This is a genomic window from Streptomyces tyrfis, assembly GCF_037034285.1.
Taxonomy (GTDB): domain Bacteria; phylum Actinomycetota; class Actinomycetes; order Streptomycetales; family Streptomycetaceae; genus Streptomyces.
The window spans coordinates 1-57,671 of record NZ_JBAGJZ010000028.1 but is presented as its reverse complement, the minus strand read 5'-3'; the positions used below and the strand labels follow the sequence as shown (position 1 = coordinate 57,671).

Here is a 57,671-nt window from a genome sequence, read left to right as displayed (position 1 = left end):
GGTGGTCGCGGTGGCGGGCGCCGTGTGGGCGGTGCTGATGCTGGCGCTGGACGTGCCGGCCGGCCACGCGGCGAGCGTGGTGGCGGTGGTCGCGGTGGTGTTCGGCGGTCTGGTGCCGGGGCTCGCGTTCCGTCTGTCGGGGCTGCGGCTGCCCGCGCTGCCCACCAACGCCGAGCAGTTGCAGGAGGGCATCGAGCCGCACCCGCACCAGCGGGTGGTGAGCCGCACCGGCCTGGCCGAGGAGTGGATGACCGCGCTGTACGCGGCGGTCGGCGTGGTGTGCGCGGGTGTGCTGACCGCGCTGGTCCTGGACGCCCCGGGCGCTCCGTCGCTGGTGACGGCCGCGGTGCTGTGCCTGCTCCTGCTGCTGCACGCGCGCGGCGTCGGCCAGGTCTGGCAGCGGCCCGCGGTGCTGCTGCCCGGGCTGTACGGGCTGGTGCTGATGGCGGTCCGGGCGGCCGGGGAGCTGCCTGCCGGGCAGCGGCCCGCGCTGCTCGCCGGTCTGCTGGCGGCGGCCGCGGTCGCGGCGATCGCGTCCTGGACGGTGCCGGGGCGGCGGCTGCTGCCGTACTGGGGCCGGGCCGCGGACATCCTGCACACGCTGGCGGCCGTGGCGTTGATCCCGTTGTCGTTGTGGGTGCTCGGTGTGTACGGCGCCCTGCGCGGCGTGACCGGCTGAGGGGAGGGCGGGACACATGCAGTCCAGGAAGGACCAGGTCCAGGCCCACATGTTCGTCATGGGGCGGCTCACCAGCGGGATGCTGCGGGGGGATCCGGACGCGCCGGAGAGCCCGGTGGGGCGCACCAACCGAGGCATGGCGTGGGGCGTCGGCCTCGGGGTCGTGATGGCGGTGGGGTCCGTGCTGTTCGGGCTCATCGCGCCGTCGGGCTCCACGTCGTGGCGCCAGGCGGACGCGTTGATCGTGCAGAAGGACACCGGCACCCGGTACCTCTACCTGGACGGGCGGCTGCGTCCGGTGCTGAACTACGCCTCCGCGCGGCTGATCGCCGCGGACCGGCTGAAGGCCGTCCAGGTGTCGGCGGCCTCGCTGCGCGGCGAGGCGCACGGCACGCCGGTGGGCATTCCCGGCGCGCCGGACGCGCTGCCCGCGCTCGACGACCTGGAGCAGGGCGCCTGGCAGGTCTGCGCGGACGAGCCGGAGCGGACCGGGCCGGACGGCACGGGCCGGCGTCCGGTCACCACGCTGCGGCTGGGCTTCCCCGCCGGCGGCACGTTCCCGGGGACGCGGCGGGCGGTGCTGGTGGCGGGCCCCGACGGCGCCCGGTACGTGCTGTGGGGCGACCACCGGCTGCGGCTCGGCGGGCACGGCGCGGCCCAGGCGCTGGGCTATTCCGGGACCGCCGCGGTGCCGGTGTCGGCCGCGTTCCTGGACAGCGTGCCGGCCGGAACCGACCTGGCTCCGCCCGAGGTCGACGGGCGGGGCTCCGCGGGCCCGGCCATCGGCGGCGGCCCCAGCCGGGTCGGTCAGGTCTTCGAGCTGGCCTCGCCGGGCGCGGCGGCGCAGTACTTCCTGCTGGAGAAGGCCGGTCTGCGCCCGCTCGGCGCGCCCGCGGCCGCTCTCGTGCTGGGCGACGACCGCACCGCGAAGCAGGCGTACCGGGGCGCCGCTCCGGCGGCGATCCGCCTGACCGCCGACCAGTTGACGCAGCATCAGGCACCGGCGGGCAAGGCGGGCGCGGACCCGGCCGACTGGCCGGCGCGGACCCCCGCCGCGCAGTCGCCCGGACCCGGCACGGCCGTCTGCGCCCAGGTGCAGCCGGACGGGGCCGCGCCCCGGGTGCGCCTGGCCCTGGTGTCCGGTGCGGGGCCCCTCTCCGCGCCCGCCTCCGGGGCGGAGATCTCCGGGGCCTGCCTGCCGGTGGACGGCGTGGCGGTGCTCCCCGGGGGCGGCGCGCTCGTCCAGGCGCTGGGCGCCGGCGGCGGGGTGATCGGCACGACGACGTACCTGGTCACCGATGTCGGGGTGAAGTACCGCCTGCCGGACGCCGACTCGGTGGAGCGGCTGGGGCTGAAGGGCGGTCACGCCCAGGCCGTGCCGTCCCGGCTGCTGGACATGCTGCCGACGGGACCGGTGCTCGACGCGGCGGTGGCGACCGGCGACCGGCAGCCGGCGTCGCGGCAGCCGGACGCCGGGAAGGCGTCGGCCGCCGCGAGCACCTCGGGCGCGGCGAAGGCGTCGGGCGCGGCGAGGACATCGGGGGCGGCGAGCCCGTACTGCGGATGAACCTTGGGTGTCCGTCCGGCATCTCCCTCTTCACACCTCGCGCCGATGTGCGCGTCGGCCGCGCCCGAAGATCAGGAAAAGCTCAGATTTCACCTCAGCCGATTGCACGTGTCGCCTGAATCTCCCTAGCATCACAGCCAATTGGACAGGTGTTCCCCCCTCTCCAGGCGCCCCGGTCCCGTACCGGTTCCGATCAGACAAGGAATCCCCCATGCCGACTCCCCCGCCCGGCAACATCCAGACTTCGTCGCAGTCCGCCAACCAGCTCGGCTACAACGCCCTGGGCCAGGCGCAGGACGGTGTCAAGCGCTCGCAGGACGACGTGAAGACCACCATGAGCGGGCTGGTCACGACGTACGGCGGCGAGGACGGCGGCGCCTACCAGCGGCTGCTGGCGGAATGGAGCGAGCAGGTCGACGTGATCACCAAGAACCTCGGCGACATGATGCGGATGCTGGAGCAGACCGGGCTCGCGCAGCGCCGGACCCAGAGCAACACCACCAACCTGATCGCGTCCACGAAGTCGTCGAACGACGTGTTCTCCACACTGACCCCGTAACGGTCCCGGCCGCGCCTTCCCCCCTCGCTCTCCGTCCTTCCCTCCGCCCGACCGCCCGAGGAGCCCGCCATGCCCGACTACTCCAACAAGACCGACGGCATCATCCACGTCGAGTACCACCACGTCGACCAGGCCGCCGAGGACATGCGCATGCAGACCCAGGCGATCCAGAACACCATCATCGCGCTCAACGAGGAGCTGGCGGGTCTGCGGGGCGCCTGGCAGGGCCAGGACTCGGTGACGTACCAGCAGAAGCAGGACGCGTGGAACGAGGCGTCCCGCCGGCTCAGCGCGGTCCTCCGGCGCCACAGCGGCACGTTGGACGACATCTCGGACCTCTACCGCAGGCACGAGCTGAACACCGCCAACGACTGGCAGGGCGTGCAGATCGGCCGCTGAGCCGCCCTCCCCCCTCCCCGGCCGTCCCGACCGATTGCGAGACCGACCGTGCCCAGTACCGTCGACCTGTCCCACCTCGACCCGGACAGTCTCCAGAAGTTCATCGACGACAAGACCGACGGCGTCGCGGCCTTCGTCACCGCTCTCGCGGATCTCAAGACCGACACGCATCCGACGGACGGGACGGTCGCGTTGGTGTCGATGACCACACTCGTCTCGGCCCTGGCCAATCCCGCCCAGCTCTTCATGAAGGGCGGGCCGCAGCTGGGCAACCTGGCGCTCTCCGACGGGAAGGCCGACGGCCCGATCACCGCGACGGGCCTGCTCGCCTACATGCAGACGTCCGCCGACTCGTTCAAGACCGTGGTGAACGACCAGGCGAAGCTCTTCGACGACATCAGGCTCAACCTGGGCACCACCATCGACTCGATGAAGACGGCCCAGCAGGAGAGCCTGGACCAGGTGGAGGGCCAGCGGTTCCTCAACGACCTCCACAACGTGGAGGCCGACCTGGCGCCGAAGACCACCAAGACCGCCTGACCCGGCGCCCGCCCCGCCCCGCCGCTCACACCTCCCGAGGAAACAAGGTCCGCCCATGCCTCTGCAGTCGACCACGTGGGAAGCCGTCGTCAAGCAGCTCACCGGCTTCGACGGCGGGACGCGCGAGGACGTCGGAAGGGTGGGCGGCGCCGACGAGAACGCCGTCGGGGGCAGCGAGTGGATGCGGATCTCCATCAACAGGGGAAGCCGCTACAACCAGACGGTGAACGAGCAGTCCACCGGCACCGGCAGCCCTGAGCGGGTCATCAAGTTCTACAACCCCGACAGCGGCAGCGTGAACAACAGCTACTACGAGGTTCACCTCAGTGTGCCGTGGTCGGGGGCGAACGGGTCGCACTTCCACAACGACGGGATCGCGAGCGCGTACGACTGGGCGTACGGGCTGGCCCTGGAGACGCTGGTCACCAACTTCACCACCACCGGGTTCTCCTTCTCCGACCGTCCCGCCGTGGACGCCGAGCACAGCCTGAGCCTGAAGTCCCTCGTCACCACGGCGCGCGCCTTCGACCGGGTCCCCGAGTTCTTCGCCGCGCACTCCCCGAAGCTGGAGGAGTGGCACAAGAGCCTCGGTGACGAGAACGCGGTCTGGAAGGGTTCCGGGGCGGACGTGTTCCGGAGCCTGATCGACGGACTGGGCACCGGTTACAAGGACTTCGTCCATCTGCTCGCCCCGAAGACCAGTCCCTCGGCGAAGTCCGACTCGGGCTACTCCCCCAAGTCCATCGTCGGCGAGCAGCTGGTCCTCGCGGAGAACGCCCTGTTCTCCGCGGCCGACGAGCTGCACAAGGCGTGGCAGACGTGGACCTCGGCGCCCGGCTGGCTGCCCACCACCCAACTGGACCTGCTGGTCGACAAGGTCGCGATCTGGCTCAACGCGAACAACATCGCCAAGATGACCAGCTCCGGCAATCGCTGGTCCATGGCCGCGGGCTTCTCCGCCACCATGCCCGAATACGGCGACCTCCGGGAGGTCGAGTCCTGGAAGAACGTCTCCCGTGCCGCGTACCGGCAGTGGGTCGCGAACCTGGCGGGCCTGGACACCGCAGCGGAGACGCAGGCCATGACGCTCAACGCCGCCCTGGCGAAGGTCGACGCGTCGGCCGGCTCGTACGTCTTCACCGCGGGCGTCACCAGCCTGGAGACCGAATACGCCAAGAACGAGACGAAGAAGCAGCAGGAGGACCTCAAGAAGGAACAGGAGGACCTCAAGAAGCAGCAGGAAGAGGCCAACAAGGAGCTGCAGAAGACGCTCGACGGCGGCGGGGACGGGAAGGGCCTCGGGGGCACCGGAACGGACGGCCTCGGCGGCGACACGGGCACGGACGGCGCCGGCAAGGACACGGGCGCGGACAAGCCGCCGCTCGGGTTCAACGACGTGAGCGACGGCGGCGGTTCCGGCGGCCTCTCGGACGGCCGGACGGGCTTCGGCACCGGGGACCTCACGTCGGGCGGCGACACGGGCAAGATCCCGCCGCTGGACTTCAACCAGACCGGCACGGGCGCCGACGGGGTGACGCACAACCCGGACGGCTCCACCACCGTGCTCAACGGCGACGGTTCCCGCACCACCACCTTCCCCGACGGCCGCACGGAGACCACCCCGCCCGGAGTGATCCCTCCGCTGCTCCCCAACGGCGGCGGCACGCTGGGACCGCAGGGGCCAGGTGCGGGCGGCGCCCCGCTCAAGACCGTCAAGGGCCCCGACTCCAGCACGACGTCGTTCAACGCGGACGGTTCGCGCACCACCACGCACAAGGACGGCACGACCACCACGGTCGACAAGGACGGCACGACCACCACGATCAACCCGGACGGCACCAAGACCGTCCTGAACAAGGACGGCAGCGAGACCGTCACGTACCAGGACGGCACCAGGACCACCATCAGGCCGGACGGTTCCACGACCACCCAGTACCCGGACGGCTCCTCCACGACGCTGGCCCCCAACGGCACGCTGACCAGCACCGACGCCCAGGGCCACAGCACCGTCACCCATCCGGAGCCCGGCCGGACGATCAAGCACCCGGACGGCTCCACGACCACGTTCGGCAAGGACGGGGCGACGACGACCCAGTACCCGGACGGCACGAAGACCACCGTGGCCGCCAACGGCACCGTCACCACCGTCGACCCGGACGGCACCAGGACCGTCTCGCACCTGGGCAAGGGCACCTCGACCATCGAGTACGCCGACGGCTCGATCGCGAAGGTGGGCGCGGACGGCACGGTCACCACGACGTACAAGGACGGCAGCACCACCAAGCTGGGCCCCGACGGCACCTACACCACCACCGACGCCCAGGGGCACAAGACCACCGAGCACCTCAACACCCTGGGCGGCGGCACGGGCGCCGAGACCACGCACCACACGGACGGCTCGTCGACCACGCGCTACCCGGACGGCACGGTCGACCAGCGGTTCAAGGACGGCGGTCACAAGATCACCTACCCGGACGGCCGCTCGGTCACGACCGACGCGTACGGTCGCACCCTCTCGTCCTCGGGCGGCTCCGGGCTGGGCGCCAACAAGACCTCCGGCGGCGGCTGGAGCGGTTACGACTACTACGACTACCCCGACTCCACGAAGCGGACGTACACCTCGCCGCTCAGCGGCGGCCACGGCGGTGGCACCGGCTCGGACCAGGACGGCGTCAACCCGCCGCTGACCGCGAACCCGCTCGGCGGGACGAGCTTCAGCCCGCTCGGCGGCTCCGGGGCCGCCGGGGCGGCGGGGCCGGGCATGGAGCGGACCAGGAGCGTCGCCGCCGCGGAGTCCAACGCGGTCCGCGCCCGGAACGCCCAGCTGGCCGCCGAGGAGGCCGCGATGATGCGGCGGCCGGCCACCAGCAGCTCGTCGAGCGGGACGCCGATGATGCCGCCGATGGGCGGCGGCGCGGGCGCCATGGCCGGCAACACCCAGAGCGACGAGCGCGAGCGGCACACCTGGGTGAGCGAGGACGAGGAAGTGTGGGGCACCGACGAGGGCGGCGTGGCCGGGGTGATCGGACGATGACCGGGCCGGAACGCGCGGCGGACCCCACCGTACGGACGAAGGCGGCACGGAATTCATGAGCAACAACCCCATGGAAGAGCGGCTGGCGGCGGCGCTCGCCGAGTTCGAGGAGACCCGCGCGAAGCTCGGTGAGGCCGCCGCGGCGGCCGCCCGCGTCTCGGCCACCGTCATGGCCAAGGACCGCTCGGTCGAGGCCACCGTCGGCGCGCACGGCGAGCTGACGAACCTGCGCTTCCCGACCTCCCGCTACCGGACCATGGCCCCGGCGGAGCTGGCGAACGCGTTGATGTCCACGATCGGGGCCGCCCGCGCCGATGTGGCGTCGCAACTCACCGAGCTCTACAAGCCGTTCGGGCCGATTCCCGGCATGAACCCGGACGCGGCGGGCGGCTTCGCGGAGCTCGACTGGGACGACCTGTTCGCGCCGTTGCGCGAGGAGGGCATGCCGGTGCCTCCGGTGCAGCCGCCGACGCGTTCCTCGGGCGCGCTGCTCGACGAACTGGTGGACGACGAGGAAGAGAACCAGGCGGCGGGCGGTCGCGGCGCCGGCCCGGCCGGGGAGGCACGGCGATGAGCGGACTGAACGTCGACACCAACGGGCTCGGCCGGAGCGCGGACAACCTGAAGGGCGTGAGCGAGCAGATCGAGGTCGTCCGCGACGAGTACCTGGACAAGATCTCCTCGTACCACGGCTGCTGGGGGGACGGAGAGTTCGGCGAGACCTTCGCGAGCAAGTACCTGGCGGGCGTGGACTACGCGAAGACCGGGATCAAGGAGCTCAGTTCGGCGCTGTCCGGAAGCGCCACGAGCCTGCTCGACGCGTCCAGCACGTTCGCGAAGGTGCAGAACGGCGTGGTCAGCTCGATCCAGCAGCACGGGAAGCGCTGATCCGTGTCCCTGCAGTTTCCGCCGCAGGCCGCCTGGCTGTTCGCCGCGCTCACGGGTGAGGTTCCGCCCAACGGCGACGAGGACAAGATGTTCGCGCTCGCCGAGGCGCACCACGACCTGCACGGGAAACTGACCGGGGACATCCAGCAGCAGGTGGCGGAGGCCATGGGCCTCACCGCGAAGAACTTCGGCGGCGACGCGTCCGTCGCGTACCAGGAGGCCATGAAGGGGTTCCTGGGCGGCCAGAAGGGGCTCGACTACTTCAACGCGGTGAGCGACCAGGCACAGTTGCTGGGCGACTTCACGCGGGAGAGCGCCACCCAGCTCCAGTACACCAAGTACATGATCATCGCCCAGCTGGTGGAGCTGCTGGTCGAGGCGGCCGTCGCGGCGGCGATGGCGTTCTTCTTCGGCGTCTCGATCCAGGCGTACCTGGCCCGGCAGGCGATCGCGCGGCTGCTCATCCGCAACTGGCTGACGCGGTTGCTCAGCACGCTGCTGATGCACGAGATCATCAACATCGGCCTGGGCGTGGCCATGGACGTCCTGGTGCAGTGGACTCAGATGAACCAGGGCACCCGGGACACCTTCGACACCGACCTCACGAAGGGCGCGGCGCTGTCCGGGGCGGTGCAGGGCGCGCTGGCCGGACCGTTCCACGCGCTGGGCAACAAGTTCGGCAAGGGCCTGGCCAAGCTGTTCGGCATGGACGGCGGCAAGAATCTGGGCAAGAAGCTCGACGAGGTCTTCCCGCTGCCCAAGGGCGCGGGAACGAAGGGCCCGGGCCCGAAGGTCGTCGGCCCCAATCCGCCCAAGTCGTTCGGCGACGACATGGCGAACGTGTTCAAGGACCACCTGCCGAAGACGGCGGGCCCGGGCGCCAAGCAGGCCGCCGCCGACTTCGTGCACGCCGTCGGGGACACCTTCCAGAAGCACCTGGGCGGGAAGGAGGCCAAGGAGGTCGGCCAGAACTGGGCCAAGACCCTTCTGGAGAAGACCGGGCAGAAGGACCTGCCCGACGCCCTGGCTCAGAGCCTGAAGCCGCTCGGCAAGCAGCTGGACAAGCCGCTCGCGGACGTCCTGAGCCAGGGAACCGCGGACGTGCTGGGGAAGAACATCCTCAAGTCGATGCTCCACGGCGCCAACGAGGGTGTGTTCGAGGGCGTGCACGCCGCGGTGTCGGAGGGCGCGTACAACCTGGCCTTCAGCGAGGAGCACCAGTTCAAGACCTCCGGGCTGACCTTCGGTTCGGGCATGGTCGAGGGGCGTGTCGGCCACTTCCTGGAGTCGGGCGGCGACAAGCTCGGGGCGGCGCTCGCCGACAAGGTGAACCAGCTGAGGTCGTCGCCGTTCGGTGAGCCGGAGTTCCTGGCAGTCGACAAGGGCACGGAGCAGGTCGACGTCAAGGAGAAGAGCGACGTCAAGGAGCACGTCGACGTCAAGGAGCAGCCCGCCTTCACCACGACGTCGGCGAACCCGCCGGCGGTCTCGGACACGAACGCGCCGGACGTCGCCGTGTCGACCGACCTCACCGGCGGACCGGCGGGCGACGGGAACTCGTCGTACAGCGAGAACACCGGGAACACCGGAAACCCGGGGAACACCGGGAACACGGGGAACAACGGGGCCATCGACGCGTCCGGCATCACCGGGCGGCAGAAGCCCCCCGGCAACCAGCCGGTCGCCGAGGAGATGCCGCCCGCAGCCAACGTGGTGCAGCCGTCGGCGAATCAGGTCACACCACCGCCGAGCACGGTCACCTCCCCGAACCAGAACGCGAATCAGTCCGGCCAGAACCCCTCGTCGAACGCACGCTCCGGAAACACCTCGCCGAACGCCGGCACGAGCACAAACCCGAGCACGAAGCCCGACACACCGCCCGGCACGCCGCCCAGCACGCCGCCGGTCCAGAACATCGCCACCGAGACCAGTGCTTCGCTGGAACCGGAAGCGAACGATCAGCAGCGGGAACAGTCGCAGCAGAAGAACGACTCCGGGGACGAGTCGCGGGTCCGCACCGAGAGCAAGGACACGACGCATCTCCACCAGAAGGAACAGAACCAGCAGCGGAACGAGGACCTGAAGGCGAACCAGGGCCTGAAGGCAAGCCAGGGCCACGTTCCTCCGGGTCAGTTGTCGTCGACCACAGGGGCGGGGGACGCCACTCCTACGGTGGTGTACGAGGCGCAGGCGACCAACCCGAAGGACCGTCTCAGCCCGCACGACAACTCGGCCGGGGACCTCCTCGTCACCAGTCAGGCCCCGTCTCCCACCACCAGCACCACCACCAACAGCAACAGCAACATTCCCGAGTCCGGCGAGCCGACCACTCCGCCGGTCACGCCGCCGCAGGACAACAACACCTCACCGGTCGTCACACCGTCCGAGCCCTACGTGACTCCCCCGCCGCCTCCGCCGCCGCCCGGGAACACCCCGCCGCCGAACACGATCACTCCCTCGAACCAGGGCTCCTCGTCGAACGCGCCCTCCATGAACACGCCGCTGAACGCCAACACGGCCACGAAGTCCGACACGAAGGCGAACAGTCAGCAGCAGAACCAGCCGCAGACGCAGACACAGACACAGCAGAAGAACGATTCGCAGAGCAAGTCGCAGGTCCCCACCGAGAGCAAGGAGACGACGCACCTCCGCACGGACGAAGAGAAACAGCAGCAGAACCAGGCCCCGGAGGGAAGCCAGGAGAAGGCCCTTCGGAGCCCGTTGTCGTCGGCCGTCGGATCCACGCTCACCAAACCCGTGAAGACGTCCGGGACGCAGCCCGGAACGAATGACGCCACTCCGACGGCGGTGCACGAGGCACAGTCGATCAACCCGACCGAGGACCCCCTCACCGCCGGCCAGGCCCCGTCCCCCACCACCAGTACGAACACCAACACCAACAGCGTTCCCGGGCCCGGCGAGCAGACCACTCCGCCGCCCGTCCAGCCGAAGAACGACAACACCCCGCTCACCCAGCCGGCGAACCGGAACATCCAGCTCTCACCCGAGATGAAGAAGTTCGGCACCAACAAATCCGAGGGCATCGGCGGTGTCCAGCTGGCCCCGATCCACAAGGACGTGGCGGCCGGCCTCCAGCAACAGGCACTGGACGAACTCGCCGTTCCTTCCAAGCATCAGGACGACGTGCGCGCGCAGCTCGAAATGCTGCTCTCCCCGCAGGCGCTGCACGACAACCGGCTGATGTTGATGAGCCGGGACGGCTACCGCGTCGCCGTGACGGTCAACGGCAGACTCAGCCACCTCGACGTACAGCTGGACCTGTCCTCCCCGAAGCCGACCGCGGTGTTCGGGGCGAAGAACCGCAGGCCGCCGCACAACAACGAGCAGCGGCAGACGGCGGCGTTCGACACCAGCTCACAGGCCGGAACCACAGCGACGCGGAAGGTGCCCCTCCCCGGGTACCTCAACACGTTCGCCACGTACGTGGGCAAGCTCATCGGCGTGTCGCTGTCCGTGAAGCCCAATGTCACGCTTCAGCAGCGCAGCCTGAAGACGAACGTCCTTCAAACAGTCAACTCGACCAGTCTGATGCGCAGTTCGGAAGAGGCGACTGCCATCGACTATCAGGCGACATGGAAGGTGCGGAAGGCGCCCTCCGCCGACGCCCTCGCCAGTCGGCCGTGGTCGGCCCCGCAGCAGCGGGGAACGGTGACGGCCTGGTTCCCGGAGCATCTGGCCCGGCCCGAACCGAACGACGACGGCCCGGCCCATGTCATCAGCCGCGACAAGAGCGAGTTCAACGCGCACCTGGACGCGTTGCCCTTGTGGGCGATGGACTCGATGTCCGACCCGGGAGGCCTGCTGCGGCAGGCCCGCGAGAAGTACCGGACCGAACTCCAGGACCTGGGCCCCGGGTCCCTCGCCACCGCGGAGAAGTTCTTCGGCGGCGAGCACCTGCTGGGGGCGCTGCCCCTGCAACGCAGGAAGAACGAGCAGGAGCAGGACACCCACGCCCCGGGAACGATCTCACCGGTCCTGTTCGACAAGAACGGCAAGGCGTACGGGATGTTCCGCGTCGTCGCGGACGTCGAGCCGCGCGGGGGAAACGGCCTGCGGGACATCAAGGTCGGGGAGAAGTACAACTTCGAGAGCTACCGCGACCGGCAGTACAAGGTCGACTCGATGTACAAGGTGTCCAATTCGGGCGGCTTGGACGTTTCGATCGGTGCGGCCCTGAACAGCAAACCGGACCCGGAGGACGAGTCGTTCCGCAGCTTCAACCTGGGCGGCTCGGTCGGCCCGACCGGTGGCTTCAACAAGCAGCTGGACAAGGGGTTCGGCGCCGGGGCGACGCACAACGTGGTGCACAACCTCCGTTCCAACGCCGGTCATCTGCTGACCCCGGCGACGGTGACGTACCACGTCGAGTTCATTCCGGCGGACGGCACCCGGTCCACGCCGTGGACCGCGGACCCCACCGATGTGCGGATACGAACCCTCGCACCGGACACGGTGAAGGGCAAAACCCCCGCGGAAGAGGCCCAGCTCCCGCCCGAACTGGAGCAGTTGGAGAGCGTCGGCGTCACCGCCACACCGCTGAATCTCCAGGGGGACGGCGTCACCCAGGTCCTCGACGAGGCGAAGAAGTGGCTTCAGGACAAGGGCTTCCTGCCCGTACCAGGGTCGGTCTCCTCGACGTCCGACGAGAGTCTGGTCAAGGCCCGGCTGGAGAACCTGCGCAAGTTCACCCTGCTCAGCTCCCAGAACGGACTGCTGAGCTCGGTGGACGAACTCGTCGACGGCGGGCTCCGGATCCACTTCAACCAGCCGCAGACAGGCGGAGGCGTCCGTCGCGTCCAGTTCCAGCTCGGCCTCGACCGCGTCACCGGCCAGGCGGTTCTGCACCCCACCTCGCTCACGGGCGTCTACATGCCCAGCTCCACCGCCGTGTCGATACCGGGGGCCGGCGAGCAGGAAGACACCACCTCCGTGTCATACGGCCTGAAGGGGGAAGTCGCCGGCCGGCTCGGGCAGCTCCGCGGCGGCCTCGGGGGCGAGTACAAGGGGACGACGCAGTGGACCGAGACCTCGGGCGTCGCCTCCTCGCTGTCGCACACCCAGTTCATCCTGACGAGCAATCAGACCACCGAGGTCTACAAGATTCCCGCCGTGTTCACGCTGAACGTGTTCGAGGGCACCGCCCAGGAACCCGTGTTCTCCCGGAACTCCACCACGTTCACACCGGCAGCCGGCGCCTCCGAGCCGGTCCATCTCGAAGTGGCCGTCCCGAAGAGCCGGACCCTGCCCGTGACCGACGGGACCGCCGAGCCCTCCAACGGATACGGCCCCGCAACGCTCGATCCGCCCGGCGCCAACACCCTGGAGGAGCAGCAGAACACCTTCATACTGCCGGACAGTTCGCTGGTCGACGTCATGCGCGGCAGCGGCAAGCTGTACGAGGCGGTCGACGCGATGCTGCGCGATCTCTCGGAAGAGACGCAGCAGCAAGAGCAACCGAACACACCGGAACCGGTCTCGACAGCGAATGGCTCGAATTCGCGCGATTCCATGCCCGGCGCGTACCCGGAGAACAACGACGGCGGCGACGGCTCGAACAACGCGAACGACGTCCTGCCGGTAAGCAACCCGAGCCCCGTCCGGACCGCCTCCTCCGACGCCGCCTCGTCGACCTGGTGGACCGCGGCCGCGAACGCGGGGAAGGCGGTCACGAACGCGGCGCAGTCGGTCGCCTCGTACGCGCTGGACGCCCTGTCGGTCGTGCAGCACACGTTCACCGGGACCGACCGCGCCGATCACGGGCTGCTGCTCAGTGAGGCGGTACACGCGCAGCTGTCGCCGGCCGCGGTGCTGTCGCGGGCACATCAGATGGTCAAGGGCCGGTATGTCATCGACGATCTGTTCGTACCGGGGGCGGTGGCGGGTTCGGATCTGGTGGTCGAGGTCCGGGCGGTCCTCTCGAACCCCAAGAGCCTGGGCGCGGTCAAGCAGTACGGGGAGACCAACATCGGCATCACCGACGCCGCGTCCCACCAGGTCTCCAAGGGAAGCTCGCACGAGGGCGGTGCCGACGGCTCGCTGAAGTTCGGGCCGAGCAGGGACATGGTGGAGGCCGCCCGGAACGCGCCTGCGGATGCCGAGGGCGCAGCGCCGGTCACGGGCGGTCCGGGACTCAACGCGGGGGCGGGCACGGGCAGCAGTCGCGCCACGAAGAGCTCCGCCTCGACGACCATGACGCGGGTCCCGACGGAGAGCGGAAACCAGCACCGGATCTCCGCCGACATCACCTACGAGGTGACGATCCACCGGGGCATCCGCGGCGTCAAGCCGCTGAACTTCTCGGCCGACGCCGTGAAGCGCACGGTCACGGTGCCCGGCGGAATCCAGTTCCTGGCGACCCCGGACCAGCTGCGGCGCAGCGGCGACACGGACCTCATGAACCTCTCGGGACCGATCGACGCGTCACGCCCGCAGGACGCGCTCCTGCCGTACCGGTTCCGCAAGTACGGCCTGCTCGGGCTCGCCGCGGTCCTCAGCGTCACCCCGCTCAAGGGGCCGATGCGACCGCCCACGACGCCCGTGACGCCCGTGACGCCCGTGATCAACGACGGACAGCGGGCGGCCGGCGACACCCCGTCCACTCCCCCGGTGGACACAGGCGCCGAACACGCGCAGGGCTCCGAGAATCCGGTGACCCCGCCGCAGGGGAACCAGTCCTCGGACGACAACGACGGCGAGTCCCGGAACGCGCAGAGGCAGGAGCCGGACGCCGACCACGACCTGTTGCGCGACCGGCTGACCGCCCTGGTCGAGAAGCACGCCCCGGGGAGTGTCACCCCCGGCAGCTCCGGCTACGTCCCCGGGCTGCGTCAGCGCATCGCGGACTACACCTCGCCCGCCGCTCTGAACGCCCTCCCCGGGCGTGGCAGTGGAAAGCCGCTGGTCTTCGCCTTCCCGTACCCGGGCGGGCTGACCACCCAGGAGGTGACGATCCGGATCGGCGCGGAACTCGCCTGGGACGGACAGCAGTTGGAGGATGTGCGGGGGAGGAAGTCGGACGCGGGTGCGGCCCTGGAGAACTACACCCAGCACGCGCCGAACAACATCACCAACACTTCCGGCGCGACCAGGCCGATGAAAGCCGGCGTGTCCGGCAGCGTCACCTACCCGACTTCCGGCGGCCGGAAGGCGACGTTCGGCCCCGGCATCACACACGCGACGAATCGGTCCGATTCCGCGAGCAACACCTCCACGGCCGAGGACCGGGTGTGGCAGCGCACCGAGGGTGGCAACGAGTTCGACCTCGCGTACCGTTTCTCGGCGGATCTCACCCTCGGCGGCGAGACCCACCGGATCTCCGAGCCGGTCGACGCCCGGGTCACCGTCCGGTTCAGCGGGGACCGCACGCAGAAGGACCCGTCGGTCGAGCCGCTGGAAGACGCCGTGCACACCACCGATCCGGTCCTGGTCCAGGAACGGCTGTCGCAGGCGACGCCGCTCAAGCCGACCGGGAACGAGGTCGTCTACGGCCTGACCAACGAGAAGGAACTGCTGAAGGCCGTACAGGAGGTCGCCCCCGGCCTCGACGGCGACGGCCTCACCACGGGCTTCACGGACGAGGGTGCCGCCATCCGGTTCACCGAGCTCCTGCACGGCGAGGTGATCACCATCGACCCGGTGCGCGCGGCGGCCGGCTTCGGTGGCAAAGTGGCCGGCACCGGCGAGCACCCGCAGGTCACTCTGGCCACGAAGGTGTACAACCCGCGGATCGTCGACGGCACCGCGGGCGTGACGGTCGACCGGGTGCGGGTCGCCGGTTTCAGCTCCTCGGCAGGCTCGTCGACCTCCCGCTCCACCGGCTTCACCTTCGCGCCGTCCGGCACCATGGCGTCCGACGGCTCCCACAGCCTCGGGACGTCCATTCCGCTCATCCTGTACCAGTCGGTGCCCCGGGGCCAGGGCGGCGGCATCTCCGCCGCCGGCCGCCGCTGGGAGAAGATGGGCTCGGCCGGCCTGCCCGACGCGGAGAACGGGCTGCGGACGCACGAGGTCGAGGTCGACACCGTCACCACGGTCACCGGCCCGGACGGCGCCGTGCGCCATGTCACCGGCACCGCGCTCATGCGGGTGTCCGAACGGGACCTGCTCGGGCTCGGGGTCCTCCCCACCCCGGACCGCGGCAACGGCGTCTGGGATCTCTCCGCCGCCCGCGACCTCTCGGCCGAAACCCTTGCCGCGGACATCAAGGCGGCGGAAGCGCTGTCCGAGGGCTCCGGGAAGCCGGAGGGCGACATGCCGCAGCTCTGGCTCGACCTCGGCACGGACCCCGGCCCCGAGGCCCGCATGGACGCACTGCGCAAGGCGTCCGACATCGCCCGGCACAGCGGACTCACCGTGGAACTGGCCCTGCGCGACGGCGACGGGGTCCGCTTCTGGACCTTCGGCCCCGACGGACGGCAGATCTCGCCGGACGGCGAATACCTCTCCGACACCAACCCGTTCGTCGATGAGAACGTCCGGATCGACGACATCGCGGAGAAGTTGGCCGCGGCGCATCAGCCGAACGTGCACACCGGACCGCCACCGGACCCGATCGGCGGCTTCCAGGTGCCTCCGGTGTCCGATCCGCTGGCGCAGTCGCTGGCCTCCCAGCCCATCGCCTGGCCGACGTCGAAGGCGCCGGAGCCCGGCTCGGACCCTGTCGTCACGTCGTCGCAGGAGACCCAGAAAACGCAGGAGACCCAGAAGACACAGGAGACGCAGGAGCAGACCGGGACCCGGAAGGAGCCCCCGCCACGTCCGGCCGGGGAGCGGGTGGCGAACCCCGTGCGACTGCACGAGCTGAACCAGTTCGCGGGCGCCGCCACCAAGGCCGTGAACACCGAGCGCTTCGACCCCCAGGTTCACCAGACCGGAAAGACGCCGGGGCGGCTGACCGGTTCCACGACCCTGATCCGCTACCACGTCCGCCGGGAAAAGCTGCCCGACGGACGCGTCGTGCGGCACTACATCGTCGCCCTGCCGGTCTCTCTCAAGGATGGTCTGAGCCCGCAGGACCTCGCCGATCTGCAGACCCGCGTCCAGTCCTCTCTCGACGCCTATGTCAACTCCGGCTACAAGCTGCCCAAATCCGCTGATCAGCTGCGTGTCTCGGTGGAGTTCGTGAACGATCCCGGCCACAGCGAGGCCGTGACGCTCTCCGACGCCTCCGTCCCGGAACGCGCCGACCAGCTCCACTGGGACGTCAAGCACAGCGACGCCGTGCTGACCCATGAGGTGCTGCACTATCTCGGGCTCGCCGACGAGTACTCCGACGCGGGGTCCGCCAACCCGCATCTGTTCCGGCGCAAGGCGAACGCGTCCGGGGTGCGGACCGACGGCGTGATGACGCATGCCGACGAGAACTCGCTGCTCACCATGCCCGCGGAGTATCTGAGCACGATCGAGCGGGTCAGCATGTATGTCGAGATCCCGCTGCACTCGACGGACACCGCGCCTCCGTTCACCGCCCCGAAGGCCGCAGAGATGCTGGCGCCCTCGGACGACGGCGGCCAGAGCCCCGCCCCGCAGACGAGCAAGGCGCCGGTGAGCTGGAACGAACCGCTGTCCGAGTACGTCAGGTCCTACGGCGGGCAGGGCTTCGACGGTGTCGGCATGGAGGAGTTCGATCCGCTGTCGACGGCGCAGCTCAATTCCCTGGCCGACCAGGTCGCCACCGCGCTCGCCGGCCCGGACAAGCCCCTCTCCGAGGACGATCTGGCGGCGGCGCGGGCTGCCGTGCATGCCCGGTTCGGCCCGGCCGTGCTGAACTCGCGGATGCCGTATGTGCTCAGTGAGCACGGTGACAGGCTGACCGTCGAGCTGGCCGACGGCCTGCACACCGTGGACGTGCGGCTGGCCCTGTCCGACCCGGCCACGTCCACCAAGTTCGGCGGGCACACCGTGGAGGACCCGGAGCGACGCATCGAGAAGCGGGCGACGAGCGCGCTGGAGAGCAGTTCCGCCTCCAGCTCGGTCAACAACCGCACGCTGCCGATCTCGCTCACCGGCAACGTGACGGCCGGGGCGAACAGCGTGTACAAGAACACGCTGTTCAGCCCGACGCTGAACATCACCCACAATCAGCGCACGTTCAACGCCACGGTCGCCGACACCGTGTCGCAGACGCAGGTCATGCGGAACAACACCCCTTCGCACCCGGTCGACTTCACGACACACTGGCAGGTGCGCGTCCACGACCGGACCGAGAACGACACCACCGGCTCCATGCCGGGGGCGTTCCCGCGGGACCTGGAGCAGAACCCCGGAATTCCGCTCCAGGAGGGGTGGGGGTCGAAGGAGACCCACGGGAAGCTCACCGTGCAGTTCCCCGACCGGGTGGCCACCGTGCCCGAGACCAGCACCCAGTCGAACCCCACGGAGACCAACACAGCGAACAACCCGGGAAACACACCGGCCGGCGGCCTGGACGACACCACGGAGAACAACACAGAGCGCACCACGGAAAACAACTCGGAGAGCAGCCCAGCGAGCAACACGGAAAGCAACACGGAAGACGACACCGGCCCCACGACGCTCCCCCTGGACGAGACGCTGGACACCCTTCCGCTGATGGGAGTGGACTCCGTCAAGGACCCCGGGGGCCCGCTGCGCGCGGCGCTGGCCGATCCGGAGTTCCGCGCGCTGTTCGACTCGCTCTCGGAGCAGTCCCGCAACCAGGTCCGGACTCTGCTGGGCGAGACCAACCTGCGCGGCGGGCTGCACCTGCAACGGGTCAGACCGAACGGCAGGGGCGGCCAGTACACCCCGCTGCTCCACACCTCGGGCGGCAAGGTCGTGGGCATGCTGCGGCTGGACACGCTGCTCGCGCCCGTCCACAACGCGACCGTCTCCGAGATCCCGGGCGACTTCTACCTGGAGAGCCACCTCACCCTCACGAAGAAGTTCGACGCCGCCGTGAAGATCACCTCCGGGCTCGGCATCGACTTGGCGGTGAACGCGTCCTTCGACGTGGCCGCCGCCCTCTTCAAGAAGGTGCTCCCCGAGAAGGCGGCCAACTGGGTCATCAGCCTCGGCGGCGGGCTCAAGGGCGGCTTGAAGAAGACCTGGACCGAGGGTCACAACTCCGGTGGAACCGCCACCATGAACCACACCCTGCGCACGACCCGTGAACACCGCCTCGCGCCGTTCACCGCCCAGCACAGCCTCCAGCTGATCGGTCGCGACGGAACCGGCCCGAAGATCGACCTCGGATCGACCGACCTCAAGCTGCGGATACCGTCCATCCCGGCAAAGGCCGCGGAGACCGCCGGAACGCTTCAGCCGTCCCCGGAACTGGCCAACCTCAAGGCGATCGGAGTGTCGGCGACCCCGCTGCGCATCGAAGGAACCGAGCAGATCTTCGATGCCGCCGAGACCTGGCTGCGCAAGGAGGGCTTCCTGCCGCCGGCGCCGACGCGGGCCACGGGGCTCGCCGGGGCGCTCGAACAGGCCAGGGCTCTGATGCGGGACCAGCTCGACGAAACGACGATCACGGCGCGCCTCGACAACCTCCGGCTCTTCGAACAGATGCGTTCCCAACTCGGGCTGCTCGGCGCGGTGGACGACATCGTGGGCGGAGACCACCGCGTCTGGCTCACCCTCCCGGGCAATCTGACCAGGCCGGAACGGCGAATCGAGCTCTCGCTCGCGGCGATCCGCAGGGAGGGCGGCATCACGCACGAGAACTCGCTCACCGACATCGAGACCCCCAACATGGTGGGGCTGTCCATGCCGGGTACCGAGCAGAAGGCGGTGGCCTCGACCTCGACCGGGGGCGGCGGCGCCTCGCTCTCGGGCCCCTCCGGCTCGTACCCGTTCAGCGCCTCGGGCGGATACACCTACACCAACAGCTCCCAGTCGGGCGCCACCTCGACCGACGGCAACGGGCTCAGCCACGACCAGGTGGTGCAGACGAAGAACAATCCCACCGAAGTGTTCACCGTCCCGGCCGACTTCACCCTGACCATCACCGAGAGCTCCGGGAAACAGCCCGTCCCACCGTTCACCACCGTCACCCCGCCCCACTCGACCGCCATCCAGGTCGACCCGGAGACCCCACCGGCGCCGCCCCGGATCGTGCTGGCGGTCCCCCATGACCGGACCGTGCCCACCGGACCCACCCCCACGCCGGAGGCGGCCGTGATCCGCGAGGTCACCACGACAGGGCCGAACAACGACACCGCGCCGCTGGCCTTCCGGCTCACCCACACCGACGGCACGTCCACCCAGGTCCTGCGCCTCCCCGACGACGCGTTCACCGACGTGGTCCAGGGCGCGGCCCTCATCCGCAAGGGCCTCATCGACGGCTTCCAGCAGATCCTGGACGTCGCCACGGACACCGCCCGGAACGCCAACCAGAACACCAGCCAGGACACCGCCCGGAACACCACCGGCACCACGCCGAACACGCACACCGGTGACGCCGACCGGAGCCGTCTGGTCCAGGCCCTCATCGGCGCCAAGCCGAACAACCACACCACCCCCCTGGCGGAGCAGCTGCACAGCGCGATCAACGCCGGCCGGCTCGCCGCACACGCCCACCAGATCTTCAAGAGCGGCTACGTCATCGAGGGCCTGACACTGCCCGGCATGGCCATGGACACCGAGTTCTCCGTCGAAATTCAGGCGTACGCGACCAAGCCCGAGCTGATCACCCCCGTGGACGGGAACGCTCAGTACATCGAGACGAGCACGAGCGGATCCGCCTCCCACGCCCTCCAGCAGACGACCGGAACCACGGCGGACCACGCATTCGTTCTCACCCCCAAGCCGCTCTCCTGGCTCCAGCCGCCCCTCGCCTACACCTACAGCCCGCGCACGGATCACAACGAGAGCAGCACCTCCTCCAGTTCCATCACCCGCACCCCCACCGAGTCGATGAAACTGCTGCGCGTGCGCGCCGACACGACGTTCGTGGTCACGATCCGGCGCGGTCACCGCAACCTGTTCCTCAACGCGGCCCCGCAGAAGCTCCAGACGGCGATGAACCTGGGGCCGTCGGTGTTCACGTTCGCGGTGGACGTGCCCGGTGGGCTCCAATTCCTCACGACCTCCGGCCAGTTGCGGCGCAACCAGCAGTTCTTCGCCTCCGTGGACGACCTGACCCCGCCCCCGACGCCTCCGCTGACCATCGAGTTCCCGCCCACGCTCCGGGACGGGCAGTCGTTCGGCGTCGGGGCCGTCCTCAACGCACTGCCCCTCGACCCGTCGGCGAACGTGTCGGCCCCGTCGGAGAACGTGCCCGTTCCCCCGGAGAACGTTTCCACCCCCTCGGAGAACGTTTCCACTCCCTCGGAGAACGTGCCCGACACCGTGCGCAACCGGTTCCGGGACACCATCACCACGCTCGTGGAGAAGGTCGCGCCCGGCCTGCTGACGCCCGGCGACTCCTTCAGCCCCGGCGCACTGGCACGCATCAGCGACCTGACGTCCACGGCCGGCATGCGCGTGCTCCCCGCCCGCGGCCCCGGCCACCCGACGAGCGTCCACTTCGTGCACGTGCGCAATGGAATCGCGAGGCTCGTCGAGGTCACCGTCCACGCGACCCCGACCGGCGACCTCGCCGGCGTCAAGGGGTTCGTCGCCGACGACGGCTCCGGGCAGGAGAACATGTTCACCCAGGTGCCCAGGAACACCCAGGTCTCGGACGTGATCACGAAGAAGCACGCCATCACTGTCTCCTCCGGCACCCGCTACCCGCGCCCACCCGTCGGACAGCACGCCGACACCCTCGCCGGGCAACTGGCCCACAACAGCAGCCGGGCGGTCACCAACACCTCCAGCACCTCCTCGGACCAGCGGTTCTGGCTGCGGACCGACGACGCGGCGGAATTCCGGATCGTGTACGAGTACCACGTCGAAGCGCGCACCAAGATGCTGCCGCTGACACCGGTCCAGCTGGCACAGGACCTGCTGCACAGTTCCTGGTTCGCCGACAAGGGATGGGCACAGTCGCTGGACGGCTGGCTGGGCGGGTTCTCCGAGTACGGTCCCACGCACGTCCCCGAAGGTCCTCCGGTCCTGGTCCAGGTCGACCTGCGGCTCACCGGAGCGGATGTGCACGCGGCATCGGAGCCCGCCCCCGGCACCGGATCGGGAGGGAGTCTCCCGCGCAACGGACGTACGGTGGTGCACCGGTTCACCGGGACCGAGGAGCTGCGCAACGCCGTGAACGAGGTCGCGCCCTCGCTGGGCATCGGCACGACGACGCTGTCCACGAACACGGACCCGGCATCGGAGGCCGGCGACCTGGCCGCCGTCCAGTTCACCGAACTGGTGCAGCACGACACGGTGGAGTTCGACGCGCTCCAGCTCGCGGACCTGCTCGGTGTCATCCCACCGCGGAACTCGGGCGACCGGGTCACGTTCACGGTGGAGTTGCGGCGGCCGGCGCTGCTCTCCCAGACCGGGGCCATGGCCATGGACCGGGTGTACATCCAGGCGGCCTCCGCGGGCTCCTCGGCGGCCCAGACGGACAACACCGCGCTCAACCTCCAGCTCAAGTACGACCTGAACGAGGCGCAGACCGCGACCCTGGGGACCACACTGCCGCTGGTCCAGGGCCAGCAGCAGCACCCGGCGGCCGGCGGATCGCACACCGTCACCGACCGCAGCCGGCAGCGCCAGGGCGCCACCTCGGAACCGAAGGACGAGCGCCACTGGCAGACGCACCTGGTCACCGTCGAGACGGTGACCACCGTCCAGGGCCCGGAGGGAACCCGCACCGTCACCGGCAGGGCCGTGGTACGACTCCCCGAACGCGACCTGCTCGGACTGGGCGTGCTCCCCGGCCGCGTGACGGAACACGTCTTCGACGCCGACTCCCTCCTCAGGAAGAACGGCCACACGGGCCGCTGGACCGAAGGCGACCAGCAGGCCGTGGCGGACCGGCTCGCCCGAGCCATCGAAGAGGCCGAACCGAACGGGCCGGGCGCGGAACTATGGCTCGACATCCGCCCGGAGACGTCCGGCGAATCGTCCCCGAACGCCACCGAGCAGCAACGAGCGCAACGCGCCCGCGACATCGCCGCTCTGGTCGCCCAGGCCCTCGGCCGACCTGTCCAGTTGGGCATGATGACCGGATCCGGCGCCGTCCTGGAGGACTTCGTACACACCGACAACCAGGCGTCCGCCAATTCCTCGCTCTCCGATTTCGCCCTCTCCGTCCTCACCGGCGGCGACGAGAACCCTGAAGGCTCCCCGTGAGCGGGCAACGGCTATGGTCAACGCCTCATCCTCGTTTGATCATTGATGGAGGCTCAGTGCAAGGCAGCGGTTTCGGCCATCGGGGGGAGACCCGGTGAGCGGGTTCTCCTCGCGTCTCACCCGATGGCTCGGGCGCCGGGGCGAGGCCCCCGGTATGAGCGACGGCGCCCCGTCGCCCGCCGCTGAGGGAACGCCCCGGCCCGCGCCGCATACGGTGCTGGAGGAGTTCGGCGAGAGGTTCCTGCTCCGGTCCTCCGCCGACCGCCGCACCTGGGTGCCGGAGCTGGCCCGGAGCCTTCCCGCCGATCCGGAGCGTCCGGTCGTGGTGGTCGACGTCGCCCCGGAGGCGGCCGGGAACCTGGGCGAGGAACTGGGCGGCCTGCTGGCCAGGCTCCGCGACGAACGACGGTCGGCGGCCCGGCTGGTGATGTCGGGCGCGGCGGCTCCGGCGGGCGGCCGCGCGCCACTGGCGCAGCGACTGGCGGACGCCTGGGAACTGGAGCTGGAGGCCCCCGACGCCCCCGCCGTGCTCGTTCCCGGCGGCGGCCTGTACGTGGCCGAGCCGGCCACTCCGGCGGGCGGCTGGTGGCGGTTCGGGCCGGGCGCGGAGCCCGAGGCGCTGGGCACGCGCATCCCCGCCCCCCGATGGCAGCGGGCGCTGACCCGGGTGCCGCTGGGCGAGCTGGGCGGGTGCACGGTCCAGCAGATTCCCGCCGGGCTGCTGGTACGCACCACGGGGTCGGCCCCGCCGAGCCCCGGCGACCCGGCGTTCGCGGCGGTCGTCCATCCGGACCGGCTGACCGTGCTGGTGGGCGCGGCCCGCGCCGGGCGGGTGCCGGCCGACGACCTGGCCACGCTGCTGGCCGGGCTGCCCGCGGAGCTGCGCAGGTCGGTCCGGCTCGCCCCCGGCGACGGACGGGACCTGTTGCCGCTCGCGGAGTCGGCAGCCGATCTGCTGGGCATGGACGTCGAGGTCTGCACGGGGCTGCCGCTCGCCGGGACGGGCGGCGGCTCCTCCCGGTACTCGGAGTCGGTGCTGCTGACGACGGCCGAGGGCGACTCCACCTGGCCCGCGCTGCTCGCTTCGGTGATCTGCTCACCCGCCGAACCGGACGGCCGGCGCCCCTCCCCCCGTCCCGCGCACTGGCTGCTGCCGGAAACCGCCGGGACGGCCGTTCCGGAGCCCGCCGCGCTGCGCCTGCCGGACGGCAGCCACGCCGTGGCGGTGCGGGCGGGGCTGTGGATCGGTGAAACCCCCTCCCCGCCCGCCGGGTTCCGGGGCCGCGCCGCCGATGCCCGGGCCGCCCGCGTCGAGGTGGACCCGTCCCTGACCGCCGACGCCGCGAGCCGGGCCCGTCTGCTGGAGAACCTGTCGGAGCTGCTGACCGGACTGGACGACGGGGTACGGGAGTACGCGGAGCTCCGCGCCCCGGCGGGGGCGGACCCGGAGACCGTGGCGGAGCTGCGCCGTTTCGCGGTACGTAGCGGCCTCACCTTCGCCTCGGCGTCCTCCGGCGTCGAGGCCGGTGTCGCGACCGGTGTCGAGAGCAGCGCCAGGGCGGGCGCCGAGGCCGGAACCGGAGCAGCCCCCGGGCCCGCCCGCCCAGCCGGGGAGCCGGCCTCCACGCCCTCGGCAGGCGCGACCGCCCCGGCGGAACGGGCCGCCGCACCGGCTGTCACCGAGTCCGGCACGCCCGTACCCGCCGCCACCGCGACGCGGTCCACGCCCGACGGCCGGGCCGCCACGCCCGCCATCGCCTCCACGAGCGGCGCCGCCGTCGGGGAAGCGGCCGTCACCGGCCCCCGGGCCGCCACGAATCCGGCGAACGCGACCGCCACTGCCACGGCGGCTGCCGCCACCACGACTGCCACTGCCACTGCCACTGCCACTGCCACTGCCACCAGCGTCGGTGCCGGCAAGGGCAACAAAGGCGAGGGCGAGGGCACAAGCGGCCGCACGGCCGCCGCCGAGCCGGACTCCGCCGCACCCGCGCCACCCGCCGCGCGGCCGGTCGCCACCTCGGCCGCCGCGCCCGGCACGGGGCGCCCCGGCACCCCCGCATCGGCCCCCGCCGCACCGGCCGCCCGGCCCACGCCCGCGCCCGCGCCCGACGAGGGAAATGCCGCCGCCTGGCCCCAGGGCCGTACCGCCGCGCGGACCCCGGTGCCCCCGGTGCCCCGGGTGGCCGCCCGTCCGGCCCGCCCCCGCACCGCCGTTCCCGCTCCGGGCGCGGTGAGCGACGAGACGGACCGGGCCGCGTTCCGGGAACTGGCCTCCGCCGTCTGGGAGGAGCACTCCGGTCCGGTGAACCAGGCGCTCATCCGGCTGCCCGGCCTGCGCGGCCCGGCCGAGGACGCCGCGCGCGCCGACCTGATCGCCGTGCACCTCTATCTCACCTCGCCGCCCGACGGCCCGTTCGGCGCGCTCGCGCTGGCCGCCGAAGCGGGCGAACTGCGCCCGTACGCCGTCTGCCTGGCCTCCGGGCTGGGCCGTCTGCCGGCGCTGCGCGGAACCCTGGTGCGCGCGGTGCCGGGTCCGGACGTCCCGGACGACGCCGTTCCCGGGGCGGTCCTGTACGCGGACGCGCCGCTCGACGTCGTCCATCTGGAAGCGAGGAACGCCCCGGTGCCGCCGCCCGGGCACGTCCGCTTCGCCGTCCGCCCGCTCACCGCCCGCCGCACCTCGGTGCTGACGCGCGACGGGAACGGGACGACGGCGCTGTTCGCCCCGGGCACCGGATTCGCCGTGCTGGCCAGGCACGAGGCGGACGGCGACCTGCCGGCCCGGGTCCTGCTGGCCGAAGTGCCGTCGGGGGCGGCCCCGTTCCGGCCGCCCTCCGACGAGGCGGTCGCCCGGCTGGACACCGCCGCCCGCCGCACCCCCCTGGCGACGGACCCGCCGTGGCCCGCGCGCTGCACCGGCCCGCTCCACTCCGTGCCGGACGGCCGCTGAGCGGCCCGCCCGGCTTCGTTCCCCCTCCGAGTCCCCAGAGAGGCACGACATGGCAACCAGCGAGTCCGCCCCGCAAGGCGAGAACACCGGCGCCTCCGGCCCACCGGTCCGACGCGCGGCAGCGCTTGCGGTGCTGACCGAGGAACCGGCCCAGGGCCTGTTCCCGGCGTCGGCGCCCGCCGCGAAGGCGGCGTCATCGGCGGCGGTCACCGCGACCGCCGCCGCGACCGCCACCGCCACCGCGTCCTCCCCGGGCACCGCCGCCGAACCCGCCGCCGCGGAGGACCCGGCGGAGCGGGAACGGGAGTCCGCCGAAACCGCGAAGAACGCCGGGAGCGCGGACCCGGTCTCCGGTACGACCACGGCCGCGGCGGGCGCGCGGGCCGGCGGCGCGCCGGAGGGCGCCCCGGAGGTCCGGGCCGAGAAGGGGACGGACGGCGAGGCCGGGAGCGCGGCGCGGGGCGAGGCCGGGCCGGGGACGGCGAAGAGCGCGTCGGGCAGGGCGGACGCCGAGGCGGAGCTCGCGGCGTCCGCACGGCCCGCCACCGCCTCCCGCCGCACCGCCGGCCTGCCGCTCGGGCGGCCCGGCAAGCCCATGATCGCTGCGGCCGTGGTCGGCGGGCTCGTCCTGATCGGGGTGCCGTTCCTGATATCGGGACCCGACGAGAAGCCCGGCCCGGTCGCCGCCGACGTCCCCGCCGGAAGCCCGATGGGCCCGGGCGGCTCCGGCCCCGGCATCGTGCCGGGCGAGCAGCGCGCCCCCGACTCCGGCTCGCTCGAGAAGAGCGGCAAGCACGGCGGATCCGGTCTGACGGGCCCCGCGGGCAAGGGGGCCGTCGACGCCCCCGGCGGCATCCACGAGGGCGGCGGGGTGGAGGCGAAGGGCGGGTCCGGCAGTGCCGCGCCCGGCTCCGAGGACGCGGCCCGCACCGCGAAGGACGGCTCCACCGCCACCGGCACGAAGAGCAAGACCGGCACCGGGACCGGGACCGGGACCGGCAAGACCGTCGCGGACAAGGCCGCCTCCGGCACCACCGCGTCCGGCTCGGGTTCCGGCTCGGGGTCCGGCACCACCCAGAAGACCGTCGCGCAGTCGACCGTGGTGTACACGGGCGTCACCGGCCGGGGCTGCGCCACCCCCTCCGGCGGCGGCTACCAGCGGGACAACTTCTTCACCGACGGCAGCGACGGCTGGTACGCCCGCTCCTCCGGGGGCTGGACCGGCGACGGCTGCAACGGCAGCTACGACTCCGTCCCGATGTCCGGCGACGTCAACACCGACATGCAGAGCCGCGTCAAGTGGTGGTGGAGCCCCGGCAGCAAGGCCCGCACCTGCCAGATCTCCGTGTACATCCCGAACAGCACCAGCACGCTGTACGTGGGCGGGCACCCCACCACATATCACGTGCTCGTGAACGCCAACGACCGCACGACCAAGTACGACAGCTTCACCATCAACCAGGTCGGCCACCGCGGGCAGTGGGTCAACGCGGGCACCTTCGCCATGAAGGGCACGACGATCGGCGTCAAGCTCCTCGACCGGGGCGACGACTGGTCCAAGGGCTGGGAGAAGGCCCACCACGCCGCCGCCCAGATGCGGGCCACCTGCCGTTCCTGACCTCCGCCGCCCGACGGCCCGGCTCCCGGCCGGCCGTCGGACGGGAGCCCCGGGGCGCGACATCCGACGCCGCCCCGGGACCCCGCCGGCTCAGCGGACCCCGACGGCCGCCAGGGCGCGCCGCTGGGCGGGGGTCGGGTGGGCCGGGAAGTAGAGGTAGCAGACCCCGCCGGTGCCGGAGACCACCTTGCCGCTCGCGTTGTAGCGCTTGGTGCGCAGCCGGGCGGCCGGTACGGGCTGGGTCAGGCGGCGCCGGGCTCCTCCAGCGCCACCACGACCATCACCGGAAGATCGGCGTCCTGCTGGACCACACCGGCGGTCAGGATCCGGCCGCCGAGGGTCCACTTCTTCACCGCGATGAATTCGTCCTTGTCCGCCGCGGTCTGTTCGGCCTCGACGAGGTGGCGGGCGAGAGAGGATTCCTCGATCTCGGGGAGGAAGGCGGCCAATGCCTGCTCTCCCTGCTCGTAGACGGCTTCCAGGTCGTCGAAGTAGCCCGACTCGTCGACGTCGCGGATCCAGACGGCGAACGAGACGCTGACCGCCCCACTGGTGAACGTCTGGATCCAGCCTCCGACGCCTTCCTTGTCCCACGACGTCTCCACGCCGTCGCGGGCCTTGCCTCCGGGCGTCCACTCCTGGGCCGTGAACCGCGCCGCCGCACCTTCGGCGGTCAGCGGGGCGATGTCCCTGAGCTCTTCCAGCATTGCGATCACTGCAGCCATGAACTCATTCCACTCATGCCGTTGCCGGGCACGTGATACGCCCTCAGCTGCCCGCTGGCATACGCCTCGGGGAAGGCCTTGGACAGCACTTCGTTCACATGCGCGGCACCCCATTCATTGGACACCATATAGCGGACCCCCTTGCCTCCGAGATCCTCGTTGAGGGCGAGCAGCTTGTCGGTCTGTGTGGTGAGCCGGCTCTCGTCGTAATACTTGAAATCGGGGTTGTACGGGGATTTCTCCCATTCACCCAGGTTTTCACCGCCGGTCCACTTCGCCTCCGTGATCCAGCCGTCCCGCGGGCCACCGTCGACGTGGACCTCCCGGCCGTCCGGCAGGATCCACTGCTGCTCATAGCTCTGGTCGGTGACGAGCCGCTGGTACCGGAACGACGGGCGTTCGAGCAGCTTGTCCGTCAGCCAGCCCAGACCTTTGAACTGCGAGTACGGCGACAGGCCGAGGGGGTCGCAGACGGTGAACGGGTTGTGCACATAGGCGACCGGATTCGGCGCGGGACCGAGGCCGAGGGGATCCGGAGAGGTGTAGCGACCGGTCTCCGGGTCGTAGTGGCGGAAGAGGTTGTAGTGGAGGCCGGTCTCCGGGTCGTAGTACTGGCCGGGGAAGCGCAGCGGGGTGTAGGCCGTGCTGGAGCGGGCCCAGGCTGTGGTGCCCCAGAGGGTGCTCCTGGCGCGCCAGGCTGTTTCGCCGGACTCGTCGACCAGTTCGGTGGGCGTTCCCACGAGGTCGGTGGCGATGGCGAAGAACCGGCGGTCGATCTCCTCCTGACGGCTGTCCGGGGTGAGGAGGCGTTCTGTCTGGGACAGCGGCATCAGGCCGCGGTGGTCCCAGGTGAGGGCGACCACGTGTGGCAGGCCCGGTGTGTGGACCGTCTGTTCGCACAGGGTCGTGCCATCCCAGGAGAAGCGGACCTCCTCTGCGACCTTCTCGCCGTCGTCGGCGAGGCGCTGTTTTGCGGTGCGGCGCCCCAGGGGGTCGTAGAGATAGCGCCAGCGGGTGCCGTCGGGGGTGACCACGGCGGCAAGGCGGTCCTCCGCGTCCCATTCGTAGCGCCAGGTGTCGGGCTTGCGTGACAGACGGGTCTTCTGGCGTAAGGTCACGCGGCCGAGGGCGTCGTGTTCGAAGCGGACGTTGCCGGCTCTGGTGAGGGAGGTTCCGGTGTAGGAGCGAGGGCCAGTGGCGTCGTGGCCGGGGTGGGAGTCTGGCCAGGAGGCCAGCGTCTGGTTGCCGGCGGCGTCGTAGGCGTAGCGCTCGATCCACCCTTCCGCGTGGACGGCGGTGACCCGGCCGGCGGCGTCCAGATCGAGGGTGCGGGAGCCTGCAAGGGCGTCGGTTATGGAGGTGAGATGGCCATCGGCGCGGTGCGCGTAGTGACGGTGGTTGAGGGAACGGCCCCCGATCGTCAGGTGCTGGGCGCAGATCCTTCCGGCCTCGTCCCAGGCGGAGGCCAGGGTGAGGGTTCCGCCGAAGACGCGCTCGAGTTCCCGGCCGGCCGCGTCGTGGGTGAAGGCGATCTCGCGGCCGCCGCTGGTTATTCGGGCGGCGCGGCCGGCGGCGTCGTAGCCGTACTCGGTGATCGCGCCGGTGGGGGTTATGCGGCGGGCCCGGCGGCCCAGGGTGTCGTAGGCGTAGTTCATGGCGCGGCCGTCGACGATTTCGGTCTTGGTCCGCCCACGCCGGTCGTACGCGTAGACGATCTCGCTGTCCGGTCCGGCCACGTGCAGCAGCCGTCCGGCCCGGTCGTACGCGTAGGTGGTCACCTTGCCCGCCACGTCCTTGCTGACCGCTTGGCCGAGCTGGTCGTAGATATAGGACACGGTCCGGCCGAATGCGTCGGACCGGGCGGTGAGCTGCCCGGCTGCGTCGTACCGGTTGGTGAGGGTGCGGCCGTCGAAGTCTGTCTCGGAAGCGAGCCGGCCGGCGGCGTCGTACGTGTAGGACCAGGTGCCGTGCGGGCCGGTGACCCGGGTCAGCCGCAGGTCCGCGTCGTGCTCGAACGTGTGGCGGGCGCCGTCGGGCCCGGTGCGGGTGGTGAGCAGGTCGAAGTGCGCGTAGTCGAAGCGGGACATCCCGCCGGCCAGTCCGGTATGGGTGAGGGGGTTACCCTCGCCGTCGTATGTCCACGACTCGGTGGCGCCGTCCGGGGCGACACGGCGGGCGAGATTGCCGTCCTCGTCCAGGGTGACCCGGGTGACGTTGCCCACCGGGTCGGTGGTACGCACGATCCGGCCCAAGGCGTCGCGTTCCAGGAGAGTGGTGCCGCCGGCCGGGTCGGTCACTGCCACCGGCAGCCCCGCGGCGTCGCAGCGCACGGTGGTGGTGGCGCCGAGGGCGTCGGTGACGGTGGTCAGCCTGCCCCGGCCGTCATAGGCGTACCGGGTGGTGGTCCCGGCCGGGTCGGTGACTGCGGTGCGGTTGCCGTGCTCGTCGAATTCCTGGAGCCAGCGGGCGCCGTCCGGTCCGTGGAACTCCGTGGACAATCCGGACGGGTCGCGCACGGTGCGCAGTTCGCTGCCGTCGGGGCGGGTGACGGCGAGCAGCCGGCCGTCCTCGTCGTGGGTGAAGGCGGTGATGCGGCCCAGAGGATCGGTGCGGCTCAGGGTGTTGCCGCGGGCGTCATAGCTGAAGCGGGTGGTGTGGCCGAGCGGATCGGTGGTGGCCACCACCCGGCAGTGGCGATCGATCCGGTGCCGGGTCGTGTGCCCGCCGGCCGTGGTGAGGCTGGTGGTGCGAAGACCGGTCTCCGGATCGGATTCGGTGTAGCTGAGGGTGATCTGGATGTGGCCGGCCTGACCGCCTTCGGCGATGACGCGGTCGCGGTCGTCGTAGGTGTAGTCGTAGCGGCTGTTGTTGGAGTCGATCCATGCGGTGACGCGGCGGCGGTCGTCGTAGACGAAGGCGGTGGTGGCGCCGGACGGTTTGACGACGGCGGCGAGGTTGCCGTCGTCATAGCCGTAGCGCATCAGAGGCAGGTCCGCCGCGTTCTTCCCTGCTCCCGCCAGGGACAGGGCCGTGACCCGGCCGTCGCTCACCGCGACGGCCACCCGGCGGCCCGCGGAGCAGGTCAGGGCGAGCGGGGTTCCGTTTTCGGTGCGTTCCACGGCCCACCAGTTGCCGTGGCGGTCTTCGACCCGGTCCAGCCAGGCGTCGCCGTCCGGTTCGCTGTCGGCCGGGGCGGTGAAGTGCCGGACCAGTCCCGTGCCGGGATCGGTGACGGTGTAATCGCCGTCCGAATCACGGGCCAGCAGCGTGCGGGCGGTCCCGGACTCCGGATTGGTCGGGGCGCCTGGGGCGGGGTGCGGATAGGGGATCAGGAGACCGTCGGTGGTGACGTGGACGACGCCGGCCGCGTCGATCTCCAGGCGCTCGTCGACGGTGGAGGTCCAAGAGGGGCCGAGGAACCGGCCTGCCACCAGGCCGGACTCGGTGCGGCGGGTGAAGACCAGCGGCAGGGTTCCCGGCAGCACCAGATCGGTCTGGGGCAGGAACATTCGTCCCGAGGCGAGATCGACCGGGTCGGTGCCGGCGACGACGCGGTGCCCGTCGGGACGGTTGTGAGTGCCGCGGGGAACGCGGTCGAGCAGCCTGCGGACCCGGGAGGCCTTTGCCATGTCCGCGGCGAGACGGACACCCTTGACGGCGGACCCGCCACCACCGGTGGCCGCGGTCAGGGCCGCGTCGGGCAGCAGCCGACCGAACCCTTCTGCAGGGTCCTTCATGAAGTCGCCGATCACCTGCTTGCCGGTACCGACCGGGTCGTTGGCGGCGACCACCAGGCCGGCGGCAAGACTGTTGAGGCTGGTGGCGTACTCGGCGGGATGAGTGAGGTTGTACGGGTCCAGCGGATTGACTCCCCGGACGAAGTTCACCAGCCCCGCAGTGCCCTTGATGACGCCGCCGCCGACGTGGTCGTTGGTGAGCTGCCACTCCTGCAGACCGTCGCTCACTTGTTGTGCGTACGAGGGCTTCTCCGGGGCCATGTCACGGGCGTCGCGGACCGCGGCACGGGCGGTCTCCGCGGCGGTGTTCCGCTGTTCACGGGCCTGGGCAAGGAGTTCCTGCGCGTCCCGCATCAGCGATTTGCCCGGGTCGTCGAAGGTAGGCGCGGGACAGGGCGGCAACGCACCGGGGTCGCGCTTCTCCGGGGCCTGTGCGTTGTAACGGTCCACGGCCTTGTTGTAGTCGTCGATCCGCTTGCGGTGTGCCTCAGCCGCGTCCTGGGAGGCTTTGACGCCCTCCTTCCACACGTCGATCGCCGTCTGCGCCTGGTTCTGCGCCCAGGTGACGGTGTAGGCGAACGCCTCCAGCGCGGCGGCCGCCTTCTCGCAGGCATCGGAGCCGGTGAACCACTTCGGCGGCTGGGTGCTCACCGCGGTGCGCAGCGCGTCGGCCGTCTCACCCTTCAGCCGCGAGGAGTCGAGACCCTTCAACCCGCCGCCGGCATCGTCGAACGCCTTCTGAAAGGACCGGAGTTGCTCCGCAGTGGAATGGATCTTGCTGGGGCTTCCATACACCAGCTTGGTCTTGTCCTCGGTCTGCCCGAGTTCCATCTCCTCGACATCGGCGCCCATCCGGTTCGCCACCGAACGCGACTGTTGCCGCACCCAGTCCGAACCGGATTCCCAGCCCACGTCGTCCAGCCGGTCCGCCGTCCAGTTCCCGGCGTCCTCGACCCGGTTGCCGACCCACTCGACACCGCCCTCGACCGCTTCCTCGACCGAGTCCGGGGTGATGTCCCTGATGAAATCCCCGACGCCCATCTTCAGTCGGCCCCGCCCGTGTTCGGCCCGCCCTCTTGCCGCGCCTGCCGGGCGCGTTCCTCGGGCGACGGCCCGAACGTGTCGTCCACTGCCCGGTCCCACTGGCCGTCACCGATGCCGAGCCCGGTCCTGAGCTTCTCCGACACCTGATCGCCCGCCCCTTCGGTGAGAACGGCGCGGCCGGTGTCCTTCCAGGTCTGCTCCATGTCCTGACCGGCCTTCTCGAACGACTCGGCGCTCCAGTCCGGGTCCAGATAGTCAGGGGTGAGGATGTCACCCCAGTTCTGCTGGGCGATGTCCCCCTCGTCGGCGTGCGGGTTGCCGCCCATCAGGGCGTTGAGGCCGACTTTGAATGAACCCTCGACGTACTGGTCGTGCTCCCACTGGGTGCCCGCCGCCAGCCCGAGACGCTCCGCGAGCGCACTCGCGTCGCTCACCAGGGCCCGTACCCCCCACTCCCACCGCTCGCAGAAATCCTCGAAATCCGCCGACAGTCCGCGATGCCCGGCCTCCATGCCCGTCATGGCCAGACTCGAAAACCCCTTGCCCATCACCGACCCGGTGGCGCCACCGAGTTCGCCGAGTTGATCAATGACCGCGCCCACTCCCTGCGTGAACTTCGCCACCGACTCCTTGTCGAAAGCGAGGTCCGCCCCGTCACCGCTCACGGCCGCTCCCCTCCTCTGCCACGCCGGAGTCGACCGCGACGCCGTCCGGGACGATTCCGGCGACCGGAGGGAAGAACATCGCTCCGTCCTCATCCGCGATGTCCACCGCGAGCCCGGCGGGTTCATCCAAAGCCGACACGATCTCATCCACGATCCGCGCCCCGAGCAGCGCGACGTAGTCCATCGGTCGATCGCCCGGACCGTGGTGCACGGCGAAGCGGGCCAGCGCCGTCTCGTCCGTGAACGCGCAGATCCACCGGACACCGCCCGATCGGGCGCTCCACAGACCAGGCCCGGCCGACGGGACCAGAAGAACCGAACGCCGCATCTCACCCACCAGCGCCCGTGGATCGCCGACTCCCGCCCGTTGCTCGGATATTCGTCGGGCGAGCATCGTCCTCGGCTGTCCCACGGGGTCTCCCTCGTCCTGGTCGGCTGATGGCACCGTAGAACAGAACAAGTATGCGGGTAGGACGTTTCTGACCCGCTGTCGACTCGGCGGGGTCCCGGGGCGGCGGATGCCACGTTCCGGGACCCCGCCGGCTCAGCGGACCCCGACGGCCGCCAGGGCGCGCCGCTGGGCGGGGGTCGGGTGGGCCGGGAAGTAGAGGTAGCAGACCCCGCCGGTGCCGGAGACCACCTTGCCGCTCGCGTTGTAGCGCTTGGTGCGCAGCCAGATGTTCTCCCACTCGCGGCGGCGGTAGACCCGGCGCACGGCCTCGTCGCTGGGCGAGGCCGGGTCGTTCGCGACGACGTCGCCGGCCGCGGTGAACCCGATCACGGTCATCAGATGGCCGGAGGTCCCGTACCCGGCGCCAGTCAGCTCCTCCTTGAGGAAGGACTGCGAGGTGATGACCGGGATCCCCACCCGGACCAGGTTCTCGACGTCCGTGAGCGAGCCGAGCCGGGTCACCACGGCGCTCATCTCGTGGTACGACGCGGCGTAGGCCGCGTTGAACGGCCAGTTGCCGCAGCCCTCGTACTGGTAGTCGTAGGTGAACCGGGCGGCGTGGCAGACCTGCGGATCGGCCAGGCCGGGCTCGACCCAGGCGAGGTCCTCGGCGGTGGGCCGGCGCCCCCAGTACTCGATGATCATCTGCGAGGAGGTGGGGCTGCACCACGCCTCGCCGCCGTTGTCGTACTCCGGGTACTGACCGGCGTGGATGTTCTGCGAGTAGCGCGGCACCGGCAGTTCCCGGGCCGGGGCCGGCACGCTGGCGGGCACGGTGAAGCGGTCCGGGACGTCGGACGCCATCGCGCCGAGCCGCCACACGGTGGGCGTGCCGCTCGTGCCCGGGGCGCGGTGGAGGGTGAGCCGCAGCCGGTAGGAGACCAACCGCAGCCCGCTCGCCGCGTCGTCCACCGAGAAGGTGTCGGTCCAGACGGAGCTCCTGCCGTCGGTCTGTCCGTCGACGGACGTCCGCCGGATGTCGCCGTCGCCGGACGCCCAGCGGCCCATCACGTACCAGGGGGTCGCGGTCGCGTCGGAGTAGCGGCCCTGGAGCTCGATCTGGATCCAGGTGCCCTCGGGGGTGTCCGCGTTCCAGGAGGCGATCACCTCGGTCGCCGGGACGGCCGCCCGGTGGAACGGCGAGGTCCAGGTCGCGTACTCCCAGGCCGAGGTCTTCCCGGTGTGCGGATCGGTGTACTCGGTCCGTCCCTCGGCGCGGCCGATCACCAGACCGGGGCGGCGGCCCGCGACGGGGCGCGTCCCGGCGCCGAGGCCGCAGCGCCAGTCGGTGTAGGTGTGCCAGGAGTGGTAGTCCACGGGAACGGTGTCCGTCGGGGAGGCCGCGGGTGCGGTGGAGGGGGCGGCGGCGTGCGCGGAGGCGGCGGAGGCCGCCGTGCCGACGGAGGCCGCCGCCGCGAGGGCGGCGGCCAGCACGGTCCTGCGCGAGCTCGGTCTGTTCATGGGCGGACCCCCGTTCGTGGGCGGAATGCGGTCACGGGTGCGACAGTGCGCCAACTATCGCGGGTCGCGACCGGTTCCGGCCAGCGTCCGGACCGGTCCCAGACGACCAATATTGGTCTGGTCCACTGGCGTGACCTGCGGCTGCCCGGGACGGCCTCGTAGGCTGGGGCCCATGAACGACCTCGCTCCCCTGGCCGCGCGGCTGCGCACCCTGGCGCCGTCCTGCGGTCCGGTGCGGCTGATCGCCGTCGACGGCCACGCGGGATCGGGGAAGAGCACCTTCGCGTCCCGTCTCGCCGCCGCGCTCGACGGCGCCCCCGTGCTGCACCTCGACGATCTGGCCAGTCACGATTCCTTCTTCACCTGGACGGACCGGCTGCGGGAGCAGGTTGTCGAGCCCCTGTCGCGCGGCGAGCGCGCCCGGTACGCGCCGTACGACTGGACCGCCCGGAGGTTCGGGGCGCCGCGCGGGCTGGAACCGGCCCCGGTGGTGCTGGTCGAGGGGGTCGGCGCGGGCCGCCGGGCGCTGCGCCCCCATCTGGCGCGGCTGCTGTGGATGGACCTGCCCGCGCCGGAGTCCTGGGAGCGGGGCCGCCGCCGGGACGGTCCCGGGCTGTCGGCCTTCTGGGACGCCTGGACGGCGGCCGAGACGGAGCACTTCGCCGCCGATCCCTCGCGCCGCCACGCGGACGCGCTGATACGGCAGTCGCCGGTGGGCTACGACTGGCTGGAGGGGCCCGGCGGCGCGGCGGGCGACGCGTCGCCGGGTCACGGACGGTGAGCGGGGCGCGGGCCCGTACCAAGTCCTGAGAAATCGGCCCGGATGACCCCAACTCGGCTTGACCCGAGGGCGGTACAGGTCTTACGTTCTCAATGTGCGGCTTTTCGGAGCCCTCACAGACACGAAGCCCCCGGTTGTTCCCCCGTGATCGGGGGCTTCGTTCTGCCCACGCGCCGCCGCTCGCCGCCGCCGGGGACCGCCCGGTTCACCCTCGGTCACGGTCTCCCTTCTGCTCGCTGAGCTCTTCGTCGAGCACTCCCCGCGCAGGTACGATGCCTCTCGGTGCGGTCAATTCCCGTTCGCGGCCCAGCGATTCAGCGCGCCCCGGCGGGCGGTCGTGCGACGGGACATCCTGGTGGCACGGCTTGTGGGGGACCAGATGGACATCGGCACGCAGGGCGCACACGCCCCCGCCGACCTCGCCTGGCTGCGCGGCGTGGACGCCTACACCATGGGCGCCTATCCCCAGGCCGAGGAGGAGTTCAGAACGGCGGTGCGGATCGATCCCGGCATGGCGGACGGCTGGCTGGGTCTGCACGCGCTGAGAGTCGACACCACGACGGCGCTGCTGCGCATGCACCGCCACCGCGAACGCTTCGGCGAGCAGCGCACCCGCCATCGGCGCACGCTCAATTCCTGGTACTGGCTGGGCTGGTGGGTGCAGCCGGTGCTGGAGAGCCCGCGGGACCTGCTGCTGGCGCACGCCTCGCACTGGCTGGACGGGCGGCACGTCCCCGAGCTGGACCGCGCCCTGGCCGACCTGCCGCCGGTGGACACGGACCCGCAGGTGCGCTTCCTGCACGCCTGCCGCTCCTATCTGGTCAAGGACTGGGAGCAGCTGGTGCGCCACACCGAGCGGCTGATCGACGACCCGGTCCTCGGCATCGAGGCGGGGCTGTTCGGCGGGATGGCCCGGGTGCGGCTGGAGATGTACGGGCAGGCCGAGCCGCTGCTGGCCACCGCGCTGATGCGCTGCCGCAGCGAGCAGCCGCAGCGCAAGGAGCTGCGCTACTGGCTGGCGCGGGCGCACGAGGGCACGGGCCGCAGCGCGGCCGCCCTGCCGCTGTACCGGGCGGTGCACCGGGTGGACCCGGCGTTCATGGACACCTCGGCGCGGCTCGCCGCCATCGCGGACTACGACGGGCTCGACGGCCCGGACGAGGGCGCCGGTCTGACGGCGCTGTCCCTGACCGGTCCGGGCGCGGACGCGGCGGCGGATCCCCTGGCGGACGTGGACGCGGTTCCGGGCGGCGGTCCGGTGGACGCCCGGGAGTCCCGGGCCGGCGGGGAGTTCCCCGGGTTCGACGGCGTCGGGATGCCGCCGCCGCCCGACGGGGCGCGCCGCAGGGCCGGGGCGTCCGGCCCGTCGTCGCCGTTCCCGGCCGGACCCAGCGACCCCGCGCTGCTGGCGGAGGCGCTGGCCCAGCTGGAGCGGATGGTCGGCCTGGAGCCCGTCAAACGCCAGGTCAAGGCGTTGTCCGCGCAGCTGAACATGGCGCGGCTGCGGGCGGGTCAGGGGCTGCCGGTGCAGCCGCCGAAGCGCCACTTCGTCTTCTCGGGCCCGTCCGGCACCGGCAAGACCACGGTGGCCCGCATCCTGGGCCGGGTCTTCTACGCGCTGGGCCTGCTCGGCGGCGACCATCTCGTCGAGGCCCAACGCGCGGATCTGGTGGGCGAGTTCCTCGGGCAGACCGCGGTGAAGGCCAATGAGCTGATCGATTCGGCGCTGGGCGGGGTGCTGTTCGTCGACGAGGCGTACAGCCTCTCCAACACCGGTTACAGCAAGGGCGACGCGTACGGGGACGAGGCCCTTCAGGTGCTGCTGAAGCGCGCGGAGGACAACCGGGACCATCTCGTCGTCATCCTCGCGGGCTATCCGGAGGGCATGGACCGGCTGCTGGCCGCCAATCCGGGGCTCTCCTCGCGGTTCACCACCCGGGTGGACTTCCCCAGCTACCGGCCCGCGGAGCTGACCTCGATCGGCGAGGTCCTGGCCGCGGAGAACGGCGACGCCTGGGACGAGGAGGCCCTGGAGGAGCTGGGCTCCATCAGCGCGCACGTCGTCGGCCAGGGCTGGATCGACGAGCTGGGCAACGGGCGGTTCCTGCGCACCCTGTACGAGAAGAGCTGCGCCTACCGCGATCTGCGGCTCTCCGCCTATCCGACGGCGCCGGGCCGGGACGACCTGGCGACGCTGCGGCTGCCCGATCTGATGCAGGCGTACGGCGAGGTGCTGTCCGGCCGGGGGCCGGTGGACCCGGGGCCGCAGGAGCCGCCGGCGCTCTGAGAGCCGGCCGGGCGGCCCTCGACGGCCCGGCCGGAGCCGGCCGACGGGCTCCGGGGGCGTCCCGGCGGACGTGCGGGCGCCGGAGGGGCCGGCTCCGGCCCCTCCGGCGGTGCGGGCGGCACGCGGTCAGCGGGCCGCCGCGGTGAGTTCGCCGTAGCCGGTGGTGGTCTCCGCCGTGCGGCGCGGCACCGAGATCCGGTGGGCCGGGTCGCGCACCTCGCCGACCAGCGTCTCCAGCACGTCCTCCATGGCGACCAGGCCGAGGACCCGGCCCGAGGCGTCGGCGACCTGCGCCAGATGCGTCGCGGCGCGGCGCATCACGGTCAGGGCGTCGTCGAGGGGCAGCTCGGCCCGCACGGTCGCCATCGGGCGCCACACGTGCTGCGGGACGGCCCGGTCGCCGTCCTCCAGGTCCAGGACGTCCTTGACGTGCAGATAGCCCATGAACGAGCCGCCGCCCTCGGCGCACACCGGGAAGCGCGAGTAGCCGGTCCGCACGGTCAGCTCCTCGATCCGGCGCGGGGTGACGGACGGGTCGACCGTGACCAGGGACGCCCGGTGGAGCAGCACGTCGGTGACGGGCCTGCTGCCGAGCTCCAGCGCGTCCTCCAGGCGCTCCTGCGCCTCCGGCTCCAGGAGTCCGGCCTGGCCGGAGTCCTCGACGAGCCGGTTGAGCTGCTCGCTGGTGAAGACGGCCTCCACCTCGTCCTTGGGTTCGACGCCGAAGAGCCGGAGCACCAGCCGGGCGCAGGCGCCCAGGGCCGAGGTGACCGGGCGGCAGAGGCGGGCGAAGCCCACCAGGCCCGGACTGAGCCACAGGGCGGTCTTCTCGGGCGCGGCCATCGCGAGGTTCTTCGGGACCATCTCGCCGATGACGAGGTGGAGGAAGACGACGGAGACGAGGGCCAGGACGTAGCCGAGCGGGTGGACGAGCCCGTCGGGCAGGCGGACCGCCTGGAAGACGGGCTCCAGCAGGTGGGCGACGGTCGGTTCGGCGACGGCGCCCAGGGTGAGTGAGCAGACGGTGATGCCGAACTGGGCGGCGGCCATCATCTGCGGCAGGTTCTCCAGGCCGTACAGCACCTGGCGGGCCCGGCCGGAGCCGGCCGCGGCCTCGGGTTCGATCTGGCTGCGCCGCACGGAGACGAGGGCGAACTCGGCGCCGACGAAGAAGCCGTTCGCCAGCACGAGGACTCCGGCGAACAGCAGTTGGAGCAGGCTCATCGCGCGGCCTCCAGGACCGGGTGGGGCTCCGGGGCTCCGGCGGGGCCGGGGGCGTCCGCCGTGCGGGCGAAACGGACCTTCTCGGCCCGGTAGTGGCCGACCTGGCGGACGGAGATCCGCCAGCCGGGGAGTTCGGCGCGGTCGCCGGGGGCCGGGATCCGTCCCAGCAGGTCGGCGACGAGACCGGCCACGGTCTCATAGGGGCCGTCGGGCACCTGGAGTCCTATCCGGCGCAGGGTCAGGACCCGGCAGCTGCCGTCGGCGTCCCAGGCGGGGCGGCCGTCCTCGGAGGCGGCGGGGGCCAGCTCGGGCCGGTCGGCGCCCTCGGCGTCGTGCTCGTCCCGGACCTCGCCGACGAGCTCCTCGATGATGTCCTCCAGGGTGACGACCCCGGCGGTGCCGCCGTACTCGTCGACCACGACGGCTATCGGCTGCTCCTTGCGGAGCCGCTGGAGCAGCTGTTCGACCGGCAGGGTCTCGGGGACCAGCAGCGGGGGGACGGCGATCCGGCCGGCCGGGGTGCGCAGCCGGTCCTGGGCGGGCACGGCGAGCGCGTCCTTGAGGTGGATCATGCCGACGACCTCGTCGATGCGCTCCCGGTAGACCGGGAAGCGGGACAGGCCGGTGGCGCGGGTGAGGTTGAGGACGTCCTGGGCGGTCGCGGAGGTCTGGAGGGCGCTGACCCTGACCCGCGGCGTCATGACGTGCTGGGCGGTGAGTCCGGCGAGCGACAGGGTGCGCACGAAGAGGTCGGCGGTGTCCTGTTCAAGGGTGCCGGCCTCGGCGGAGTGCCGGGCCAGGGAGACCAGTTCGCCGGGGGTGCGGGCGGAGGCCAGCTCGTCGGTGGGCTCGACGCCCAGCAGGCGCACCAGCCGGTTGGCGACGGTGTTCAGCAGGCTGATCACCGGCCGGAACGCGGCGGAGAAGCGGCGCTGGGGGCCGGCGACGAACCGGGCCACCTGGAGCGGCCGGGAGACGGCCCAGTTCTTGGGCACGAGTTCGCCGATCACCATCTGGACGGCGGAGGCCACCAGCATCCCGGTCACCACGCTGACGCCGGGCACCACGCCCCCGGGCAGGCCGGCCGCGGTGAGCGGGCCGTCCAGCAGCCCGGCGAGCGCCGGTTCGGCGAGCATGCCGACGACCAGTGAGGTGATGGTGATGCCCAGCTGGGTGCCGGAGAGCTGGAAGGAGAGTTCGCGCAGCGCCCCGACGACGGTGCGGGCCCGCCGGTCGCCGTCGGCGGCGGCGCGCTCGGCGTCCGGCCGTTCCACCGTGACCAGGCCGAATTCGGCCGCCACGAAGAATCCGTTGGCGAGGATGAGGAGGAATGCCGCGCTCAGGAGCAGCAGGGGGATGGTCATGCCGCCGCCTCCGGGGAGGGGGCGGCGCAGGTACTACCGGACGATCCGTCCATTGCTGGAAGGAGTCACTCCTTGGGTCGCAGGAAAGCCCCGCCGGTCTCCTGGACCGTTCCGTGCGGGGCGGGGCGCTCCGGGGCGCCGCCGTTCTCCAGAGTAATCAAGAACGGCCTTCGGCGGGCAGGGGGCCCGGTCCCGTTCCCGGCCGCGGGCGCCGCCGGGAACGGGGCCGGCGCTCAGCGCGCGCTGCTGCCGGTGCCGTGGTTCTCGGCGAGGGAGCGGAGCGCGCGGGCGTCCCGGATGGCCTGCTGCTTGCCGATTCCCGGCTGGATGCCGAGCGCGGGCATGCTGGTGCCGTCGCTCAGGTCGAGGAAGACCCAGGGGTCGCCGGGGCGGAGGTTGACCCGGAGGATCTCCGGCCAGGAGAGACGGCGCGTCCGGGTGAGATTGACCACGGTCACGCCGTCCTCGGTGGCGACGATCTTCGGGCGGCTGAGGAGCGCGAGCACCCCGAAGAACAGCAGGGCGGTGAAGACGAAGCTGGACCGCTCCCCCGGGCTCAGCTGTTCGAGGGTCAGGGCGATGACGGTGATGACGACGAACATCGCCGCCCCCACGGTCAGCAGGACCACCCGGGTGCGGGTCGGCCGGAAGGTGACCGGGAGCGCGGGGATCTCGGGCCCGGATGCGGCGGCGGGGGCGGACATGGTGTTCTGCTGTCCTCCGGATGGTGGCCCGGCCGTCAGAGGCGGCAGGCGTGGATGGCGGTGGTGAGGATGGCCCGGGCGCCGAGCGCGTACAGGTCGTCCATGATCCGCTGGGCCTCGCGGGCGGCGACCATGGAACGGACGGCGACCCAGCCCTCGTGGTGCAGCGGGGAGATGGTGGGCGACTCCAGGCCGGGGGTGAGGGCGACCGCGCGCTCCAGGTGCTCGACGCGGCAGTCGTAGTCCATCATCACGTAGGCGCGGGCGACCAGGACGCCCTGGAGCCGGCGGAGGAACTGCTGGACCTTGGGGTCGTCGGCCGGGGCGCCGGTGCGGCGGATGACGACGGCCTCCGAGGTCATGATCGGCTCGCCGACCACTTCGAGTCCGGCGTTGCGCAGGCTGGTGCCGGTCTCCACGACGTCGGCGATGACCTGGGCGACGCCGAGTTCGACGGCGGTCTCGACCGCGCCGTCGAGGTGGACGACGGAGGCGTTGACGCCGATGTCCGCGAGGTGCTTGGCGACGATGCCCTCGTAGGAGGTGGCGACCGTCTTGCCGTCGAAGTCCTGCGGGCCCTCGGCGACGCCGGGCCTGGTGGCGTAGCGGAAGGTGGAGCGGGCGAAGCCGAGCTGGAGGATCTCCTCGGCGTCGGCGCCGGAGTCCAGCAGCAGGTCGCGCCCGGTGATGCCGATGTCGAGGCGGCCGGAGCTGACGTAGATCGCGATGTCGCGCGGGCGCAGGTAGAAGAACTCGACCTGGTTGTCGGGGTCGACGAGGACGAGCTCCTTGGACTCCTTGCGCTGCTGGTACCCGGCCTCATGGAGCATCGCCATCGCGGGCGCGGAGAGTGATCCCTTGTTGGGGACGGCGATGCGCAGCATGACGTGTGGTTCCTTTGCGGGGAGGAGCGTGTGCGATGAACGGGTGCGGGTGTTCCTTGGCGCGGGGCGCGGCCGCGGGCCGGCGCCCCGCTCGTGCTCAGAGGTGGGCGTAGACGTCGTCGAGGGAGATCCCGCGGGCGACCATCATCACCTGGACGTGGTAGAGGAGCTGGGAGATCTCCTCGGCCGCGGCGTCCTTGCTCTCGTGCTCGGCGGCCATCCAGACCTCGGCGGCCTCCTCGACGACCTTCTTGCCGATGGCATGGACGCCCTTGTCCACCAGCTCGGCGGTGCGGGAGGTGGAGGGGTCGCCGTTGGCGGCCTTGAGCTGGAGCTCGGCGAAGAGCTCTTCAAAGGTTTTGTTCGCCATGATGGTCCTTAGCCTACGGGGTCGGACCCCCTCGATCAGCGCCAGGGCTCGCTGACCGTGCGCAGCGTGGCGGCCGTGGCGACGGCCGCGGTGACCGCTTCGTGCCCCTTGTCCTCGTTGGACCCCTCCAGTCCGGCCCGGTCGAGGGCCTGTTCCTCGGTGTCGCAGGTGAGCACGCCGAAGCCGACCGGGACGCCGGTGTCGACGGCGACCTGGGTGAGGCCGTGGGTGACGCCCTGGGACACGTACTCGAAGTGCGGGGTCCCGCCGCGGATGATCACGCCGAGGGCGACGATGGCGTCGTAGCCGCGGCCGGCGAGGACCTTGGCGACCACCGGCAGCTCGAAGCTGCCGGGCACCCGGAGCAGGGTCGGCTCGTCGATGCCCAGCTCGCGCAGGGCGCGCAGGGCTCCGTCGACGAGTCCGGCCATGACCTCGTCGTGCCACTGGGCGGCGATCACCGCCACGCGCAGGTCGCCGCAGTTGTGTACGGACAGCTCGGGTGCGCCCTTGCCGCTCATGTTCTCTCCTACCGGTCGTGCGGTGGTCTGGTCGTTCTGGGGGTTCCGGCGGTCGTTCCGACGGGGCCGACGGCTCCGCCCGGTCCGGAGGGTCCGGCCGGACCCTCCGGGGGTTCGTCACTGGTTGGCGCAGGTGGGCACCGCGGCGGCGTCGAGCCAGGGCAGGTCGTGCCCCATGCGGTCGCGCTTGGTGCGCAGATAGCGCAGGTTGTGCTCGCCGGCCTTGACGGGCATCGGCTCGCGGCCGGTGACGGCCAGGCCGTGCCGCAGGATCGCGGCGGTCTTGTCCGGGTTGTTGGTCATCAGCCGGAGGCTGCGGACGCCGAGGTCCTTGAGGATCTGGGCGCCGGCGGCGTAGTCGCGGGCGTCGGCGGGCAGGCCGAGTTCCAGGTTGGCGTCGAGGGTGTCGACGCCGTTCTCCTGGAGTTCGTACGCGCGCAGCTTGGACAGCAGCCCGATGCCCCGGCCCTCGTGACCGCGCAGGTAGACGACGACGCCGCGGCCCTCCTCGGTGATGCGGCGCATGGAGGCGTGCAGCTGCGGTCCGCAGTCGCAGCGCTGGGACTGGAAGATGTCGCCGGTCAGGCACTCGGAGTGGATCCGTACCAGGACGTCGTCGCCGTCCCCGAGGTCGCCGTGGACGAGCGCGACGTGCTCGACGCCGTCGGCCGTGGAGCGGTAGCCGTACGCGGTGAACGGGCCGAAGCCGGTCGGCAGCCGTACCTCGGCCTCGCGGCGCACGGTCGGCTCCGAGGTGCGGCGGTAGGCGATCAGGTCCTCGATGGAGATGATCGTGAGGCCGTGCTTGCGGGCGAACGGGACCAGCTGCGGCAGCCGCAGCATGGTGCCGTCCTCGGCGGCGATCTCGACGATCGCGCCGGCGGGGCGCAGTCCGGCGAGCCGGGCGAGGTCGACGGCGGCCTCGGTGTGGCCGGGGCGGACGAGGACGCCGCCGGGGCGGGCGCGGAGCGGGAAGACATGGCCGGGCCGCACGAAGTCGCCGGGGCCGGCCTCGCCGGAGGCGAGCATCCTCAGCGTGGTGGCCCGGTCGGCGGCGGAGATGCCGGTGGTGACGCCGTGGTCCGCCGAGGCGTCGACGGAGACGGTGAACGCGGTCCGCATCGACTCGGTGTTCCGGTCGACCATCTGCGGCAGGTCGAGCCGGTCCAGTTCGTCGTGCTCCATGGGGGCGCAGATCAGGCCCCGGCACTCGCTCATCATGAACGCGACGATCTCGGGGGTGGCCTTCTCGGCCGCGAGGACGAGGTCGCCCTCGTTCTCCCGGTCCTCGTCGTCGACGACCACGACGGGCCGCCCCTCGGCGATGTCGCGGACGGCCTGTTCGACGGGGTCGAGCACGAGGGCCTCGGCCGGGACCCCGTCCTCCGGGTGCAGCCAGGCGGTCTGGGCGGTCATGCCGTCGCTCCTTCCAGGGCGGGGGTACGGGAACGCAGCCACCAGTCGCGCATGCCCCACAGCACCAGGGCGCCGTACACGACGTAGATGAGGCCGGAGAAGGCGAGGCCGCTGCGGAAGTTCAGGGGGACGCCGACCAGGTCGACGAGGAGCCAGGCGAACCAGAACTCGACCATGCCGCGGGCCTGGGCGACCATCGCGACGAGGGTGCCGGCGAAGATGTACGCGTCCGCCCACGGGCTCCAGGAGAGCGAGGGGAAGGCGGTGAACAGGCCGCCGACCGCGAGGGTCCCGGCCGCGGCGCCGCCCAGCAGCAGGACGCGTTCGCGCCAGGTGGCGAACCGGACGGCGAGGGAGCCGTCCTGGGCCTGCCGGCTGCCCAGGGTCCACTGCCGCCAGCCCCAGACCGCCACGGCGATGATGACGAACTGCTTGCCGACGCTGCCGGCCTGGTGCACGGAGACGTTGGCGGCGACCAGCACGACGCCGGACAGCAGCTGGGCGGGCCAGGTCCACACGGAGCGGAGCCAGCCCAGCGTCAGCGCGATCAGGCCGATCGTGTTGCCGATCATGTCGGACCAGATGATGTGCTGCCCGAAGACGGTGAACGCCTCCGAGTTCAGCCAGTGCGCGGCGGTCACCGCACCGGCTCCTCGGGATCGCGCGCGGTGGCGCCGGACAGCCGCTCGACGTACTTCGCGATGATGTCCACCTCCAGGTTGACCGGGTCGCCGGGCTGCTTGATGCCGAGCGTGGTCAGGGCGAGGGTGGTGGGGATCAGGCTGATGGTGAAGTAGTCGGGTCCGGCGTCGACGACGGTCAGGCTGACGCCGTCGACGGTGATCGACCCCTTCTCCACCACGTAGCGGGCGAGGTCCGCGGGGAGGGAGATCTTCACGACCTCCCAGTGCTCGGACGCCTCGCGCTCGACGATGCGGCCGGTGCCGTCGACATGGCCCTGCACGATGTGGCCGCCGAGCCTGCCGCCGACCGCCACGGGGCGTTCCAGGTTGACCCGGGAGCCCGTCGTCAGGGCGCCGAGGCTGGACCGGTTCAGGGTCTCGGCCATGACGTCCGCGGTGAACTCGCCGTCGCCGAGGTCGACGACGGTGAGGCAGACGCCGTTGACGGCGATGGAGTCGCCGTGTCCGGCCCCCTCCGTGACCAGGGGACCTCGCAGTCGGAAGCGGGAGGCGTCGCCGAGCTGTTCGACGGCGGTGACCTCACCGAGTTCTTCCACGATTCCGGTGAACATTCAGTCTTCCTTCCGGGCGGGTCCGGGGACGGCGGTGACGCGCAGATCGGGACCGATCCGGACGGTCTCGGTCACGTCGAGGCGCAACGCCTCGGAGATGGTGGTGATTCCGGCGCCGGCGAGGGCCGCGGGGCCGGCGCCGAGGAGCACGGGGGCGAGGTAGCCGACGACCTTGTCGACCGTTCCCGCGGCGACGAAGGCCCCGGCCAGGGTCGGGCCGCCCTCCAGGAGCACGGAGCGGACGCCGCGCGCGTGGAGGGCGTCGAGCAGGGCGGGGACGTCCAGCCCGGGGCCGGTGGCGGCGCGCGGCAGCCGCAGCACGGCCTCCCCGGGGAGGTGGCGGGCGTCGGCGTCCTCGGCGACGGCGATCAGGGTGGGCGCCGCCGCGTCGAGGACGCGGGCGCCGGGGCGCACGGCGCCGGCGGCGGTGTCCACGACCACGCGCAGGGGCTGCACGGCCCCCTCGACGCCCCGCACCGCGAGGTGGGGGTCGTCGGCGCGAGCGGTGCCGGAGCCGACCACGACGGCGTCGGCCTCGGCGCGCAGCCGGTGGACGTCGGCGCGGGCCTCGGGCGAGGTGATCCAGCGGCTGGTGCCGTCGGCGGCGGCGATCCGGCCGTCGAGGGTCGCCGCGTACTTCCACAGGACGTACGGGCGGCCCAGGCGCACCGAGGTCAGCCAGGCCGCGTTGCCCGCCTCGGCCTCCTCGGCCAGGAGCCCCCGCCGGACCTCGACGCCGGCCGCGCGCAGGGTCGCCGCGCCTCCGGTGGCCCGCGGGTCCGGGTCGGCGACCGCGTAGACGACCCGGGCGACGCCGGCCTCGATCAGCGCCCGCGAACAGGGGCCGGTGCGGCCGGTGTGGTCGCAGGGTTCGAGGGTGACGTAGGCGGTGCCGCCCCGGGCCCGCTCGCCGGCCGCGCGCAGGGCGTGGATCTCGGCGTGCGGGCCGCCGGCCCGCTGGTGGTGTCCCTCGCCCGCCGGGCGGCCGGCGGCGTCCAGGACGACGCAGCCGACGACGGGATTGGGGCTGGTGGAGCCGAGACCGCGGGCCGCGAGCGCGATGGCGCGGCGCATGGCGGTGATGTCGGCTGCGGTGTCCACCGGGTCCTCCTGCCTCTTCGGGCACGGACTCCGGGGTCTGCCGACGACGACAGAAGAAGCGGGTAACGCACAGCGGGACGCCGAATGCCGGAAGAACGGACGGTTCGGTCGCCCGAAGACCATCCGCCGACGGCGGCGTACCCGTGAACGGCCCGCCGCGCACTGCCTCCCATCCGGACTTTCACCGTCGGTCCAGGAATCTCACCTGGTCAACCGGCCGCTGGCTGCGGACGGGTCGCGGACTATACCGCCGGTTCGGAATTACACCGACCCCGGAGTGCGCTGCTACTGGTACGGGGTCAGTGTGCCACGCCGGGCCGCGGGCCATGCGGGTGAACCCTTGTGCGGTGGCTCACAGCCCCTGTCCGGGACACCCCGTCCGCATGCCGGACACCCAAAGGTCCAGACCTATTGACGGAGTGGTCTAGTCCTTTTAATCTCTGCGTCACCTCCGAGGAGCCGTCCCGCGGTGTGCGCACGCCTGGGGCATCAACACGACCCACCCCCTTGCCAGTTGTGTTCCGCCGAACCTCCCCAGGAGGAACGAACGTGCTGTCCCCCACTCGCGCGAGAGCCACCCTGCTCGCGGCCGGCGCCGCCGTCGCCGGTCTGCTGCTGGGCTCGCTCGCCGCCACCCCGTCGGCCGCCGCCGACCAGGAGTCCTGTCGCCCCGACGGGCTCTACGAGACCCCGGGCGTCGCCGTCCCCTACTGCTCCGTCTACGACACCGAGGGCCGCGAGAAGATGGGCGCCGACCACCAGCGGCGCGTCATCGGCTACTTCACCGGCTGGCGGACCGGGAAGGACGGCAGGCCCGCCTATCTCGTCCCCGACATCCCCTGGGACAAGGTCACCCATCTGAACTACGCCTTCGCCCACGTCGACGGCGGCAACAGGCTGTCCGTCGGCGCCGACGGACCGGACAACGCCGCCACCGGGATGACCTGGCCGGGCGTCGCGGGCGCCGAGATGGACCCGGCCCTGCCGTACAAGGGCCACTTCAACCTGCTGAACAAGTTCAAGAAGCAGCACCCGAACGTGCGGACCATGGTCTCGGTGGGCGGCTGGGCCGAGACCGGCGGCTACTTCGACGACAGCGGCGCACGGGTGGACTCCGGCGGCTTCTACGCGATGGCGACCAACGCCGACGGCTCGGTCAACCAGGCGGGCATCGACACCTTCGCCGACTCGGCCGTCGCCTTCGTCAAGAAGTACGGCTTCGACGGCGTCGACATCGACTACGAGTACCCGACGACGATGAAGGACTCGGGCAACCCGCTGGACTGGAAGCTGTCCAACGCCCGCCGCGCCGGGCTGGTCAAGGGCTACGCGGCGCTGATGAGGACGCTGCGCGAGAAGCTGGACCGCGCCTCCGCCGCGGACGGCGTCCACTACCTGCTCAGCGTGGCCGCGCCCTCGTCCGGGTATCTGCTGCGCGGCATGGAGACCTTCCAGGTCCAGAAGTACCTGGACTACGTCGACATCATGTCGTACGACCTGCACGGCGCCTGGAACGAGTACGTCGGCCCCAACGCCGCCCTCTACGACGACGGCAAGGACGCCGAACTGGCCCAGGCCGGCGTCTACTCGACGTCGCAGTACGGCGGGATCGGCTACCTCAACACCGACTGGGCGTACCACTACTTCCGCGGCTCGATGCCGTCCGGCCGGATCAACATCGGACTGCCGTACTACACCCGCGGCTTCAAGAACGTGCAGGGCGGCACGGACGGCCTGTGGGGCCGGGCCGCCACCGCCGACTGCCCGGCGGGCTCGGGGCTGACCAAGTGCGGCGACGGCGCCGTCGGCATCGACAACCTCTGGCACGACCTGGACGACAAGGGCAAGGAGTCGCCCGCCGGCTCCAACCCGATGTGGCACGCGAAGAACCTGGAGAAGGGCGTCGTCGGCGACTACGTCACCGACTACGGCTTCCCCGCCGGCACGAAGCTGACCGGGACCTACGCCCGCAGGTACGACGCGACGCTGGTCGCGCCCTGGCTGTGGAACGCGGAGAAGAAGGTCTTCCTCTCCACCGAGGACGAGCAGTCGGTGGCCGCCAAGGCGCGGTACGTGGTGGACAAGGGCATCGGCGGCGCCATGATCTGGGAGCTCGCCGGCGACTACGGCTGGAACGCCGCCAAGGGCCAGTACGAGCCGGGCTCGACGCTCACCTCGACGATGTACGACGCCTTCAAGTCGGCCTCCCCGTACGGCGCGAAGCGGTCCGCGGTCGACCTGCCCGCCGAGGCGCTCGACGTCGACGTGTCGTTCGGCCAGTTCCCGCTCGGCGACTCCAACTACCCGATCAGCCCCAAGCTGACGATCACCAACCACACGAAGGCGACCCTGCCCGGCGGCACGGAGTTCCAGTTCGACTACGCGACGTCGGCGCCCGCCAACGCCAAGGACCAGTCGGGCTTCGGCACCACGATCGTGCGCAGCGACCACACCGCGGCGAACAACGTCGGGGGGCTGAAGGGCGACTACCACCGCGTCTCGCTGAAGCTGCCGGCCTGGCAGAGTCTGGCGCCCGGCGCCTCGGTGCAGCTGGACTTCGTCTACTACCTGCCCACCTCCACGCCGTCGAACTGGACGGTGACCTTCGGCGGGAAGTCGTACTCCCTGGCCGCCGACCTGGCGCGCGGCACCACCCCGGTCGAGCCGGGCACGGGCGCCACGCCCACACCCGACCCGTCGGCCACCCCGACCCCGGGCCCCGGCGGCGGCTGCGCCGCGCCCGTCTGGAGCGCGACCGCCGAGTACGGCGCCGGGACGACGGTGAGCCACGGCTCGCACCAGTGGAAGGCCAAGTGGTGGACGAAGGGCGAGACGCCCGGCTCCACCGGGGACTGGGGCGTCTGGCAGGACCTCGGCGCCTGCTGACCCCTCCCCCGTGACCGCCCGTCCGATCCTCCCGTGACCGCCCGGCGGTGACCGGTCCGCCCCCGGTCGCCGCCGGGCTCGGGCATGCCCGGACCGGCCCCGGACGGGCGGTCCGCGCCCGGTCGCCCGCGGCGCTCCGGGCGGGCGCGCCGGTCTCAGCCCGCCGGGGCGAACAGCTCGTCCTGGGCCGCGTCCCGGGCGGCGAGCAGCGCCCCGCGCAGCACCGCCGCCCCGCCCAGCCGCCCCGCCCTGACCTCGGTGCGCAGCGGGGACATCCCGGCCAGCCGCTCCTCGACCCGGGCCGCCAGCGCGTCGCCGCCCGCGTGGCCGACCTCGCCCGCGAGCACCACGCATCCCGGGTCCAGCACCGAGGCGACGGCGGCGGCGCCGAGCGCGAGGCGCTCGGCCAGGGTGCTCAGGAACGCCTCGCTCGCGCCCTCGCCGGCCAGCGCCGCCCGCACCGCGAACGCCGCCGCCGGCTCCTTGTCCCCCTCTTCGGCGTCCGGGGGCACCGCGATGCCGTGGGCGGCGGCCAGTTCGCGGACCGGGCCGGAACCGACCAGCGAGTGGAAGCCGCCGTCGCAGCTGACGGCCGACGGGACGCCGGTCGTGCCCGGCACCGGCAGGAAGCCGATCTCGCCCGCGCCGCCGGAGGCCCCGCGCCGCAGCCTGCCGTCCAGCATGACGGCGGCGCCCACGCCGTGCCCGAGCCAGAAGAGCACGAAGGTGTCGCGTTCGCGGGCGGCGCCGATGCGGTGTTCGGCGACGGCGGCGAGATTGGTCTCGTTCTCCACCAGGACGGTCGCGGGCAGCCGCTCCTGGAGCACCCGCACCAGCCGCCGGTGCCAGGCGGGCAGGCCGCTGGTGTCGCGCAGCTCCCCGGTGACCGGGTCGACCAGTCCGGGCGCGCCGACGCCGACGCTGTGCAGCGGGGCGGCGCCCGCCTCGCGCGCGGTGCGTTCCAGCAGCGCGGCGGCCTGTTCGGCGGCGGCCTCGGTGGCGGTGTCGCCGCCGATGGGCAGGGTGGCCTCGGCGAGCGTGACGCCGAGGAGGTCGGAGACCACCACGGCGACGCTGCCGGTGCGCACGTCGAGCGCGGCCAGGTGGGCGCGGTCGGCGGCGATCCCGTACAGCCGGGCGTTGGGTCCGCGGCGCTCGGCGCCCGCCTCGCCGACCACCCGGATCAGCCCGGCCCCCTGGAGCCGCTCGACCAGGTCGGCGACGGTGGGGCGGGAGAGCCCGGTGAGTGTCTTCAGCTGTGCGGCCGTCAGCGGCCCGTCCTGCTGGAGCAGACGCAGGGCGAGCCGGTCGTTGATGGCCCGCGCGGTGCTCGGTGATGCGGCCATGCCGGGATCCTTCCAGATCGCCGTCCCGCCGGAACGGACAGGTGGACTATTTATCAGGCAGGGTTCCTGATAGTTTACTGCGCGCACCGCGGCGAGGGGCGCCGGGGCATCCGGGACGGTGGATCCCGAGGGAGGACACGACGGGCATGACAACGGATTCCACGGCGGATTCCACTGCGGATCCCGCGACGGGTTCCAGGGCCGGAGCGACGGCGGACGGCCCGGGGGCGGACTTCGGCGCGGCGCGGGTGAAGCGGGCCAGGGTCGCCGTGGCGGCGGTCTTCGCCGTGCACGGCGCGGTGACCGGCAGCTTCGCCACCCGGGTCCCGTGGATCCAGGAGCACGCCGGGGTGAGCGCCGGACAGCTCGGACTCGCGCTCGCCTTCCCCGCGATCGGCGCCTCGCTCGCCATGCCGCTGTCCGGTGCGATCAGCCACCGCTTCGGCGCCAGGACGGCGCTGCGGGGGCTGCTGGCGCTGTGGACGCTGGCGCTGGTCCTGCCGTCGCTGGCCCCCGGCCTGCCGGCCCTGTGCGCGGCACTGCTGGTGTACGGGGCGACGGCCGGCATGTCGGACGTGGCGATGAACGCCCTCGGCGTCGAGGTGGAGAACCGCCTCGGCAAGTCGATCATGTCCGGGCTGCACGGGCTGTGGAGCGCGGGCGCCCTGGCCGGTTCGGCGGCGGGCACGGTGGCCGCGCATCTGGGCGCCGACGCCCGGCTGCACCACGCCGTCGCCGCCCTCGTCCTCACCGCGCTCGGGACGCTGGCCTGCCAGGGGGTGCTGGACCTGCGCAGCGAGCCGGACGAGGAGCCGCCGCCGCGCTTCACGCTGCCGCCCCGGTCCGCGCTGATCATCGGCGCGGTGGGATTCTGCGCGGTGTTCGCGGAGGGGGCCAGCCTGGACTGGTCGGCGGTGTACCTGCGGGACGTCATGGACACCTCCGCGGGGCTCGCCGCCGCCTCAACCACGGCGTTCGCGCTGACCATGGCGGTCGCCCGGATCGCCGGCGACCGGGTCGTCGACCGTTTCGGGGCGGTGCGGACCGTGCGGGCGGGCGGGGTGCTGGCGACGGCCGGCGGGCTGCTCGTGGTCGCCGCGCCGAACGCGCCGACGGCCCTGTGCGGCTTCGGGCTGCTCGGTCTCGGGGTGGCCGTGGTCGTCCCGCTGGCCTTCGCGGCGGCCGGGCGCAGCGGCCCGAACCCGAGTCAGGCGATCGCGGGCGTGGCCACCATCACCTACACCTCCGGGCTGATCGCCCCGTCCGCGATCGGTTCGCTGGCCCAGGCGACCTCGCTGGTCGTGTCGTTCGGCCTGGTCACCGTGCTGGCGTTCGGCCTGGTGGCCGGGGCCGGGGTGCTGCGGGCGGGCGACCGCCGGGCCGGCCCGGCCGGCGGCACAAAGGCCCCGGGCACGGCGGCGGCCGAGCGGCGTCCCTGAGCCCCCGTCCGGGCGGGGAAGCCGGGCCCCGGCCAGGGCCGCACGCCCCCTCCGGCGGCCGAGGCCCTGGTCACGGGGGTGCGCCCCGGGGCAGGTCGCCCCGGAATCCGGCATTACCATGTCGCTGTTTCGATTCTGCGGATGTGCGCCATGCCGGGCGAGGCAGTGGGCTCCGCACCTACACACAGGGAGCGACCATGGGCCTCGGCGTGCGCTGGACCTTGCACGGCGACGGGAGGACCCCCGCGCCGGGGGCCGTGGTCCGGCCGGACGAACGGCTTTCCTGGCCCCGTACGTTCGGGCTCGGCGCCCAGCACGTGGTCGCGATGTTCGGCGCGTCCTTCGTCGCCCCGGTGCTCATGGGTCTGGACCCGAACCTGGCCATCATGATGTCGGGCGTCGCGACGGCCGTCTTCCTGCTGGCCACGCGCGGCAGGGTGCCCAGCTACCTCGGCTGTTCGCTCTCCTTCGTCGGGGTCGCGGCGACGATCCGGGCGAGCGGCGGCAGCAGCGCCGTGGTCACCGGCGCGGTCTTCGTGGTCGGCGTGGCCCTCTTCCTGGTGGGCCTCGCGGTGCAGCGGTTCGGCGCGCGGATCATCCATGCCGCGATGCCGCCGGTGGTGACCGGCGCCGTGGTCATGCTGATCGGCTTCAACCTGGCGCCGGTGACGGCGTCGACGTACTGGCCGCAGGACCAGTGGACGGCGCTGCTGGTGATGCTGTTCACCGGCCTGGCCGTGGTCTGCCTGCGCGGGTTCCTGTCCCGGATCGCGATCTTCCTGGGCCTGGTCTTCGGGTACGTGCTGTCCTGGGGCCTGGACCGGGTCTTCGGCAAGATCCACTCCCCGGCGGGCGGCGCCGGGGCCGTCGACCACTGGCGGCTCGACCTGTCGGGCGTCGCCAAGGCCGACTGGATCGGCCTCCCGTCCATCCACGCGCCGAGCTTCGAGTGGTCGGCGATCCTGGTCGCCCTGCCGGTGGTCATCGCGCTGATCGCGGAGAACGCCGGGCATGTGAAGGCCGTCGGCGAGATGACGGGAACCTCGCTGGACGACAAGCTGGGCACCGCGATCGCCGCCGACGGCGCCGCGTCGATGCTCTCGACCGCGGTCGGCGGCCCGCCGAACACCACGTACTCGGAGAACATCGGCGTCATGGCGGCGACCCGGGTCTACTCCACCGCCGCGTACTGGGCGGCCGCCTGCTTCGCCCTGCTCTTCGGCCTCTGCCCCAAGTTCGGCGCGGTCGTCGCCGCCATCCCCGGCGGAGTGCTCGGCGGGATCACCGTCATCCTGTACGGCATGATCGGCCTCCTCGGCGCCCAGATCTGGCTGCACGCCAAGGTCGATCTGCGCAACCCGCTGAACCTGGTCCCGGCGGCCGCGGGCATCATCATCGGCGTCGGCGGGGTCAGCCTGAAGATCAGCGACAACTTCGAGCTGAGCGGCATCGCCCTGGGCACCATCGTGGTCATCACCGGCTACCACGTGCTGCGCGCCTTCGCCCCGGCCCACCTCAAGACGCAGGAACCCCTTCTGGACTCGGGGACCTCGGCGTACGACGCGCGCACGCCGACGGACGAGGGTCGCTGACGGACCGGACGCGCCCCGCGCCGCGGTGCCGGCGGATTCCCCGCGGCGCCGGCGCCGCGGCGACGAGCACCATCGCGTCGGCTCCGCGCCACGGGGAGGAACGCGGGCTGCTGCCCGGGGCCCGCCGTGAGGGCGGGCGCCGGGTGTGGCCGGTGACCGCGGTCCGCCGGGTCGCGCTGATCCGCACGGCGCGGCGGGCGGGGTTCGCGCTCCCCGAGATCGCGCGGCTGCCCGGCACCGACGCCACACCGTCCGCGACCCGCCGGTGGCGGGAGACGGCCGCGCGCAAGCTGCCCGAGTTCGACCGGCGCGTCGCGCGGACGCGGGCCCCGCGCCGGGCTGTCGCGGACCGTCTGGAATGCGGGTGCGTGAACTTCGACCAGTGCGTGCCGCTGGACACCGCCGGCCTCGCGCCCTGGGAGCCGGCGGCCCGACGGCGTCCGCGTGCGCGCCGCCGCGGCCGGTGGACGCGGTCCGGCCGGGCGGCGTCGGCGGGCGGCCGTCAGAAGCTGTCGCCGTGCCAGTGGACCGCGCCCGGCGCGGTGACCGTGGCCCGGACCTCCGCCGGGGCGGCGTGCAGCGGGCGTGCCATGCCCGTGTGCTCCGTCACCGTCCGGGGGTCCGTCATGAGGGCCGGCAGCGCCGCCCGGATCTCGGGCGTCCCGGGGAGGCGCGAGCCGGCCCGGCCCAGCCCCGCCGCCCGGGCGCGGGCGGCGACGGCGGCGAACAGGGCGCCCAGGCTCGCGGGCACGCCCGCGCATTCGCGGACCTCCACGCGCTCCCCCTCGTGCTGGGCCACGATCCAGCCGACGACCTGCCCCGATGCGGGGTCCTCCGCCACGAGCGAGTCCTCCGGGGGCCCGTACCAGGCGGGCACCCGCACCGCCCAGTCCTCCGGGGTCCTCAGCGAGCTGAGCGGCCGGGCCGCGTTGTACGCGTGGTGCAGGGCGGCCACCTCCGGGGCGTCCCGCGCGGTGGCCCCGCGGACCCGGAACGCCCCGGTCCGGGCCGCCGCCGGGGCGGCGAGCGCGCCCTCGGTGTACGTACTGGCGAACTCCTGCCAGCCCGAGCCCCGGTAGACGCCCGGCGTGCCGGTGAACAGCAGGGACCAGGCGCAGCCCTCGGCCGTCATGACGCGTTCCGCCTCCGCCAGCAGCCGTTTCACCAGTCCCCGGCCGCGGGCCTCGGGGCGGGTGGCGACGCTGCCGATGCCGCCGACCCGGCGCGGGGCGCCGCGCGCGTCCCGGATCAGTCTCGGTACGTAGACGACGGCGGCGTCGATCCCGCCGTCCGGGTCCCGTGCGACGAAGGTGTGCCGGTGGCGGTCCGGGTCGAGGGCGTGCAGGCGCGGCAGATGAGGGGCGTCGAAGCAGCGCCGCCACAGGGCGGCCAGCGCCGGTTCGTCGGCCGGGGTCGTGGCGCCGATGGGGGCGGTGGTCACAGGATCAGGTTCCCGTCCGTGCGCGCGGCGGCGCCGTCGCCGGGCATGGCGACGCGTTTCGTGCCCTGCTCCACGCAGGCGGTGTGCAGGGCGGAGGCCAGGGCGGCCGGGGCGAGGTGGAGGGCGCCGCCGGTGAAGCGGCCGGCGGTCGCCGCGTAGTGGTTGACGCCCTCGGTGATCCGCACATGGGCGGTGTCCGGTCCGGCGGCGTCGCTGCTGAACGCGGTGAGGTCCCAGGTGACCGTGCCGGGTCCGGCGGCGCGGCCCAGCAGCGCCCCGGCCTTGTTGGTCCCAGTGAGGCGGGCGCCGCCGGTGACGGTGATCCGCTGGTCGCGCACGGCGCTGAGCTCGATGCCGGTGTTCTCGTAACGGCCGCCGTCGATCCGCAGGTCGGCCGAGCCGACCTGGAGCGGGGCGGCGTCGTCGGCCCCGGTGACGGTGCAGTCGGTGAAGTGGACGGGACCGGCGCCGCGCAGGATCGCGCCGTCGACCCCCCGGAGGACGCAGCGCACGAAGTGGACGGGCGCGGTGACCGGGGTCTGGACGAGGACGGCGCCCGCGGGCGGCTCGAAGGAGCAGTCGCTGACGGTGGTGGGCCGGGTGGAGCGGGCGGAGCGCTGGGCGACGGCGAAGGTCCTGGCGGTGCAGCCGCGGACCTGCGCGCCGTCGGCGTTGACGGTGAGGGTGCCGGCCCGGTCGAAGGTGGGGCGGGCGATCACGGTGACGTCTTCGAGGGTCAGGTCGGTGATCTTGGTGTTGGCGGTGAACCAGGAGCAGACGTGCCGGCGCACCGTGATCCGCTTGGCGGAGATCCCCCACTGGGCCCCGGAGTTGGCGATGTCCATCAGGCCGGAGTTGCCGTCGAAGAGCAGGTCGTGCTCGTACTGGCCGTGGGTGGTGAAGGGGTTGCCGCCCGCGTCGTCGCCGTCGCCGTGGCAGTTGACGACCGTGCAGTAGGCGGACGCGGTGAGGTCGTTGAGGTGGCGCACGTTGCTGGTGGTGCAGTCCGCGACCCGGCCGTAGAGGCAGTAGATCTGCTGGGTGAGGTAGCCCGCGCCGCCGTACTCGACGGTCGGCGGGTTCTTCAGGGAGCAGTCCTCGGTGCGGAAGCGGGTGCACCAGCGGCGCATGATGACCGGCCAGAAGGTGCCGGTGGCGTGGATGCCGGAGACGTCGCAGCCGACGGCGTACTCGAAGCTGACCGGGTGGGATCCGGTGTACTCGTCGGTTCCGGCGCCCTCGAAGACCATGTTGCGGACGTGCGCGTTCCGTACGGGTGCGATCCGGGTCCAGGTGAGCTCGCGGCCCTTCGCCAGCTCCCAGCCGGTCAGATAGCCGATCCGGATGTGCGTCGCGTCGACGATCTCGGTGATCTCCACGAGCTTCTGGAGCTCGCGTTCGTCGCGTCCGCCGCCCTCGACCGGGGCGATCTGGACGGCCCACCACTGACCGACCGCGAACGCCCTGGCGTCGGGGACCGGGAAGGTGTCGGTGAGTTCGAGGACGGTGGCGGAG

At 72.1% G+C, this 57,671-nt stretch carries 33 protein-coding genes, 2 pseudogenes and 1 riboswitch (1 of these 36 running past the window's edge); of the genes and pseudogenes, 17 read left to right on the top strand and 18 right to left on the bottom strand.

Annotated features, from left to right (window positions below; translation table 11 throughout):
• The 11 genes from eccD to WA762_RS21570 form a co-directional block, all read left to right on the top strand.
• Positions 1-679 carry the 3' portion of a type VII secretion integral membrane protein EccD gene (gene eccD / locus WA762_RS21620; RefSeq protein WP_335937624.1) on the top strand. The gene continues 719 nt to the left of window position 1, outside the view, so the window shows 679 of its 1,398 coding nt (coding positions 720-1,398); its start codon lies beyond the left edge, outside the window; its stop codon occupies positions 677-679.
• Between the two features lie 16 nt (positions 680-695).
• Positions 696-2,246, top strand: a complete 1,551-nt coding sequence (eccB, locus tag WA762_RS21615) for a type VII secretion protein EccB (RefSeq protein WP_335937623.1) — start codon at positions 696-698, stop codon at positions 2,244-2,246.
• A 211-nt stretch (positions 2,247-2,457) separates the two neighbouring features.
• Positions 2,458-2,805, top strand: a complete 348-nt coding sequence (locus WA762_RS21610; protein ID WP_335937621.1) for a WXG100 family type VII secretion target — start codon at positions 2,458-2,460, stop codon at positions 2,803-2,805.
• 69 nt (positions 2,806-2,874) lie between these two features.
• Positions 2,875-3,204: a WXG100 family type VII secretion target gene (locus WA762_RS21605; RefSeq protein ID WP_335937619.1), complete on the top strand. Its 330-nt coding sequence runs from the start codon at positions 2,875-2,877 to the stop codon at positions 3,202-3,204.
• Positions 3,205-3,252: 48 nt separating this feature from the next.
• Positions 3,253-3,744 carry a type VII secretion system-associated protein gene (locus WA762_RS21600; RefSeq protein ID WP_335937617.1) on the top strand — a complete coding sequence of 164 codons (492 nt, stop codon included), beginning with the start codon at positions 3,253-3,255 and terminating at the stop codon, positions 3,742-3,744.
• Between the two features lie 55 nt (positions 3,745-3,799).
• A complete protein-coding gene (locus WA762_RS21595) occupies positions 3,800-6,778 on the top strand; it encodes an AAWKG family protein (protein WP_335937615.1) in 2,979 nt (992 codons plus the stop codon).
• Positions 6,779-6,833: 55 nt separating this feature from the next.
• On the top strand, positions 6,834-7,352 hold the full coding sequence (locus WA762_RS21590) for a YbaB/EbfC family DNA-binding protein (protein WP_335937614.1): 519 nt from the start codon (positions 6,834-6,836) through the stop codon (positions 7,350-7,352).
• Positions 7,349-7,666 carry a hypothetical protein gene (locus WA762_RS21585; RefSeq protein WP_335937613.1) on the top strand — a complete coding sequence of 106 codons (318 nt, stop codon included), beginning with the start codon at positions 7,349-7,351 and terminating at the stop codon, positions 7,664-7,666. The genes WA762_RS21590 and WA762_RS21585 overlap by 4 nt, the downstream gene beginning before the upstream one ends.
• 3 nt (positions 7,667-7,669) lie before the next feature.
• Complete coding sequence (locus WA762_RS21580) at positions 7,670-22,891, top strand: WXG100-like domain-containing protein (protein WP_335937611.1); 15,222 nt, start codon at positions 7,670-7,672, stop codon at positions 22,889-22,891.
• A 154-nt stretch (positions 22,892-23,045) separates the two neighbouring features.
• Complete coding sequence (locus tag WA762_RS21575) at positions 23,046-25,844, top strand: hypothetical protein (protein WP_335937609.1); 2,799 nt, start codon at positions 23,046-23,048, stop codon at positions 25,842-25,844.
• A gap of 49 nt (positions 25,845-25,893) precedes the next feature.
• Positions 25,894-27,462, top strand: coding sequence for a hypothetical protein (locus tag WA762_RS21570; RefSeq protein ID WP_335937607.1), 1,569 nt, complete (start codon positions 25,894-25,896; stop codon positions 27,460-27,462).
• A gap of 242 nt (positions 27,463-27,704) precedes the next feature.
• On the opposite strand, the gene WA762_RS21565 is transcribed toward WA762_RS21570, so the two are convergent.
• From WA762_RS21565 to WA762_RS21545, 5 genes are all read right to left on the bottom strand, one after another.
• Complete coding sequence (locus WA762_RS21565; protein WP_335937606.1) at positions 27,705-28,187, bottom strand: hypothetical protein; 483 nt, start codon at positions 28,185-28,187, stop codon at positions 27,705-27,707.
• Positions 28,175-32,965: a putative T7SS-secreted protein gene (locus WA762_RS21560; protein ID WP_335937604.1), complete on the bottom strand. Its 4,791-nt coding sequence runs from the start codon at positions 32,963-32,965 to the stop codon at positions 28,175-28,177. Before WA762_RS21560 ends, WA762_RS21565 begins: the two co-directional genes overlap by 13 nt.
• A gap of 2 nt (positions 32,966-32,967) precedes the next feature.
• Positions 32,968-33,633 (bottom strand): hypothetical protein, encoded by a 666-nt coding sequence (locus tag WA762_RS21555; protein WP_335937603.1) that lies wholly within the window; start codon positions 33,631-33,633, stop codon positions 32,968-32,970.
• Positions 33,623-33,961: an SseB family protein gene (locus tag WA762_RS21550; protein WP_443080647.1), complete on the bottom strand. Its 339-nt coding sequence runs from the start codon at positions 33,959-33,961 to the stop codon at positions 33,623-33,625. Before WA762_RS21550 ends, WA762_RS21555 begins: the two co-directional genes overlap by 11 nt.
• 216 nt (positions 33,962-34,177) lie before the next feature.
• On the bottom strand, positions 34,178-35,545 hold the full coding sequence (locus WA762_RS21545; protein WP_335937599.1) for a peptidase C39 family protein: 1,368 nt from the start codon (positions 35,543-35,545) through the stop codon (positions 34,178-34,180).
• A 172-nt stretch (positions 35,546-35,717) separates the two neighbouring features.
• Here WA762_RS21545 and WA762_RS21540 point away from each other — a divergent pair.
• Together WA762_RS21540 and WA762_RS21535 are read left to right on the top strand one after the other, a co-directional pair.
• Positions 35,718-36,372: pseudogene (locus tag WA762_RS21540) on the top strand (uridine kinase family protein).
• 333 nt (positions 36,373-36,705) lie between these two features.
• Positions 36,706-38,613, top strand: a complete 1,908-nt coding sequence (locus WA762_RS21535; protein WP_335937662.1) for an AAA family ATPase — start codon at positions 36,706-36,708, stop codon at positions 38,611-38,613.
• 126 nt (positions 38,614-38,739) lie between these two features.
• Here the strand turns inward: WA762_RS21535 and WA762_RS21530 are convergent, their stop codons facing one another.
• The 10 genes from WA762_RS21530 to ribD all read right to left on the bottom strand — a co-directional run bounded on the left by WA762_RS21530 (position 38,740) and on the right by ribD (position 47,452).
• Positions 38,740-39,837 (bottom strand): hemolysin family protein, encoded by a 1,098-nt coding sequence (locus WA762_RS21530; protein WP_335937597.1) that lies wholly within the window; start codon positions 39,835-39,837, stop codon positions 38,740-38,742.
• On the bottom strand, positions 39,834-41,201 hold the full coding sequence (locus WA762_RS21525) for a hemolysin family protein (RefSeq protein ID WP_335937596.1): 1,368 nt from the start codon (positions 41,199-41,201) through the stop codon (positions 39,834-39,836). Before WA762_RS21525 ends, WA762_RS21530 begins: the two co-directional genes overlap by 4 nt.
• A gap of 233 nt (positions 41,202-41,434) precedes the next feature.
• Complete coding sequence (locus tag WA762_RS21520; RefSeq protein ID WP_335937594.1) at positions 41,435-41,905, bottom strand: PH domain-containing protein; 471 nt, start codon at positions 41,903-41,905, stop codon at positions 41,435-41,437.
• Positions 41,906-41,940: 35 nt separating this feature from the next.
• Positions 41,941-42,789 carry an ATP phosphoribosyltransferase gene (gene hisG, locus WA762_RS21515; protein ID WP_335937593.1) on the bottom strand — a complete coding sequence of 283 codons (849 nt, stop codon included), beginning with the start codon at positions 42,787-42,789 and terminating at the stop codon, positions 41,941-41,943.
• A gap of 97 nt (positions 42,790-42,886) precedes the next feature.
• Positions 42,887-43,159, bottom strand: a complete 273-nt coding sequence (locus WA762_RS21510) for a phosphoribosyl-ATP diphosphatase (protein ID WP_018524273.1) — start codon at positions 43,157-43,159, stop codon at positions 42,887-42,889.
• Between the two features lie 35 nt (positions 43,160-43,194).
• Positions 43,195-43,680 carry a 6,7-dimethyl-8-ribityllumazine synthase gene (ribH, locus tag WA762_RS21505; RefSeq protein WP_335937585.1) on the bottom strand — a complete coding sequence of 162 codons (486 nt, stop codon included), beginning with the start codon at positions 43,678-43,680 and terminating at the stop codon, positions 43,195-43,197.
• 117 nt (positions 43,681-43,797) lie between these two features.
• A complete protein-coding gene (locus WA762_RS21500) occupies positions 43,798-45,096 on the bottom strand; it encodes a bifunctional 3,4-dihydroxy-2-butanone-4-phosphate synthase/GTP cyclohydrolase II (RefSeq protein ID WP_335937583.1) in 1,299 nt (432 codons plus the stop codon).
• The gene (locus tag WA762_RS21495; RefSeq protein WP_335937581.1) at positions 45,093-45,737 is read right to left on the bottom strand and encodes a nicotinamide mononucleotide transporter family protein; all 645 of its coding nucleotides are present in this window, start codon (positions 45,735-45,737) and stop codon (positions 45,093-45,095) included. The genes WA762_RS21500 and WA762_RS21495 overlap by 4 nt, the downstream gene beginning before the upstream one ends.
• Positions 45,734-46,351, bottom strand: a complete 618-nt coding sequence (locus tag WA762_RS21490) for a riboflavin synthase (RefSeq protein ID WP_335937579.1) — start codon at positions 46,349-46,351, stop codon at positions 45,734-45,736. The genes WA762_RS21495 and WA762_RS21490 overlap by 4 nt, the downstream gene beginning before the upstream one ends.
• Positions 46,352-47,452, bottom strand: coding sequence for a bifunctional diaminohydroxyphosphoribosylaminopyrimidine deaminase/5-amino-6-(5-phosphoribosylamino)uracil reductase RibD (gene ribD, locus WA762_RS21485; protein ID WP_335937576.1), 1,101 nt, complete (start codon positions 47,450-47,452; stop codon positions 46,352-46,354).
• Positions 47,453-47,607: 155 nt separating this feature from the next.
• Positions 47,608-47,737, bottom strand: a riboswitch (FMN riboswitch).
• Positions 47,738-48,001: 264 nt separating this feature from the next.
• Here ribD and WA762_RS21480 point away from each other — a divergent pair.
• Positions 48,002-50,338, top strand: a complete 2,337-nt coding sequence (locus WA762_RS21480) for a chitinase C-terminal domain-containing protein (protein ID WP_335937575.1) — start codon at positions 48,002-48,004, stop codon at positions 50,336-50,338.
• A gap of 155 nt (positions 50,339-50,493) precedes the next feature.
• On the opposite strand, the gene WA762_RS21475 is transcribed toward WA762_RS21480, so the two are convergent.
• Positions 50,494-51,684 (bottom strand): ROK family transcriptional regulator, encoded by a 1,191-nt coding sequence (locus WA762_RS21475; RefSeq protein ID WP_335937573.1) that lies wholly within the window; start codon positions 51,682-51,684, stop codon positions 50,494-50,496.
• 146 nt (positions 51,685-51,830) lie between these two features.
• Here WA762_RS21475 and WA762_RS21470 point away from each other — a divergent pair, with 146 nt between their 5' ends.
• From WA762_RS21470 to WA762_RS35895, 3 genes and pseudogenes are all read left to right on the top strand, one after another.
• Positions 51,831-53,123 (top strand): MFS transporter, encoded by a 1,293-nt coding sequence (locus WA762_RS21470; RefSeq protein WP_335937572.1) that lies wholly within the window; start codon positions 51,831-51,833, stop codon positions 53,121-53,123.
• A gap of 197 nt (positions 53,124-53,320) precedes the next feature.
• The gene (locus tag WA762_RS21465) at positions 53,321-54,715 is read left to right on the top strand and encodes a uracil-xanthine permease family protein (protein ID WP_335937570.1); all 1,395 of its coding nucleotides are present in this window, start codon (positions 53,321-53,323) and stop codon (positions 54,713-54,715) included.
• Positions 54,712-55,041 (top strand): annotated as a pseudogene (locus WA762_RS35895) (MerR family transcriptional regulator); the annotation flags it as partial. The gene WA762_RS21465 and the pseudogene WA762_RS35895, both read left to right, overlap by 4 nt.
• 176 nt (positions 55,042-55,217) lie before the next feature.
• Here WA762_RS35895 and WA762_RS21455 read toward each other — a convergent pair.
• Both WA762_RS21455 and WA762_RS21450 read right to left on the bottom strand, forming a co-directional pair.
• Positions 55,218-56,156 (bottom strand): GNAT family N-acetyltransferase, encoded by a 939-nt coding sequence (locus WA762_RS21455; RefSeq protein ID WP_335937569.1) that lies wholly within the window; start codon positions 56,154-56,156, stop codon positions 55,218-55,220.
• Positions 56,153-57,671: peptidase C14 (locus WA762_RS21450; protein ID WP_335937568.1), on the bottom strand; the 1,519-nt coding region annotated here is incomplete at its 5' end. The genes WA762_RS21450 and WA762_RS21455, both read right to left, overlap by 4 nt.

Coding starts and splice junctions, on each gene's coding strand:
- WA762_RS21550 (WP_443080647.1), bottom strand. CDS start 33,961: ATGCGGCGTTCGGTTCTTCTGGTCCCGTCGGCCGGGCCTGGTCTGTGG.
- hisG (WP_335937593.1), bottom strand. CDS start 42,789: ATGCTGCGCATCGCCGTCCCCAACAAGGGATCACTCTCCGCGCCCGCG.
- WA762_RS21605 (WP_335937619.1), top strand. CDS start 2,875: ATGCCCGACTACTCCAACAAGACCGACGGCATCATCCACGTCGAGTAC.
- WA762_RS21490 (WP_335937579.1), bottom strand. CDS start 46,351: ATGTTCACCGGAATCGTGGAAGAACTCGGTGAGGTCACCGCCGTCGAA.
- WA762_RS21500 (WP_335937583.1), bottom strand. CDS start 45,096: ATGACCGCCCAGACCGCCTGGCTGCACCCGGAGGACGGGGTCCCGGCC.
- WA762_RS21590 (WP_335937614.1), top strand. CDS start 6,834: ATGAGCAACAACCCCATGGAAGAGCGGCTGGCGGCGGCGCTCGCCGAG.
- WA762_RS21525 (WP_335937596.1), bottom strand. CDS start 41,201: ATGACCATCCCCCTGCTGCTCCTGAGCGCGGCATTCCTCCTCATCCTC.
- WA762_RS21530 (WP_335937597.1), bottom strand. CDS start 39,837: ATGAGCCTGCTCCAACTGCTGTTCGCCGGAGTCCTCGTGCTGGCGAAC.
- WA762_RS21535 (WP_335937662.1), top strand. CDS start 36,706: ATGGACATCGGCACGCAGGGCGCACACGCCCCCGCCGACCTCGCCTGG.
- WA762_RS21520 (WP_335937594.1), bottom strand. CDS start 41,905: ATGTCCGCCCCCGCCGCCGCATCCGGGCCCGAGATCCCCGCGCTCCCG.
- ribH (WP_335937585.1), bottom strand. CDS start 43,680: ATGAGCGGCAAGGGCGCACCCGAGCTGTCCGTACACAACTGCGGCGAC.
- WA762_RS21565 (WP_335937606.1), bottom strand. CDS start 28,187: ATGGCTGCAGTGATCGCAATGCTGGAAGAGCTCAGGGACATCGCCCCG.
- WA762_RS21545 (WP_335937599.1), bottom strand. CDS start 35,545: ATGAACAGACCGAGCTCGCGCAGGACCGTGCTGGCCGCCGCCCTCGCG.
- WA762_RS21585 (WP_335937613.1), top strand. CDS start 7,349: ATGAGCGGACTGAACGTCGACACCAACGGGCTCGGCCGGAGCGCGGAC.
- WA762_RS21595 (WP_335937615.1), top strand. CDS start 3,800: ATGCCTCTGCAGTCGACCACGTGGGAAGCCGTCGTCAAGCAGCTCACC.
- WA762_RS21475 (WP_335937573.1), bottom strand. CDS start 51,684: ATGGCCGCATCACCGAGCACCGCGCGGGCCATCAACGACCGGCTCGCC.
- eccB (WP_335937623.1), top strand. CDS start 696: ATGCAGTCCAGGAAGGACCAGGTCCAGGCCCACATGTTCGTCATGGGG.
- WA762_RS21510 (WP_018524273.1), bottom strand. CDS start 43,159: ATGGCGAACAAAACCTTTGAAGAGCTCTTCGCCGAGCTCCAGCTCAAG.
- WA762_RS21570 (WP_335937607.1), top strand. CDS start 25,894: ATGGCAACCAGCGAGTCCGCCCCGCAAGGCGAGAACACCGGCGCCTCC.
- WA762_RS21575 (WP_335937609.1), top strand. CDS start 23,046: ATGAGCGACGGCGCCCCGTCGCCCGCCGCTGAGGGAACGCCCCGGCCC.
- WA762_RS21470 (WP_335937572.1), top strand. CDS start 51,831: ATGACAACGGATTCCACGGCGGATTCCACTGCGGATCCCGCGACGGGT.
- WA762_RS21560 (WP_335937604.1), bottom strand. CDS start 32,965: ATGGGCGTCGGGGATTTCATCAGGGACATCACCCCGGACTCGGTCGAG.
- WA762_RS21465 (WP_335937570.1), top strand. CDS start 53,321: ATGGGCCTCGGCGTGCGCTGGACCTTGCACGGCGACGGGAGGACCCCC.
- WA762_RS21610 (WP_335937621.1), top strand. CDS start 2,458: ATGCCGACTCCCCCGCCCGGCAACATCCAGACTTCGTCGCAGTCCGCC.